This window comes from Streptomyces sp. NPDC096132 (assembly GCF_044763345.1).
In the GTDB taxonomy this organism is placed as follows: domain Bacteria; phylum Actinomycetota; class Actinomycetes; order Streptomycetales; family Streptomycetaceae; genus Streptomyces.
Genome location: NZ_JBIWGA010000021.1, coordinates 110638 through 165694 on the forward strand (window position 1 = coordinate 110638; position 55057 = coordinate 165694).

55 protein-coding genes and 1 riboswitch (1 of these 56 cut by a window edge) are annotated in these 55057 nt (G+C 71.7%); of the genes, 20 read left to right on the forward strand and 35 right to left on the reverse strand.

Going from position 1 to position 55057, the window contains the following annotated elements:
* Positions 1-1247, reverse strand: the 5' portion of a protein-coding gene (locus ACIRF9_RS37870) for a DUF4157 domain-containing protein (RefSeq protein ID WP_403831914.1). Its footprint begins 751 nt before the window's first position; 1247 of the gene's 1998 nt are visible here — the first part of the coding sequence; the start codon lies at positions 1245-1247; the stop codon falls past the left edge of the window.
* Between the two features lie 179 nt (positions 1248-1426).
* On the opposite strand from ACIRF9_RS37870, the gene ACIRF9_RS37875 reads away from it, so the two are divergent.
* Together ACIRF9_RS37875 and lnt are read left to right on the forward strand one after the other, a co-directional pair.
* Complete coding sequence (locus tag ACIRF9_RS37875; protein ID WP_403831916.1) at positions 1427-1888, forward strand: nuclear transport factor 2 family protein; 462 nt, start codon at positions 1427-1429, stop codon at positions 1886-1888.
* A gap of 139 nt (positions 1889-2027) precedes the next feature.
* Positions 2028-3617: an apolipoprotein N-acyltransferase gene (gene lnt, locus ACIRF9_RS37880; RefSeq protein WP_403831919.1), complete on the forward strand. Its 1590-nt coding sequence runs from the start codon at positions 2028-2030 to the stop codon at positions 3615-3617.
* Here the strand turns inward: lnt and ACIRF9_RS37885 are convergent.
* Entirely contained in the window at positions 3535-4446 is a 912-nt protein-coding gene (locus ACIRF9_RS37885) for a Gfo/Idh/MocA family protein (protein ID WP_403831922.1), read from the reverse strand. The genes lnt and ACIRF9_RS37885 overlap by 83 nt on opposite strands.
* Before the next feature lie 10 nt (positions 4447-4456).
* Positions 4457-5683 (reverse strand): FAD-dependent monooxygenase, encoded by a 1227-nt coding sequence (locus ACIRF9_RS37890; RefSeq protein ID WP_403831924.1) that lies wholly within the window; start codon positions 5681-5683, stop codon positions 4457-4459.
* 85 nt (positions 5684-5768) lie between these two features.
* Here ACIRF9_RS37890 and ACIRF9_RS37895 point away from each other — a divergent pair, with 85 nt between their 5' ends.
* From ACIRF9_RS37895 to ACIRF9_RS37905, 3 genes are all read left to right on the forward strand, one after another.
* Complete coding sequence (locus ACIRF9_RS37895) at positions 5769-6368, forward strand: TetR/AcrR family transcriptional regulator (protein ID WP_403831926.1); 600 nt, start codon at positions 5769-5771, stop codon at positions 6366-6368.
* Positions 6369-6431: 63 nt separating this feature from the next.
* Positions 6432-6944: a DinB family protein gene (locus ACIRF9_RS37900; RefSeq protein ID WP_403831929.1), complete on the forward strand. Its 513-nt coding sequence runs from the start codon at positions 6432-6434 to the stop codon at positions 6942-6944.
* Positions 6945-7095: 151 nt separating this feature from the next.
* Positions 7096-7551, forward strand: coding sequence for a hypothetical protein (locus ACIRF9_RS37905; RefSeq protein WP_403831931.1), 456 nt, complete (start codon positions 7096-7098; stop codon positions 7549-7551).
* Positions 7552-7558: 7 nt separating this feature from the next.
* On the opposite strand, the gene ACIRF9_RS37910 is transcribed toward ACIRF9_RS37905, so the two are convergent.
* The 7 genes from ACIRF9_RS37910 to ACIRF9_RS37940 all read right to left on the reverse strand — a co-directional run bounded on the left by ACIRF9_RS37910 (position 7559) and on the right by ACIRF9_RS37940 (position 13566).
* Positions 7559-8017 (reverse strand): hypothetical protein, encoded by a 459-nt coding sequence (locus ACIRF9_RS37910; RefSeq protein WP_403831933.1) that lies wholly within the window; start codon positions 8015-8017, stop codon positions 7559-7561.
* 108 nt (positions 8018-8125) lie between these two features.
* Positions 8126-8809 carry a uracil-DNA glycosylase gene (locus ACIRF9_RS37915; RefSeq protein ID WP_403831935.1) on the reverse strand — a complete coding sequence of 228 codons (684 nt, stop codon included), beginning with the start codon at positions 8807-8809 and terminating at the stop codon, positions 8126-8128.
* Positions 8810-8878: 69 nt separating this feature from the next.
* Entirely contained in the window at positions 8879-10459 is a 1581-nt protein-coding gene (locus ACIRF9_RS37920) for an ABC transporter substrate-binding protein (protein ID WP_403831937.1), read from the reverse strand.
* Between the two features lie 200 nt (positions 10460-10659).
* On the reverse strand, positions 10660-11415 hold the full coding sequence (locus tag ACIRF9_RS37925; protein ID WP_403831940.1) for an SDR family oxidoreductase: 756 nt from the start codon (positions 11413-11415) through the stop codon (positions 10660-10662).
* A gap of 10 nt (positions 11416-11425) precedes the next feature.
* Positions 11426-12187 carry a 3-oxoacyl-ACP reductase FabG gene (fabG, locus tag ACIRF9_RS37930; protein ID WP_403831942.1) on the reverse strand — a complete coding sequence of 254 codons (762 nt, stop codon included), beginning with the start codon at positions 12185-12187 and terminating at the stop codon, positions 11426-11428.
* Between the two features lie 168 nt (positions 12188-12355).
* On the reverse strand, positions 12356-12784 hold the full coding sequence (locus ACIRF9_RS37935) for a DUF3037 domain-containing protein (RefSeq protein WP_403832063.1): 429 nt from the start codon (positions 12782-12784) through the stop codon (positions 12356-12358).
* Between the two features lie 17 nt (positions 12785-12801).
* Entirely contained in the window at positions 12802-13566 is a 765-nt protein-coding gene (locus ACIRF9_RS37940; RefSeq protein ID WP_403831944.1) for a HipA family kinase, read from the reverse strand.
* Positions 13567-13755: 189 nt separating this feature from the next.
* On the opposite strand from ACIRF9_RS37940, the gene ACIRF9_RS37945 reads away from it, so the two are divergent.
* Positions 13756-14268 (forward strand): Rieske (2Fe-2S) protein, encoded by a 513-nt coding sequence (locus ACIRF9_RS37945; RefSeq protein WP_403831946.1) that lies wholly within the window; start codon positions 13756-13758, stop codon positions 14266-14268.
* Here ACIRF9_RS37945 and ACIRF9_RS37950 read toward each other — a convergent pair.
* Complete coding sequence (locus ACIRF9_RS37950; protein ID WP_403831948.1) at positions 14255-14902, reverse strand: cysteine hydrolase; 648 nt, start codon at positions 14900-14902, stop codon at positions 14255-14257. The two genes, ACIRF9_RS37945 and ACIRF9_RS37950, sit on opposite strands and share 14 nt — an antisense overlap.
* 107 nt (positions 14903-15009) lie before the next feature.
* Here ACIRF9_RS37950 and ACIRF9_RS37955 point away from each other — a divergent pair, with 107 nt between their 5' ends.
* Positions 15010-15477 carry a pyridoxamine 5'-phosphate oxidase family protein gene (locus tag ACIRF9_RS37955; RefSeq protein ID WP_403831949.1) on the forward strand — a complete coding sequence of 156 codons (468 nt, stop codon included), beginning with the start codon at positions 15010-15012 and terminating at the stop codon, positions 15475-15477.
* Between the two features lies 1 nt (position 15478).
* Here ACIRF9_RS37955 and ACIRF9_RS37960 read toward each other — a convergent pair whose 3' ends face one another.
* On the reverse strand, positions 15479-16381 hold the full coding sequence (locus tag ACIRF9_RS37960) for a LysR family transcriptional regulator (RefSeq protein WP_403831952.1): 903 nt from the start codon (positions 16379-16381) through the stop codon (positions 15479-15481).
* Positions 16382-16456: 75 nt separating this feature from the next.
* Between ACIRF9_RS37960 and ACIRF9_RS37965 the strand changes: the two genes are divergently transcribed.
* Positions 16457-17392 (forward strand): DMT family transporter, encoded by a 936-nt coding sequence (locus ACIRF9_RS37965; RefSeq protein ID WP_403831954.1) that lies wholly within the window; start codon positions 16457-16459, stop codon positions 17390-17392.
* Positions 17393-17487: 95 nt separating this feature from the next.
* Here ACIRF9_RS37965 and ACIRF9_RS37970 read toward each other — a convergent pair whose 3' ends face one another.
* On the reverse strand, positions 17488-18819 hold the full coding sequence (locus ACIRF9_RS37970) for an aminotransferase class I/II-fold pyridoxal phosphate-dependent enzyme (protein WP_403831957.1): 1332 nt from the start codon (positions 18817-18819) through the stop codon (positions 17488-17490).
* Positions 18820-18855: 36 nt separating this feature from the next.
* Here ACIRF9_RS37970 and ACIRF9_RS37975 point away from each other — a divergent pair, with 36 nt between their 5' ends.
* Positions 18856-19539 carry a pyridoxamine 5'-phosphate oxidase family protein gene (locus ACIRF9_RS37975; RefSeq protein ID WP_403831960.1) on the forward strand — a complete coding sequence of 228 codons (684 nt, stop codon included), beginning with the start codon at positions 18856-18858 and terminating at the stop codon, positions 19537-19539.
* Positions 19539-20171 (forward strand): FMN-binding negative transcriptional regulator, encoded by a 633-nt coding sequence (locus ACIRF9_RS37980; protein WP_403831962.1) that lies wholly within the window; start codon positions 19539-19541, stop codon positions 20169-20171. The genes ACIRF9_RS37975 and ACIRF9_RS37980 overlap by 1 nt, the downstream gene beginning before the upstream one ends.
* A gap of 206 nt (positions 20172-20377) precedes the next feature.
* Here the strand turns inward: ACIRF9_RS37980 and ACIRF9_RS37985 are convergent, their stop codons facing one another.
* Both ACIRF9_RS37985 and ACIRF9_RS37990 read right to left on the reverse strand, forming a co-directional pair.
* Positions 20378-21382, reverse strand: a complete 1005-nt coding sequence (locus ACIRF9_RS37985; protein WP_403831964.1) for an EamA family transporter — start codon at positions 21380-21382, stop codon at positions 20378-20380.
* Positions 21383-21492: 110 nt separating this feature from the next.
* The gene (locus tag ACIRF9_RS37990) at positions 21493-22110 is read right to left on the reverse strand and encodes a Clp protease N-terminal domain-containing protein (RefSeq protein ID WP_403831967.1); all 618 of its coding nucleotides are present in this window, start codon (positions 22108-22110) and stop codon (positions 21493-21495) included.
* 300 nt (positions 22111-22410) lie between these two features.
* Here ACIRF9_RS37990 and ACIRF9_RS37995 point away from each other — a divergent pair, with 300 nt between their 5' ends.
* Positions 22411-22839, forward strand: a complete 429-nt coding sequence (locus tag ACIRF9_RS37995; RefSeq protein WP_403831969.1) for an SRPBCC family protein — start codon at positions 22411-22413, stop codon at positions 22837-22839.
* Between the two features lie 71 nt (positions 22840-22910).
* On the opposite strand, the gene ACIRF9_RS38000 is transcribed toward ACIRF9_RS37995, so the two are convergent.
* A complete protein-coding gene (locus tag ACIRF9_RS38000; RefSeq protein ID WP_403831971.1) occupies positions 22911-23564 on the reverse strand; it encodes a PadR family transcriptional regulator in 654 nt (217 codons plus the stop codon).
* Positions 23565-23677: 113 nt separating this feature from the next.
* Here ACIRF9_RS38000 and ACIRF9_RS38005 point away from each other — a divergent pair, with 113 nt between their 5' ends.
* Entirely contained in the window at positions 23678-24469 is a 792-nt protein-coding gene (locus tag ACIRF9_RS38005) for an SDR family NAD(P)-dependent oxidoreductase (RefSeq protein ID WP_403831973.1), read from the forward strand.
* Between the two features lie 47 nt (positions 24470-24516).
* Here the strand turns inward: ACIRF9_RS38005 and ACIRF9_RS38010 are convergent, their stop codons facing one another.
* The 9 genes from ACIRF9_RS38010 to ACIRF9_RS38050 form a co-directional block, all read right to left on the reverse strand.
* Positions 24517-25356, reverse strand: coding sequence for a class II glutamine amidotransferase (locus tag ACIRF9_RS38010; RefSeq protein ID WP_403831975.1), 840 nt, complete (start codon positions 25354-25356; stop codon positions 24517-24519).
* A 150-nt stretch (positions 25357-25506) separates the two neighbouring features.
* Positions 25507-25920, reverse strand: a complete 414-nt coding sequence (locus ACIRF9_RS38015; RefSeq protein WP_403831977.1) for a hypothetical protein — start codon at positions 25918-25920, stop codon at positions 25507-25509.
* A 42-nt stretch (positions 25921-25962) separates the two neighbouring features.
* Positions 25963-26406 carry an SHOCT domain-containing protein gene (locus tag ACIRF9_RS38020; RefSeq protein ID WP_403831980.1) on the reverse strand — a complete coding sequence of 148 codons (444 nt, stop codon included), beginning with the start codon at positions 26404-26406 and terminating at the stop codon, positions 25963-25965.
* 111 nt (positions 26407-26517) lie between these two features.
* The gene (locus tag ACIRF9_RS38025) at positions 26518-27183 is read right to left on the reverse strand and encodes an HdeD family acid-resistance protein (protein ID WP_403831982.1); all 666 of its coding nucleotides are present in this window, start codon (positions 27181-27183) and stop codon (positions 26518-26520) included.
* Between the two features lie 18 nt (positions 27184-27201).
* The gene (locus ACIRF9_RS38030; protein ID WP_403831985.1) at positions 27202-27399 is read right to left on the reverse strand and encodes a hypothetical protein; all 198 of its coding nucleotides are present in this window, start codon (positions 27397-27399) and stop codon (positions 27202-27204) included.
* A gap of 114 nt (positions 27400-27513) precedes the next feature.
* Complete coding sequence (locus tag ACIRF9_RS38035; RefSeq protein ID WP_403831989.1) at positions 27514-28029, reverse strand: hypothetical protein; 516 nt, start codon at positions 28027-28029, stop codon at positions 27514-27516.
* 19 nt (positions 28030-28048) lie between these two features.
* A complete protein-coding gene (locus ACIRF9_RS38040; protein ID WP_403831991.1) occupies positions 28049-29653 on the reverse strand; it encodes an MFS transporter in 1605 nt (534 codons plus the stop codon).
* Between the two features lie 227 nt (positions 29654-29880).
* Positions 29881-32808, reverse strand: a complete 2928-nt coding sequence (locus ACIRF9_RS38045; protein ID WP_403831994.1) for a LuxR C-terminal-related transcriptional regulator — start codon at positions 32806-32808, stop codon at positions 29881-29883.
* 92 nt (positions 32809-32900) lie between these two features.
* The gene (locus ACIRF9_RS38050; RefSeq protein ID WP_403831997.1) at positions 32901-33893 is read right to left on the reverse strand and encodes an NAD-dependent epimerase/dehydratase family protein; all 993 of its coding nucleotides are present in this window, start codon (positions 33891-33893) and stop codon (positions 32901-32903) included.
* Between the two features lie 165 nt (positions 33894-34058).
* Between ACIRF9_RS38050 and ACIRF9_RS38055 the strand changes: the two genes are divergently transcribed.
* Positions 34059-34868, forward strand: coding sequence for a PhzF family phenazine biosynthesis protein (locus ACIRF9_RS38055; RefSeq protein ID WP_403831999.1), 810 nt, complete (start codon positions 34059-34061; stop codon positions 34866-34868).
* A 31-nt stretch (positions 34869-34899) separates the two neighbouring features.
* Here the strand turns inward: ACIRF9_RS38055 and ACIRF9_RS38060 are convergent, their stop codons facing one another.
* Together ACIRF9_RS38060 and ACIRF9_RS38065 are read right to left on the reverse strand one after the other, a co-directional pair.
* Complete coding sequence (locus ACIRF9_RS38060; RefSeq protein WP_403832001.1) at positions 34900-35703, reverse strand: CPBP family intramembrane glutamic endopeptidase; 804 nt, start codon at positions 35701-35703, stop codon at positions 34900-34902.
* A gap of 193 nt (positions 35704-35896) precedes the next feature.
* Positions 35897-37414, reverse strand: coding sequence for a glutamate--cysteine ligase (locus ACIRF9_RS38065; protein WP_403832003.1), 1518 nt, complete (start codon positions 37412-37414; stop codon positions 35897-35899).
* A gap of 581 nt (positions 37415-37995) precedes the next feature.
* On the opposite strand from ACIRF9_RS38065, the gene ACIRF9_RS38070 reads away from it, so the two are divergent.
* From ACIRF9_RS38070 to ACIRF9_RS38080, 3 genes are all read left to right on the forward strand, one after another.
* Positions 37996-38586: a hypothetical protein gene (locus ACIRF9_RS38070; protein WP_390848774.1), complete on the forward strand. Its 591-nt coding sequence runs from the start codon at positions 37996-37998 to the stop codon at positions 38584-38586.
* Between the two features lie 367 nt (positions 38587-38953).
* Positions 38954-39142 carry a DUF5999 family protein gene (locus ACIRF9_RS38075; protein ID WP_403832007.1) on the forward strand — a complete coding sequence of 63 codons (189 nt, stop codon included), beginning with the start codon at positions 38954-38956 and terminating at the stop codon, positions 39140-39142.
* A 199-nt stretch (positions 39143-39341) separates the two neighbouring features.
* Positions 39342-40385 (forward strand): LacI family DNA-binding transcriptional regulator, encoded by a 1044-nt coding sequence (locus tag ACIRF9_RS38080; protein WP_403832010.1) that lies wholly within the window; start codon positions 39342-39344, stop codon positions 40383-40385.
* 22 nt (positions 40386-40407) lie between these two features.
* Here the strand turns inward: ACIRF9_RS38080 and ACIRF9_RS38085 are convergent, their stop codons facing one another.
* The 5 genes from ACIRF9_RS38085 to ACIRF9_RS38105 all read right to left on the reverse strand — a co-directional run bounded on the left by ACIRF9_RS38085 (position 40408) and on the right by ACIRF9_RS38105 (position 45167).
* On the reverse strand, positions 40408-40923 hold the full coding sequence (locus ACIRF9_RS38085; RefSeq protein WP_403832012.1) for a GNAT family N-acetyltransferase: 516 nt from the start codon (positions 40921-40923) through the stop codon (positions 40408-40410).
* A gap of 17 nt (positions 40924-40940) precedes the next feature.
* Entirely contained in the window at positions 40941-42005 is a 1065-nt protein-coding gene (locus ACIRF9_RS38090; RefSeq protein ID WP_403832015.1) for an endo-1,4-beta-xylanase, read from the reverse strand.
* 42 nt (positions 42006-42047) lie between these two features.
* A complete protein-coding gene (locus tag ACIRF9_RS38095; RefSeq protein WP_403832066.1) occupies positions 42048-42812 on the reverse strand; it encodes a carbohydrate ABC transporter permease in 765 nt (254 codons plus the stop codon).
* Positions 42813-42874: 62 nt separating this feature from the next.
* On the reverse strand, positions 42875-43870 hold the full coding sequence (locus ACIRF9_RS38100; RefSeq protein WP_403832017.1) for a carbohydrate ABC transporter permease: 996 nt from the start codon (positions 43868-43870) through the stop codon (positions 42875-42877).
* 4 nt (positions 43871-43874) lie between these two features.
* Positions 43875-45167 (reverse strand): extracellular solute-binding protein, encoded by a 1293-nt coding sequence (locus ACIRF9_RS38105; protein ID WP_403832019.1) that lies wholly within the window; start codon positions 45165-45167, stop codon positions 43875-43877.
* A 443-nt stretch (positions 45168-45610) separates the two neighbouring features.
* Between ACIRF9_RS38105 and ACIRF9_RS38110 the strand changes: the two genes are divergently transcribed.
* From ACIRF9_RS38110 to ACIRF9_RS38120, 3 genes are all read left to right on the forward strand, one after another.
* Positions 45611-47569 carry an amino acid transporter gene (locus tag ACIRF9_RS38110; RefSeq protein WP_403832021.1) on the forward strand — a complete coding sequence of 653 codons (1959 nt, stop codon included), beginning with the start codon at positions 45611-45613 and terminating at the stop codon, positions 47567-47569.
* 110 nt (positions 47570-47679) lie between these two features.
* Positions 47680-48246 (forward strand): hypothetical protein, encoded by a 567-nt coding sequence (locus tag ACIRF9_RS38115; RefSeq protein WP_403832024.1) that lies wholly within the window; start codon positions 47680-47682, stop codon positions 48244-48246.
* 106 nt (positions 48247-48352) lie between these two features.
* Positions 48353-48772, forward strand: a complete 420-nt coding sequence (locus ACIRF9_RS38120) for a molybdopterin-binding protein (RefSeq protein ID WP_403832027.1) — start codon at positions 48353-48355, stop codon at positions 48770-48772.
* Positions 48773-48858: 86 nt separating this feature from the next.
* Here the strand turns inward: ACIRF9_RS38120 and gcvP are convergent, their stop codons facing one another.
* A complete protein-coding gene (gene gcvP / locus ACIRF9_RS38125; protein WP_403832029.1) occupies positions 48859-51744 on the reverse strand; it encodes an aminomethyl-transferring glycine dehydrogenase in 2886 nt (961 codons plus the stop codon).
* Between the two features lie 185 nt (positions 51745-51929).
* Positions 51930-52025, reverse strand: a riboswitch (glycine riboswitch).
* A gap of 112 nt (positions 52026-52137) precedes the next feature.
* On the opposite strand from gcvP, the gene ACIRF9_RS38130 reads away from it, so the two are divergent.
* Positions 52138-52509 carry a PRC-barrel domain-containing protein gene (locus tag ACIRF9_RS38130; protein ID WP_403832031.1) on the forward strand — a complete coding sequence of 124 codons (372 nt, stop codon included), beginning with the start codon at positions 52138-52140 and terminating at the stop codon, positions 52507-52509.
* A 164-nt stretch (positions 52510-52673) separates the two neighbouring features.
* Here the strand turns inward: ACIRF9_RS38130 and ACIRF9_RS38135 are convergent, their stop codons facing one another.
* Positions 52674-54080 (reverse strand): DNA polymerase IV, encoded by a 1407-nt coding sequence (locus ACIRF9_RS38135; protein ID WP_403832033.1) that lies wholly within the window; start codon positions 54078-54080, stop codon positions 52674-52676.
* A gap of 101 nt (positions 54081-54181) precedes the next feature.
* Positions 54182-54865 carry a MerR family transcriptional regulator gene (locus ACIRF9_RS38140; protein ID WP_403832034.1) on the reverse strand — a complete coding sequence of 228 codons (684 nt, stop codon included), beginning with the start codon at positions 54863-54865 and terminating at the stop codon, positions 54182-54184.
* Positions 54866-55057: the final 192 nt, after the last annotated feature.

The following is a 55057-nucleotide window of genomic DNA, read 5'->3' on the forward strand; positions in this document are numbered from 1 at the left end:
GGGTCGACGATGTTGCGCTTGTAGAAGACGAACGGCTGGCTCGGGTCGGTGGGCAGCTGCACGAGCCCGGCGGTGTCGTCGCCGACACGGTTCTCCTCGTCCAGATTCCGCAGCCCGGCCAGGGCATGGGGGTCCTGGTCGCCCGTGTACGCCGGGTTGATGCCCCAGTAGTCGCCGAACCGGTAGGTCCGTCCCATCGACCGGCCGCCCGACCCCTTGGGGGTCATCCTGACGATACGGAAGGACCGATCGGGATTGATCAGCGTGTGACTGTGCTGGAGATCGCTGTTGACCAGTTCCACGCGGTAGACGAAGAACGAGGTCTGGTACTCGACCTGCCAGGCGGTCTGCAGGGAGCCGCCCCGGCGGCTCGCCGAGGCCCTGGGCAGGGTGGCGGTGCGCTCTACGCGCAGCGCGTCCGTCCCGTAGCCCTGCCGCGCACCGGCGTAGGCGCGATCCGGTACCCGTACGAGGTTCCCGTCGGGGTCGAACTCCTCGTCCGGCACCCACATCGCGATGAGGTCGTCGATCTGGAGGCGCTGGTCCTCCTGAGCAGCCGCGGTGGCGGGCATCGGCATCCGCTGCACCGCCGCCCCCGGCCCGCCCGCGTGCCCGTGTCCCGCATGCCCGTCCGGTGCGTGGCCCGGGTGCGCCGGCGGGGCACCGCCCAGGACGCGCGAGGCCTGCTCCTCGGCCTCACGTTCGAAGCGGTCGCCCGGGTCGGAGACCCGCACCCCGTCACCCCGGTCGGAGCCGGCGACCGGGCCCGAGCGCTGCTGGATCACATGGGTCAGCTCGTGGGCGAGCGTGTGCCGGTCGGCACCGCTCTCGCCGATGACCACATGGCTGCCGGAGGTGTAGGCGCGGGCGCCGAGAGCGGCCGCGGACTCCTGTGCCGCGCGGTCCGTGTGCAGGCGTACGTCGGAGAAGTCCGCCGCGAAACGGGCCTCCATGTCGGTGCGGGTCGCGGGGTCGAGCGGCTTCCCAGGGCCGCGCAGCACGTCCTGCACCGACCGCTGGACGGACGTCCGCGCCGATCCTGCGTCCTGCGCGCGCTCGCGTTGGATGCTCTGTCCGAGGGCGGCGTTCCCGGCGAGACGCTGGAGGGCGAGCATGCCCGCGGGATCCGAGGAACACAGCCGCCCGGCGTCCGGCAACCGGCCGGCGGGGTTCGGGAGGGCGGGCCGGGCCGGGCGGACACTCTTGTGGCTCGGTTCCTCCTCACGAGGAGGGCGCTGCGCTGCCATCAACTCTCCCGACCTGCCCGGACATGACGTTCCGTCATCGTCGGCCCCGAACACGCCCCACGCGAAGAACCTTTCGGCCAGGAATTCGCGCAGACCAGGGCGGGTGGTACCCGGTATGAATATCGCCGGGTCGCCGCACGGGCCTTGGCTGGGCGGCCCCCATGCCCAACACTCGGCCCATGACGCAGCGTGTGGAGCTCGCCACGGTGATGGACCGGCTGGCTGTCGACGGCCTGGTCACCGACTACGCGGTGGCCGTGGACGACGGCGACTGGGCGGCGTACCGGGAACTGTTCACGCCGGACGGTCGCGCCGACTACCGCTCGGCCGGCGGGATCGAGGGGGACGTGGGGAACGTCGCCGAGTGGCTCGCGGAGAGCATGGGGGTGTTCTCGATGCGGCAGCATCTCATCGTCAACCGGCGGGTACGGTTCGGGATCCTGGACCAGGACACGGGAGACACCGCCCAGGTCCGGGCCGACTACGTCAATCCGATGCGGCTGGCCGGCGACGGGAACGGCGCCGGTGCGCCCGACTTCGTCTGCGGGGGCCGGTACTCCTTCGCGTTGCTGCGCACGTACGACGGATGGCGGCTGCGCGAGGTGGTCGTCGAGGAGAAGTGGCGGCGCCTGCCCGAATGAGACGCCGGCCCGAATGAGACGCCTGCGCGAATGAGGGGACCGTCGCCCCCCGGTAAAGCGCCAGACCGCCGAAAAGCGCCCTGTCGTAGATCGTCCATGGCGCGGCACACTGGAGGCACCACCGGGTAGGAGGCGCGGCATGAAATCGTCCGGCCACTGGCTCACCTCCCCCAAGCGGCGCTCGGCCGTCGCGGCCCTCGCGGGTGCGCTGCCCGTGCTCGCCTTCCCGGCGCCGGCCCTGTGGTGGTGGGCGTACGTCGCCCTCGTCCCCTGGATACTGCTGGCCCGCACCGCGCCGACCGGACGGCGCGCGGCGTACGACGGCTGGTGCGGCGGGTTCGGGTTCATGCTGGCGATGCACCACTGGCTGCTGCCGAACCTGCATGTGTTCACGCTCGTCATCGCCCTGCTGCTCGGTGTCCTGTGGGCTCCCTGGGGCTGGCTGGTCCGCCGTTTCCTGGCCCCGGGTGTCACCCCGGGCGAAGCGGGCGCCCTCACCCGGGGGCGGGTCCTCGGTGCGCTCCTCGTCCTCCCCTCCGCGTGGCTGGCCGTCGAACTCGTGCGTTCCTGGCAGGGGTTGGGCGGGCCGTGGGGCATGCTGGGCGCCAGTCAGTGGCAGGTGGAGCCCGCGCTGCGGCTCGCCTCGGTCGGCGGGGTGTGGCTGCTGAGCTTCCTGGTGGTGGCGGTGAACGTGGCCGCTGCCGTGCTCGTCTCGGTTCCGGCCTCCCGGGTGCCGGCCGTCGCCGGGCTCGTCGCCACCGCGGCCACCGCCTCGGCGGCCTGGGCGTGGGCACCGAAGCCCGATGTCGAGGGACGGGCGCGGATCGCCGTCGTACAGCCGGGTGTCGTGCAGGGTCCGGACCGCCGGTTCGACGTCGAGGAGCAGCTCACCCGGCGCCTGATCGGGCAGGACGTCGATCTGATCGTCTGGGGGGAGAGCAGTGTCGGGTACGACCTGGCCGACCGGCCCGATCTGGCGAAGCGGATCGCGGAGCTCTCCCGGGTCACCGGTGCCGACATCCTCGTCAACGTGGACGCCCGCCGCTCGGACCGGCCCGGCATCTACAAGAGCTCGATCCTCGTCGGCCCGGACGGCCCGACCGGTGTCCGGTACGACAAGATGCGGCTGGTGCCCTTCGGGGAGTACATACCGGCCCGTGCCCTGCTCGGCTGGGCGACCTCCGTCGGCGAGGCGGCCGGTGAGGACCGGCGGCGCGGCACCGAGCAGGTCGTGATGCACGCCGGGCCGGGGCTGCGGATCGGCCCGATGGTGTGCTTCGAGACGGCCTTCCCGGACATGAGCCGCCATCTCGCGGACGACGGCGCCGACGTCCTGGTCGCCCAGTCCTCGACCTCCACCTTCCAGCGGAGCTGGGCGCCCGAGCAGCACGCCTCCCTGGCCGCGCTGCGCGCCGCGGAGACCGGGCGGGCCTTCGTGCACTCCACCCTCACCGGGGTGTCCGCCGTCTACGACGCGAGCGGGCACCGTCTCGGCTCCTGGCTGGGCACGGACGCGAGCACCACCGCCGTCTACGACGTCCCGCTCGCCGACGGCGTCACCCCGTACGTCCGCTACGGCGACTGGCCGGTCCACGGGGCCCTGCTGGTGCTGGTGGCGCTGGGGCTGACGGAGGGGGCGCGGGCGATCAGGCTGCGCCGGAACGCTCCCGCACCGCTCGGACCACCCGCTCGCACAGTTCATGGGTCGCCAGCGCGTCACGGGCACTGAGCACCTTGCCGGCCCGTACGGCGTCGAGGAAGGCCAGCACGGCCTGCTCTATGCCGCGCTGCCGGGCGACCGGCACCCAGTCGCCGCGCCGCCGCACGGTCGGCTGGCCCTTGTGGTCGATCACCTCGGCGAGGTTGACGACCTGACGCTTGGTGTCCTGTCCGGAGACCTCCAGGATCTCCTCGTTGGAACCGCTGAGCCGGTTCATCACCCCGAGCGCGGTGAAGCCGTACCCCGACAGCTGCAGGACGACGTGGTGCAGCAGCCCGCCCTCGACGCGGGCGCGCACGGTCACGTCGTCGACCGGGGCGGGGGCCAGGAACCGCAGGGTGTCGACGACGTGGATGAAGTCGTCGAGGATCATCGTGCGCGGTTCCTCGGGCAGCCCGACCCGGTTCTTCTGCATGAGGATCAGCTCACGCGGATGGTCGGCGCACTGCGCGTAGCCGGGCGCGAAGCGCCGGTTGAAGCCGACGGCGAGAGACACCCCGCGGTCCTCGGCGAGCGTCACCAGCCGCTCGGAGTCGGCGAGCCGGTACGCCAGCGGCTTGTCGACGTACGTCGGCACGCCCGCCTCCAGCAGCCGGGCGACGATCTCGGGGTGGGCGCCGGTGGGCGCGTGCACGAAGGCCGCGTCGAGGCCGGCGGCAAGCAGGGCGTCGAGGTCGCGGTGGCGCTGCTCGGCGGGCAGACGGAGGGTGTCGGCGACCCGTTCGAGGGTGGCGGGCGTGCGGGTCTGCAGGTGGAGCTCGATCCCGGGCAGCGCGCCGAGCACCGGCAGATACGCCTTCTGCGCGATGTCACCGAGTCCGATGCAGCCGACCTTCACGGGCGCTCCCTCACCTCGTACCGCGTGCTTCCACGGCAGCATACGGCGGCTGTGGCGGCCGCCAGTCCGCGATGCCGTCGAAGCCGCGCAGGAACAGCGCCGGTCCCGCCGCCGACAGCGCGGCGATCGTGGTGTCGCGTACGGCGACGGCGACCGGGTGCGCGGCCATGGTGAGCCGCGCCGTGCGCACCGCCTTGCGGGCGATGGCCGTCGTACGGGGCAGGCGGGCCGCCGAGTACGCCGGGAGGTCGGCGCAGTGGTGCGCGAGGACGACGGCGTCCTCGATCGCCTGGTTGCCGCCCTGGCCGAGGCTCGGGGGCATGGCGTGGGCGGCGTCGCCGACGAGGGCGACCCGGCCGAGGTGGTGGGCGGGGAGGGGCTCGGCGAGGTGGTGGACGTCGTGGCGCAGGACGTCCTCGGGGCGGGCGGCGGCGAGGATCTCGGGGACGGGCCGGTGCCAGTCGCCGTACAGCCGCAGGAGTTCGGCGCGCTCGTCGGGGGCGCGTTCCCCGGCCGGGGCGGTGGCGGCGGCGTACGCGTACACGCGGCCGTCCTTGAGCGGGTGCGAGCCCCACAGCCGGCCGCGGCCCCAGGTCTCGTGCGAGGCGAACTCCACACCGGGCAGCGGGATCACGACCCGCCAGGTGGTGAAGCCGGAGTAGACCGGTCCGGGGTGGTCCGGGAAGAGGGCGCGGCGTACGGCGGAGTGGATGCCGTCGGCGGCGACCACCAGGTCGGCCTCCAGTTCGCCGCCGGGGACGCGCACCCTGGCCGGGCGGCCGGAGTCGCCGGGGTCGCCGGGGTCGGCGAGGGTGGCGGGCATGCCGGTGCGGACGGCGTCGGGCGGGAGCCGCGCGGTGAGGGTGGTGACGAGGGTGGCGCGGTGCAGCAGGACGAGGGGCCCGCCGAAGCGGGCCTCGGCCGCGGCCGCGCTGGAGCGGGAGAGCCAGCGGCCGGCCGGGGTGCGCAGCCCGCCGTCACCCTGCCAGGCGGCCAGGTCGCGGATCTCGTCGCCGACGCCGATGACGTCCAGGGCGCGCAGGGAGTTGGGGGCCAGGGAGATGGCCGCGCCGACGGGCGCGAGGGAGGCGGCCCGCTCCAGGACCGTGACCCGCCAGCCCCGCTGGTGCAGGGCCACGGCGGCGGTGAGGCCTCCGATCCCGCCGCCGACGACGACGGCGGCCCGTGACGGGCGTGCCTGGGACTGGGACTGGGGCTGTGCCGGTGTGCCTGACATGGCTCCTCCTCGGCTCCCACTACACCTGTAGTGCGACAACGCCTCGACCATACTACGGGTGTAGTTTCGGCGGTAGGTTGACCCCATGTCCGTACGCACCACCCCCGCCCCCGGCCCCTCCCGCGCCGACCTGGTCGCCGACACCGCCCTGGCCCTGCTCGCCGAGCGCGGGATGCGCGGGCTGACGCACCGGGCCGTCGACGAGGCCGCCGGGCTCCCCCAGGGCTCCACCTCCAACCTCGCCCGCACCCGTGAAGCCCTGTTGGGGCTCACCGTGCGTCGGCTCGCCGAGCGGGAGGCACGGGTGCTGGCCACGTCGGAGGCGCCGGACCCGAGCGGCGGCCCCGACGCGCTGGCGGGCGCCCTGGCCCTGGCGGTCCACCGCTCCCTGACCGGCCACCGCGACCTGCTCGTCGCCCGCTACGAACTCGCCCTGGAGGCGACCCGCCGCCCCCAACTGCGCGCCTTCTACGACACGGCGGGCGCCGTGTTCCGCGAACAGCTGACCGCGATGGTCACCGCGGCCGGCTCGACCGCCCCGGACCGGCACACGCTGTCCCTGGTGGCCTGGACGGACGGGCTGATGTTCTCCTGCGTGGCGGGGTCCTTCGGCAGCCGGACACCGAGCCTGGACGAGGTCCGCGAGGGGCTGCGCGAGCTGCTGGCCGGGATGCTCGGCGGCTGAACGCCCTCGTCGCCGCGCCGAAAACCCGTGGTCGTGGCAGGCGCGTTGAGAAATCATGCGGAGATGACGACTCAGCGCACCGAGCCCGCCCAGAACGCCGACGAACGCACCATGCTGGAAGGCTGGTTGGACTACCACCGGCAGACATTGGCCTGGAAGTGCGAGGGCCTCACCGACGCCCAGCTCCGCACGGCCTCGGTACCGCCGTCCGAACTGTCCCTGATCGGGCTGGTGCGGCACATGGCGGAGGTGGAACGCAGCTGGTTCCGCGCGGTGCTGAAGGGCGACGACCCCGGCCCGATCTACTACAGCGAGGCCGACCCCGACGGCGAGTTCCACCTCACCGAGGAGGACACCTGGGAGGAGGCGTACGCCACCTGGCAGGCCGAGATAGCGGCCGCCCGGCAGTGCGCGGCCGACTTCGCGCTGGACGACCTCTCGCGGGGCAAAGCCAGGTCCACCCAGGAGCAGTTCAGCCTGCGCTGGATCTACACGCACATGATCGAGGAGTACGCCCGTCACAACGGCCACGCCGATCTGCTCCGCGAGCGCATCGACGGCGCGACTGGCGAGTGACGTCAGCCCCGACGGGCCCGCGCCCTCCCTGAGGGGGACGAGATCACCCGTACGGGGCAACCTCCGCTCGTCCGCGGTGGCACGCGCGGCCGGAACCACCAGAGTTGCGCGGGTGCATCGAACGACGACGACAACCGCGACGCTCCTGGTCATGGCCCTCTCGGCCCTCTCCGGCTGCGTCACCGTCCAGCGCCCGCCCGTGCCGGGCCCGCCCGCCGCCGTGCCGTCCCCGCCGTCCGCGCCCCGGCCGGACGGCCTGGCCGGGACACAGGTCGTGCAGGCCCCTGCCCGCGAGGCACTGGAGATGGTCGGACCGTCCCGGAAACCGGCGGCCACGACGCTGAGGCAACGACAGCGGCAGCCGGCCACCGGAGCGGCTCCCGCCGAACGGCCACCGTCGTCCCACTCGCACCAGCAGCACCACCGTGCGCAGCCCCGGCCCGCTCACCCGGACCCCCGACGGCACGCGCGGCCGCACGTCGACATCCCGGACGTGGAGGCGGAGGTGCACCGGAACACCGATGTGTGCGCCCTGGGCAGGAAGTACGGCGGCTGGCGGGGCGACAGCCCGGAGGCGGTGATCTGCGAGCAGGCGTACGGCCGCTAGGGCGGGCTCACTCCCGCTCGTCCCCCAGTTGCAGTTCCATCCGTCTGATCACCGCCCGCAGGTCGTTCCCGTAGCGGTCGTCCGCCAGTACGGCGACCGCTCCGCGGGCCCGGCGCAGATGGGTGCGGGCGGCTTCCGGGCGACCGAGCTTGGCGTAGTCCGCCGCGAGGTTGAGGTGCAGCGAGGGGTACAGGGCCCGGACCTCCCGGGAGCCCTTCTGCTCCTCCGCCGCGGTCAGCGCCCGCAGGTCCCAGGCCAGCTCGTCGAAGGGATCGTCCTGGGTGTCGGCCAGGTAGTGCGCCAGGGTGCAGCGGTGCAACGGGTCGCCGTCCTCGGCGACCTCGGCCCACAGATCGAGGAACCGTCTGCGGGCCTCCTCCCGGTCGCCGCCGTGATGCAGCATCACCGTCTGCCCGATCCGCGTCAGCAGAGCGTCCTGTGCCGTCTGCCCCTGCCGCTCCGCCACCGCGACCTCCTAGCGTCCCTGGGACGACGCTAGCCGCACCGGCGGCCGATCCCGCTCAGGCAGCACCGGACCGGCCCATGACGGAACCGGCCCGGCGTGGCCACACACCTACGGAAGGTTCGGGATCGTCCAGTCGATCGGGGCGTGGCCCTGCTGGGCGACGGCCTCGTTGATCTGCGTGAACGGGCGGGAGCCGAAGAACTTCTTCGCCGACAGCGGGGAGGGGTGCGCGCCCTTGACCACGATGTGCCGGGACTCGTCGATCAGCGGGAGCTTCTTCTGGGCGTAGTTGCCCCACAGGACGAAGACGGCCGGGTCGGGCCGGTCGGCGACGGCGCGGATCACCGCGTCCGTGAACTTCTCCCAGCCCTTGCCCTTGTGCGAGTTCGCCTCCCCGGAGCGGACCGTGAGGACCGCGTTGAGCAGCAGGACGCCCTGCTGGGCCCACGGCATCAGATAGCCGTTGTCCGGGATGGGCGTGCCCAGCTCCGCGTGCATCTCCTTGTAGATGTTGCGCAGGGACGGCGGGATCTTCACACCCGGCCGCACCGAGAAGCACAGGCCGTGGCCCTGGCCCTCGCCGTGGTACGGGTCCTGGCCGAGGACCAGGACCTTCACCTGCTCGTACGGCGTCGCGTCGAGCGCGGCGAACACCTCCTCGCGCGGAGGGTAGACGGGACCCTTCCCTCGCTCCTCCTCGACGAACTCGGTCAGCTCCTTGAAGTAGGGCTGCTGCAGCTCGTCGCCCAGGACCCCGCGCCAGGACTCGGGCAGCATGGCGGTGTCGGTCACGTCAACGTCCTTATGTCGTGCGGTCACTTCAGGTACCAGAACCTACAGGCGACCACTGACAGTCCGCCGCTACCAGCTGGTCTTCCGGTACAGCTCCCACATCGTCATCATGGTCGCCGGGTCGATGACCTTCTCGAGACCGGAGATCTCCTCGTCGCCGGCCACGTACTGCTTGCCCTGCCACAGCGGCAGCAGCCGTGCGTCGTCCACGAAGATCTGCTGAGCCTCCTCGATCTGCTGCTTCACCGCCGCGCGGTCACTCTCCGCGCGCGACTCCGGCAGCAGCTTGCCGGTGATCGTGGGGGACTTGTACGGGGTCCCGAGCGCGTTCTGCTCGCCCACGAAGGGCGCGATGAAGTTGTCGGCGTCGTTGAAGTCGGGGAACCAACCGCGTCCGAACACCGGGTACTCGCCGTCCTGGTAGCCCTTGACGTAGGTCTTCCACGGGCGGCTCTTGAGGGTGATCGTGAAGAGGCCGGAGTCCTCCAGCTGGCGCTTCAGCTCCTCGAAGGCGGGCTTGGTCGTCGAGCCGTAGCGGTCGGTGGTGTACCAGAGGGTCAGCGGGACGCGCTCGGTGATCCCCGCTTCGGTGAGGAGCTTCTTGGCCTTGGCCACGCTGGGGTTTCCGAAGTCGTCGAAGAAGCCCGTGGTGTGGCCGATGAGTCCGGCCGGGACCATCGAGTACAGCGGCTCGACGGTGTCCTTGTAGACGTTGTGCACGAGCGCCGAGCGGTCGACGAGCTGGGCGATGGCCTTGCGGACCGCGGGCTTCGCGGCCCACGGGTCGCTGGGGTTGAACACCAGGTAACTGATCTCGGTGGTGGGGTTCTCCACCAGCTGGAGCCCCTCGTCCTTCTGGTTGGTGTCGATGTCCACGATGTCGGAGGCACCGAGACCGCGGTAGACGACCGCGATCTCCTTGTTCTTGAGAGCCTTGACCATGTCGTCCGACTGCTGGAAGTAGCGGATGGTGACGGCGTCGTTCTTGCGGTCCGCTATGCCCTTGTAGTTGTCGTTGCGGACGAGTTCGGCCTTCTCGCCCTCGTCGTAGGAGTTGAGGCGGTAGGGCCCCGAACCGGTGATCTTCCCGTCCTCGCGGAGCGCTGTCGCGGGGTACTCCTCGGGGTCCACGATCGACATGGCGGGCGTGGTGAGCACCAGGGGGAAGGTGGCGTCGGGCTGGCTGAGACGGAAGATGACCTCGCGGTCGCCCTTCGTCTGCACCTGGGAGAGAGTGCCCAGCAGGCCCGCGGGGCCGCCGTTGACGTTGATCTTCTTGATCCGGTCGATCGAGTACTTGACGGCCTCGGCGTCCAGCGTGTGCCCGTTGGAGAACTTCAGTCCCTCGCGCAGCGTGCAGCTGTACACGGTGCTCGTCGTGTCCGTGAACTCACAGCTCTCGGCGGCGTCGGGTTCGGGGGTGGTTCCACCGGGCTTGTAGTTCAGGAGCGTCTGGTAGACGTTGCGGAACAGCTCCCAGGAGCTGTCCCAGGAGGCCGCGGGGTCCAGCGTGGACGGGGCACTGGTGGTGCCCACGACGATCGGTCCGGCGTCCTCGGAGCTCTCGTCTCCCAGAAGACCGCATCCGCTCACCAGGGATATGGACGCGATCACCGCCACATGCTGCAACGATCGGTTCCGGTTGAACACGCACACGCTCCTCGATAAAGCCATGCCAAGAGTGGCCAGACCATACCGCAGGCCCACGCAGGCTCAACCTGCGAGAGGAAAGCGTTATTGATCAGCGAGAAAACGTGACGACGTTGTCATGTGCCTGGATGCCCCCTGGAGTCGACACGGGCGCCGGTTCCGTCCAGGAACCGGCGCCCGTGCGGGGTCACAGGTGAGACTCAGCCCACACCGGCGTTGAGGAAGATGCCGCCGTCGACGACAAGCGTCTGGCCGGTGATCCAGTCCGACTGCTCCGAGGTGAGGAACGCGGCGGTGCCGCCGATGTCGGAGGGCACGCCGAGCCGGCCCAGCGGGTAGGCGGCGGCCGCCTCCGCCTCCCGGCCCTCGTACAGGGCCTGGGCGAACTTGGTCTTCACGACGGCCGGGGCGATCGCGTTGACCCGCACGCGAGGGGCGAACTCGTGCGCCAGCTGCTGGGTCAGGTTGATCATCGCGGCCTTGCTGATGCCGTACGCGCCGATGAAGGGCGAGGCCGACAGGCCCGCGACGGAGGCGATGTTGACGATCGCGCCGCCGTTGTCCTTCTGCCAGGCGTGCCAGGTCCTCTGGGCGAAGCCGAGGGCGGAGACCACGTTGGTCTCGAAGACCTTGCGCGCCACGTCGAGGTCGAGGTCGGCGATCGGCCCGAACACCGGGTTGGTGCCCGCGTTGTTGACCAGGTAGTCGACGCGGCCGAAGGCCTCCATCGTGGCGTCGACGGCGGCCGCCTGGTGCCCGAGGTCGTGCGCCTTGCCGGCCACGCCGATGACCCGGTCGGCGCCGAGCTGCTCGACGGCCTCCTTCAGCGCGTCCTCGTTGCGGCCGGTGATGCACACCCGGTCGCCGCGGGCGACGAGGGCCTCGGCGACGCCGTAGCCGATGCCTCGGCTGGCGCCCGTGACGAGCGCGACCTTGCCGGAGAGTTCCACTGTCATGTCCTGGCCCCTAGTCGAGCGGTCCGCCGGCCACGTACAGCACCTGGCCGGAGACGAAGCCGGCGGCCTCGTTGGTGAAGAAGGCGATCGCGTTGGCGATGTCGTCGGGCTCGCCGACGCGCGCCACGGGGATCTGGGTGGCGGCCGCGGCCTTGAACTCCTCGAAGCCCATGCCGACCCGGGCGGCGGTCGCGGCGGTCATGTCGGTGGCGATGAAGCCGGGGGCGACGGCGTTGGCGGTGATGCCGAACTTGCCGAGCTCGATGGCGAGGGTCTTGGTGAAGCCCTGCAGACCGGCCTTGGCGGCGGAGTAGTTGGCCTGGCCGCGGTTGCCAAGTGCCGAGGAGGAGGACAGGTTGACGACACGGCCGAAGCCGGCGTCGACCATGTGCTTCTGGACGGCCTTGGTCATCAGGAACGAGCCGCGCAGGTGCACGTTGAGGACCGTGTCCCAGTCGGACGCGCTCATCTTGAACAGCAGGTTGTCGCGGAGCACGCCCGCGTTGTTGACGAGGATCGTCGGGGCGCCGAGCTCCGCGACGACCCGGGCGATCGCGGCCTCGACCTGGGCCTCGTCGGAGACGTCGGCGCCGACCGCGATGGCCTTGCCGCCGGCCGCGGTGATCTTCTCCACGGTGTCCTTGCAGGCGGCCTCGTCGAGGTCGATCACGGCGACCGCGCGGCCCTCGGCGGCCAGCCGTACGGCGGTGGCGGCTCCGATGCCGCGCGCCGCGCCCGTGACTACGGCGACCCGCTGCTCAGTGGTGGACATTGCTGTTTCTCCTCGCCCTTGAGAAAGCCCGAGTGATGAGGCCTGGACTGCGCCCCGGTGAGCACCGGCCGTTCACGAGTGGTGAGCGACCGCTTAGTACCTTCGGCAGACGTGACGCTAGAAGCCCTGGCACCGGGTGTCAACGCCACACGGCGCCGGTGTGATCCATTACCTCACCAGGAGCTCCAGCAACCGTCCGGTCTCGGCCGCCGGATCGGTGGTGAGCCCGGTGTGCACCGGCCCCGGCTGCACCACCGTGGAGCGCGGCGCGACCAGCCAGCGGAACCGGCGTCCGGCGTCGTCGCCCGCGGCCTGACCGGCCCCGGCACCGCCGCCGCACACCCCTTCGACGGCCGACAGCGCCGCCCTGATCCCGGTCACGTCCGCACCGGGGTCCAGGGCGAGCAGTCGCGCCTCGTCGAGATGGGTGCGGGCGCCGACGTAGGCCTGGGCGCGGCAGTAGACCAGCACCCCGGCGTTGATGCACTCGCCGCGCTCGACACGGGGGACGACCCGCAGCAGGGCGTACTCGAACACGTCCCGGCCGCCGCCCTGGCCCGTCCGGGTGATGTGGCGCTCGGTCACATGCCCGGCCATGTGGATGTGGTGCTCGCTCACTTGCCCTCCTCGATGCCGGTGATGCGCTCGGCGATGACGGCCGCCCGGGCCAGCAGGGGCCGCGCATAGGCCCGCCTGAGGTCGTCCGGGGTCTCGAAACCCGGCTCGTCCGCGAGCCAGACGTCGGGGATCTCCGCGGTGACCTCGTCGAGCAGGTCGGCGGTGACCAGCGGGGCGAGCCGCTCCGCCGCGCCGGCGACGTCCGGGGCGAAGGTCGCGAGGGCGTGGTCGGAGGCGTCGTAGGGGCGGGCCGCGGAGGTCTCGGCGGTGGGCCAGTTGTGCTGCCAGATCATGGTGGCGCCGTGGTCGATGAGCCACAGGTCGCCCTGGTGGCGCAGCAGGTTGGGATTGCGCCAGGACCGGTCGACGTTGTTCACGAGCGCGTCGAACCAGACGATCCGGCCCGCCTCCTCGGGGCTCACCGGGAAGGCGAGCGGGTCGAAGCCGAGGGCTCCGGAGAGGAAGTCCATGCCGAGGTTGGTGCCGCCGCTGGACCGGAGCAACTCCTGCACCTGCGGGTCGGGTTCGCCGAGCCCCAGCACCGGGTCGAGGTCCACGGTCACCAGCCGGGGCATCCGGAAGCCGAGCCGGCGGGCGAGTTCGCCGCAGACGACCTCCGCGACGAGCGTCTTGCGGCCCTGTCCGGCGCCGGTGAACTTGATGACGTAGATCCCGAAGTCGTCGGCCTCGACGAGCCCCGGCAGCGAGCCGCCCTCACGCAAGGGTGTGAGGTAGCGGGTGGCGGTGACTTCCTTGAGCATCGCCCCAGGTTACTGGGGGCTCGGGGGCCGCGGCCGACAGCTTCGCGACAGCTCTGGCTTACGCGGGTCTGATCTCGAACCGGTCAATATCTCGACACTGTCCGGACTTGGCGCGGGCGCTGAACAAGGCGCCCGCGCCGACCGTACCTCTCGACAGATCCATGCACCCCCTCGAAGGGAAACCCCAGCATGACCAGCGCATCGTTCCAGTCCTCGTCGGGACCCGCCCGCCGTACCGTCATGGCGGCCGCCGGAGCTGCGGGGCTTTCCGTCGCGCTGACCGCGTGCGGAGGGTCCGACGACGACTCCTCGAGCTCGTCGGCGTCGTCCGGCGGGACGACCGGGTCCACCGGTTCGACGGGCGCCAGCGAGTCGGCGAGCACCGGCGGCACGGGCGGCGGGGACAGCGCGGCCGGGTCGGCGCTGACCACGACCGCCGACATCCCCGAGGGCGGCGGAAAGATCTTCGACTCCGAGAAGGTGGTCGTCGTCCAGCCGACGGCGGGCACGTACAAGGCCTTCTCGGCCGTGTGCACCCACCAGGGCTGCGCGGTGAAGAGCATCGCCGAGGGGGTCATCAACTGCCCCTGTCACAACAGCAACTTCTCGATCGAGGACGGCAGTGTGAAGAGCGGTCCGGCGACGCAGGCGCTGCCCGAGGTGAAGATCACCGTCAGCGGCGACTCGATCACCCTGGCCTGACGTCCGGCTGCCGGAAGCAGGCCAGCACCTCGTCCGTGGTCGCGACCGTGGCGACCAATGCGAGGGTGTGGCGGATCATCGCGGGGGTGTAGTCGGCAGGCACCCCCGCGATGGCGTCCGACGGCACGACGGCCGTGTAGCCCCGGTTGACGGCGTCGAAGACGGTGTTCGGGATCGCGACGTTGGCCGAGACGCCGGTGATCACCAGGGTGCGGCAGCCCAGGTTGCGCAGCAGGGCGTCGACGTCGGTGCCCTGGATCGGCGACAGCCCGTGCAGCCGTCGTACGACGAGGTCCTGCTCGGCGGCCTCGACCGGGGGCGCGAGGCGGGTGGCGTCGGTGCCGGTGAGCTGCTGGACTGGCAGGCGCTCGGCGGCGCGGAAGAGGCGTGCGTTGCGGTTGGCGCCCCGGCCGTCGGGGCGGCGCTCGGCGACGGCGTGGAGGACCTGGACGCCGGCCGCGTGGGCGGCGGCGACCAGTCGGGCGACATTGCCGAGAGCTCCCGACTCCCGTGCCTCCGCGGCCAGTCGGGGCAGCGCGGCACCGGGTCCGACGACGCCCCGCTGGCACTCCACCGTGATCAGGACGGTGGACGCGGGGTCGAGGAGTTCGCTGAGCTCTTCGGGCGACGGCACGGCTCCCCCTGGTGTCGGCAACCTTGCTTTTCTGACGAAGCGTCAGAAAAGTGGTACGGGACAAGCAGTACACGCGAAACAGCGACAAGAGAAGAAGAGGGGGCCGGATGACCGTCACTCAGCGCCGGGGCCGGAAGATCATGATGACGTCGGGTGAGCTGGACGCGTTCCTCACCACCCAGCGCACCTGCCGGGTGGCCACCGTGTCCGCCGACGGCGCCCCGCATGTGAGCGCCCTGTGGTTCCTGTGGGACGGCAGCGCGCTGTGGCTGTACTCGGTCGTGCGCAGCAAGCGCTGGACACAGCTGTGCCGCGATCCGCGGGTGGCGATCGTGGTCGACACGGGCGAGGAGTACGAGTCGCTGCGGGGTGTCGAGCTGTCCGGCACCGTGGAGTTCGTGGGCGAGGCCCCGCGCACCGGGGAGCTGTGCGCCGAACTCGACGCCGTGGAGACGCTGTTCGCGCGCAAGAACTTCGGCTTGGACGCGATGCCGCACGACGGGCGGCACGCGTGGGTGCGGCTGAAGCCGGAGAAGGTCGTGACCTGGGACTTCCGCAAGCTGGGAGACCAGTAGGTCAACCGACAGCGGCCCCGGCCGACTTGAGCGCCTCGACCGCCGCCCGGATCGACGGACGGCGGTCCGCGTCCGCCCGCCAGACCACGTAGACATGCCGGCGCACCCGCTGCTTGAGCGGAACCATGACGACCCCCTCGGGCACCGGGTGGCGGCCCAGCAGCGGTGCGATGCAGACTCCCAACCCGGCGGCGACCAGGCCCAGTTGGGTGTGGGTCTCGGCCGCCCGGTGTCCGACGATCGGTTCGACGCCCCGCGAACGCAGCGTGAACATCAGCCACTCGTGGCAGAACTCGCCCTCGCCCCAGGTGATCCACTCATCCTCGGCGAACTCCCCGAGATCCACCTCGTCCCGGCCCGCGAGCGGATGCCCGGCCGGCATGGCGACATCGGCGGGATCGTCCAGGATAGGCGCCTTGACCAGCCCGTCCGGCACCGGCATCGGCTTGTTGTACCAGTCCAGGACGACCGCGAGATCCAGATCGCCGCGGACGACCCCCGCCACGCCGTTCTCCGGCTCCAGCTCGCAGGAGCGCAGCCGCAGCCCGGGGTGCGCCTTGCGCAGTTCGGCGAGCGCGACGGGGAACAGCCCGCGCGCGGCGGTCGGGAACGCGGAGAGCCGCAACTCCCCCGCCACCTGCCCGCGTTGGGCCTCCAGGTCGGACTGCGCCAGCTCGACCTGGGACAGGATCCGGGACGCGTGGTCGGCGAGCAGCCGCCCGGCGTCCGTCAGCCGCACCCCTCGCCCGTGCTTGGCGAGGAGCCGCTGCCCGACCTCCCGCTCCAGCTTGGCCAACTGCTGCGAGACGGCCGAGGTCGTGATGTGCAGCCCCGTCGCGGCGGCGCTGACCGAGCCGTGCCGGGCGAGGGCGTCGAGGGTGCGCAGGCGCTCCAGGTTCAACATGTAAGCAATTCTACGAGATACCGGGTGCGAATTCTCGATTGTGCTACGTGGTCAGGATCCAGCATCGTTACGGTCATGACCACCGTCACCGACACCGCCATGCCCACCTCCGCGTCCACCACCACCCGCCCCCGCCGCACCCTCGACTGGCGCCTGCGCTTCGGCGCGCTCTCGCTGATCTGGGGCTTCAGCTTCCTGCTCATCAAGGTGGGGACCCACGGCTACGCCCCCTTCCAGGTCACCCTGGGCCGGCTGGTGTTCGGTACGGCGGTGCTGGCGGCCGCGATGGTGGTGAAGCGGGAGCGACTGCCGCGCGGGGCGCGCACCTGGGCGCATCTGACGGTCGCCGCGTTCCTGCTCAACGCCCTGCCGTTCTCCCTCTTCGCCTACGCCGAGCTGACGATCCCGTCCACGCTGGCCGGCATCTGCAACGCGACCTCGCCCCTGTGGGGCATGGCCCTCTCCCTGATCGCCCTGTCCGAGGACCGGCCGACCCGGGTCCGGGTCGCGGGCCTGGGCCTGGGCTTCCTCGGCGTCCTGACGGTCCTGGGCGCCTGGCAGGGCTTCCACGGCCTGGACGCCCGGGGCACCGCCATGGCGCTGCTGGCCTCGCTGAGCTACCCGATCGGCTGGATCTACGTCCGCCGCACGCTGGCGGGAACGGGAGGATCGGCGCTGTCGATGACGGGCGCCCAGCTGTTCGTCGCCAGCCTCCAGCTGGCCGTGGTCACCCCGCTGTTCACTAGCGTGCCGACCCACTTCCCGCTGCTGCCGCTGCTGGCCATCGCCGCGCTGGGCGCCCTCGGCACCGGTCTGGCCCTGCTGATCCAGTACGGCCTGGTCAGCGAGGTCGGCCCGACGACCGCGCAGATGGTCACGTACTTCATCCCGGTGATCGCCACGGGGGCGGGGGTCGCGCTGCTGGGCGAGTCGCTGACCTGGTCGACACCGGTGGGGGCGGTGATCGTGCTGGCGGGGGCGGCGCTGACTCAAGCGAGGGGCAGGTCGTAGACCGTAGGGGGTGCGGTGCACTCACGGGTGCGGGTCCGTCGTGGCCGGTCGCGCGGTTCCCCGCGCCCCTTGAGGTGGGACCACTCACCCTGCGTCTATACGTAACTCCGCGCCGGTGACGGCCCCACTGCCGAGGCCACCGCATCCGCCAGCGGGCCGATCTCCTCCTTCGTCAGCGTCGACACCGTGATGCGGATCGCCGGCGCGGAACCGAGACGGAACCGCGCCCCCGGCGCCACCGCCCACCCGGCGTGCAGCAACCGCGCCACCACCCCCGTCTCGTCCGGCACGGGAACCCACACGTTCATCCCGCTCCGGCCATGAGAGGCAACCCCCCGCTCGGCCAGCGCGGCCATCAACGCGTCGCGCCGCCGCCGGTAGGAAGTGGCCACCCCGTGGCCGTCCACCGCGCCGTCCGCCCACAACCGCGCCACGGCCCGCTGCACCAGCAGACTCACCCACCCGGGCCCCAGCCGCTGCCGCCCCCGCACCCGGTCGACCGTCACCTCGTCGCCCGTCAGGACGGCGAGCCGCAGATCGGGCCCGTACGCCTTGGCCACCGAGCGGACGAAGGCCCAGTGGCGGGTGACGCCCGCGAGGGGGTGCAGGGGCAGGTCGACGATGCCGTGGCCGTGGTCGTCCTCGATCAGCAGGGTGCCGGGGTGGTCGGCGAGGACGGCCCGCAGTTCCTCCGCCCGGGAGGCGCTCATGGACGCGCCCGTGGGGTTCTGTGCCCGGTCGGTGACGAGCACGGCGCGGGCCCCCGCCTCCAGCGCGGCGCGCAGATCACCGGGGAGCGGCCCCTCGTCGCCCATGCCCACCGGGACCGTGCGCAGCCCGAGCGCGGGGACGAGGTCGAGGGTCCGCCCCCAGCCGGGGTCCTCGACGGCCACCCCGTCACCGGGTTTGAGGTGCGCCACCAGCACCCGCTCGACGGCGTCCAGGGAGCCGGACGCCACGGTGAGGGGTCCGGCGGGTACGCCGTCGGCGTCGAGCGCGGCGCGGGCGAGCCGGGCCAGCTCGGGGTCGACCGGGTCGGCGCCGTACAGGACCGGTTCCCGGTCGGCCCGCTCGGCGGCCGCCGCGAAGGCGCCCGCGAGCGGGGGCAGCAGGGCCGGGTCGGGGTTGCCGTCCGCCAGGTCGCGGACCCCGGCCGGGACGTCGACGCGCACCTTCTCGCGGCCGGTGGTGGCCGGCTTGGGCCGCACCCGGCTGCCCCGGCGCCCGTGCGTCTCGATCACCCCGCGCTCGCGCAGGGTGCGGTACGCGGCCGCGACGGTGTTCGGGTTCACACCGAGCGCGACCGCCAACTCCCGCATCGGTGGCAGTAGTTGGCCCGGTTCCAGCGCACCCTCGCCCACCGCGCGCTCGATGCTCGCGGAAATGTCTGCTGCGCGCCGACCTTTGATCGGATACTCTCCTAGCACAAAGCAGATTATGCACTAGTGCAATGGAGAACACCAATGCAGGGGACCCACCAGCCGACACCGCAGCCCGCCGCGTACCCCGCGACCGACCGCACGGTCCCCACGCGTGCCGCGCACAAGGCCTCCTACGACAAGGAACTGGTGCACGCGATACTCGACGAGGGATACGTCTGCCACCTCGGCTTCGTCCGCGACGGCGCGCCGGTCGTGCTGCCGACGCTGTACGGCCGGGTCGGCGAGACCCTCTATGTGCACGGCTCCACGGGCTCGCGCCCGCTGCGGATGGCGGGCCAGACCGACCCGGGACTGCCGGTGTGCCTGACGGTGACGCACGTGGACGGTCTGGTCCTGGCCCGCTCGGCCTTCCACCACTCGATCAACTACCGCTCGGTCGTGGTGCACGGCCTCGCGTACGACGTCACCGACCCGGAGGAGAAGCGCGCCGCCCTCGACGCCCTGGTCGACCATGTCGTCCCCGGCCGCGCCGCCGACTCCCGCCCGGCCAACAAGAAGGAACTGGCGGCGACCGCGGTGATCCGTCTCGACCTGAACGAGGTCTCCGCCAAGACCCGCACCGGCGGTGTGAACGAGGAGCCCGAGGACCTGGCCCTCCCCCACTGGGCCGGCGTGGTCCCCCTGCGCAAGGGCTACGGCACCCCGCTCCCCGAGGCCGACCTCGTCCCCGGCACCGAACTGCCGGACTACCTGGCGGTGCTGTGATGCTCGTCCACCCCTGGGACGCGCCCCGCGACGACACCGAGTGGCAGAGCTGGCTGGCCGCGCACGACTTCGGCCAGCTGGCCGTCAACGGCCTCGCGGGCGAGCCGCCGTTCGTCCAGCCCCTGCACTTCGCCTACGACGCCGCCCGCGGCGAGGCGCTCACCCATCTGGCCCGCGCCAATCCGCTCTGGCCCGCTCTGGAGGCGAACCCGGAGGTCGTGCTGAGCGTGGTCGACGACTACGTGTTCGTCCCCGGCCCCTGGCAGGCGCCCCCGGACGGCCCGGCCGAGCACGGCACGCCGACCAGCTTCTACGCGGCGGTCCAGCTCCGCTGCACGGCCCGTGTCGTGGACGACCCGGCCGCCAAGGCCGACCTCCTCAACCGCCAGCTGAACCACTTCCAGCCGGAGGGCGGCTCGGCCCGGGCAACGGTGGGCCAGGCACCGTACGGCCGCCTGCTCTCCGGCATCCGGGGCATCCACCTCGAAGTGAAGGACGTACGGGCGAAGTTCAAGTACGCAGGCCATCGCGCACCCGAAATCCAGGACCGCATCGGGGCCGCCCTGGCGACCCGTGGCGGCCCGGGCGACACGGCGGCCCGAGAGCACCTCCTACGACGCCGCACCGTCTGACCTCCGAGGGCGCCACGCCGTCTGCCCCGGAGCCGTCAGGCCGACCGGCCGACCGGCTGCGACAGCCACGGCGAGCAGTGGTGACGACGGACCACTCTGCATCGGTGATCCCGGTCGCGCCCGCCGGACTGAGCCGTAGCCCGGAGGTTCGTCGAACTGGCCGACACTCCGGCGGACCGGCCGGTCGCGCACCGGAGATCGTCGCGCTAGGCGACGGTCGAGGGCGTCGGCAGCTCCCTTTCCGGGGTGCCGCCGGCCACCGGCTCCGGGGAGCCCTTGGCAGGGGTGGACGACTGTGCGATGAAGGCGCCGAGGAGCACCACGGCACCGCCCGCGATCTGCGGCGGCGACAGGTGCTCGCCGAGCAGGATCCACGCGAGGACGGTCGCGATGACCGCCTCCAGACAGGCCACCACCCCCGCGACCTGCGGGGACAGTCGGCGCACCGAGACCACGCCGGTGACGTAGGCGACGACCGTGGCGATCAGCACGATCCACGTGAGCAGCAGCCAGGCCGGCACGTCGGTGCCGTTCATGTCGGCGGTGTGCCCGAGCACGGACCAGTCCAGGCCCCAGGGACGGGCGACGACGGTCAGCACCAGGGCGCCGACGAGCAGGCCGTAGGCGATCACGCCGAGCGGGTCGGGGACGTCGTCGCCGGAGTCGCTGCCCTGGTCGGACAGGACGAAGTAGCCGACCTGGCAGCAGGCGGCGGCCAGCGCGAGCAGCAGACCGAGGGCGTCGAAGCGGAGCCCCGACCACACCTCGACGACACAGGCGAGGCCTCCCACCGCGAGGACCACACCGAGCGCGGCGCCGCGGGTCACCGGCCGCCCCTGCACGAACCGCACCCAGCCGAGCACCAGGGCGGGCGCGAGGTACTCCAGGAGCAGCGCGACGGCGACGGGCATGCGGGAGATCGAGGCGAAGTAGAAGGCCTGCACCCCGGCCACGCCGAGCAGACCGAACCCGGCGAGCAGCGCGGGACGGCTGCGCAGCAGCGCGCGATGGCGGACGGCGAGCGGCAGCATCACCAGGGCGGCGCCGGTCACCCTCAGCCACACCACGTGCAGCGGGTCGAGCCCCGCCTCGATCAGCGGCTTGGCCGCGACTCCCGATCCGCCGAAGGCGATCGCCGACCCGACCGCCAGACCGAGCCCGATGCCCTTTCCGCGGTTGCCCTGACTGCTCACAGACGTACGCACCGGCACATGATGACAGGCGACGACATGACCGTCACCCCCGTTGACACCTGTCTCGGAGGGCGGACGGGAAGGCCTGTTCCGGAAGGCGGTCGGAGGGAGCAGGGAAGCGGGCCGGTTCAGTAGGCGGCCTCGCCGCCCCCGGCGTACTCCTCCAGGCCGTCCTCGATCCGCGCGCGCAGCTCGTACACGTCGACGCCGGCGTGCGTGAGGACCTCGACGGCCCGGGCCTCCGGGTCCGCGACGATCGCCGCCAGCAGGTCCACTCCCCGGGCCGGGGTGCCCTCGCGCCGGGCGGCACTCGCGCAGGCCTGCTCCAGCGCGGCGGCGGCCACGGGCGAGAAGCCCACCACGGCTGTCGCGACAGGAAGGGCACGGGTGTCCTCCGCGGCCGCGGCGGCGGGCAGGGCTCCGGGCACGTCCGTCACCACGGGCAGCGCGCCGGAGTCCTCGACGCCGCTCTGCCAGCGCAGGCCGTAGCCGATGCTGCGCTGCACGAGGTAACCGAGCAGCCGGGCGAGCTGGGGTCCGCCGTCGAAGGCGGCGCGGACCCGGGGGTCGTGTTCCAGCAGCGAGTGCAGGAGGTGGGCGGTGTCGATCTGCCGGTCCCCGTCACGCACCGCCCGTCGGCGGGCAGCGGCGAGCGCCGCCGCGGACTCGGCGTCGAGCCTGGGGTCGTCGTCCGTCCCGTGCGTCGCCTGGTCACGCGTCGACTGCCGGGGAATACGGGGTTGCACATCCCCACCCCATCAGCCCCGGCCCACCGGGTCATCGCCGGAGGGAAGCATTTTCGCGTCCCACGCAGAGCGGACACCGGCAGACGAAATCTCCTCCTTACGGAGGAGATCAGGCCGCCCCGACCCGCAGGGGGCGCGCCGCCTTGCCACGTACCCGTCGACCGGCGCACGGGCCGACCCGGTGCCGTGAGGGAATTCCTCCACACTCCCTGACGGTTCATCAGTATTGAATGTTCGAGGCCCTGGGGTTACGTTCCGCGACACCGCAGCCCGAGTTGCCCGACACGAAGAGGTGGTCGCATGGCCGAAGTCAGCGCGGAGGCACGCATCCAGGCACCGGCCGAGAAGGTGTGGGCCCAGCTCACCGACTGGCCGGCGTACGGGGAGTGGAACGCGACCCACACCAACTTCCCCCAGGGCGGGCCCGAGAACCTCGAAGTGGGCGCGACCTTCCAGGAGAACATGAAGCTGATGGGCTTCCCGGCCGAGGTCGAGTGGACGGTCGCGGAGCTGGAACCGGCACGGGTGCTGGTCATCCGCGGCAAGGGCCCGATGGCGGTGTCGGTCGCCACCCGCTACACCCTCACCCCCGACGGCGACGCCACCACGGTCCGCATCGACGGCGAGTTCACCGGCGCCGCCGTGTCGCTGATGGCGGGCAAGCTGAAGGACTCGGGAACGGCCGCGCTGAACGAGTCGCTGCGCAAGCTGGGCGGCCTGGTGGCCTGACCCCGGGACGGCCCCGACACACGAGGGCGCCCCGCGGATGTCTCCGCGGGGCGCCCTGACCGTCGTAGGACTCAGTCCTCGTCGGCGAGGATCAGGTACAGCTTCTTGCGGGCCTCGTTGATGACCGCGAGCGCCTTCTCGCGCTGCTCCTTGCTGCCGGTCTTCCAGACCTGCCCGAAGGCCTCCATCAGACCGAAGCCGGCCTGACGGATCTCGCTGAGCGCCTCCCAGTCGACCCCGCGCGAGGCCTCCTCCCAGGGGGCGTCCGGCCCTTCCTCGGCCGCCGTGCGGCCCTCGTCGGTGAGCGAGAACAGCTTCTTGCCGCCTTCGCTCTCACTGCTGATCAGGCCCTCGTCCTCCAGGAGCTGGAGGGTCGGGTACACCGAACCCGGGCTGGGCTTCCACGCCCCGCCGCTGCGCTCGGCGATCTCCTGGATCATCTCGTAGCCGTGCATCGGACGGTCCTTGAGCAGGGCCAGGATCGAGGCCCGTACGTCACCGCGCCGCGCCCTCCCCCTGGGGCCGCCGCGCCCTCGTCCGCCCCAGGGGCCGGGACCGAAGCCCGGGCCGCCCGGTCCGAAGCCGGGACCGCCGGGGCCGAACCCCGGACCACCCGGGCCGAAGGGCCCGAAGGCCGCACGCCGTCCGTCCGGACCGCCGAAACCGCCGCGGCCGCGCCGGGGGCCGCCCTGTCCATGTCCACGCTCGAATCCGTGGGTACGCATCGCAAACCACTCCTTCATTCCATCGTTGATCTGTCGCGATGCGTCAACGATATATCGGAACAGTTCGCTTGGCAAGACCCCGCCCCAAAGGCCCTGCCGCATAGGGTGCGGACATGACATCGCAGCGCGGCTCCGACTCGTACCTCTCCGAACTGTTCTCGCTGGACGGCCTGGTCGCCCTGGTGACGGGCGGCAGTTCCGGCATCGGCCGGGCCATCGCCGGGTCGCTCGCGCGGGCCGGGGCGAGCGTGGTGATCGTGGCCCGCCGTGAGTCGGAACTGGTCGCAACCGTCGACGAGTTGATCAAGGAGGGCTGCCGGGCGGCCTGGGTGAGCGCCGATCTGAGCACCCGCGACGGGGTGCGTACGGCGGCGGAGGGGGCGGCCGGCGTGTTCGGCGAGCCCGACATCCTCGTCAACTGCGCCGGCATCAACGTGCGGCCGCCGATGAGCGAGCTGGGCGAGGACGTCTGGGACGCCACGATGGCCGTGAACCTGGAGGCGCCCTACCTGCTGGGCCTGCGCTTCGGCCCCCGCATGGCCGAGCGGGGCTACGGGCGGATCATCCACATCACGTCCCAGCAGGCGCACCGGGCCTTCGTCCAGAGCGGCGCCTACGGTGTCTCCAAGGGGGCGCTGGAGTCACTGGCCCGGTCCCAGGCCGAGGCGTGGTCGCCGCACGGCGTCACCTGCAACACGCTCGTGCCCGGCTTCGTGATGACGCCGCTCAACGCGCGCCTGTCGTCCGATCCCGAGAGGGTGGCGGCCCTCGCCGCCCGCACGATGGTCGGCCGCAACGGCCTGGCCGAGGACTTCGCCGGAGCGGCGGTGTTCCTGGCCTCCCGCGCCTCCGGCTATGTCACCGGGCAGGCGCTCTTCGTCGACGGCGGGTTCTCCGTCCACTGAACCGCCTGCCCGGCGACACCGAACGCGTGCCCCGGCGAACGGGACGGCTACGCCGCCTGCGGGGTGAAGCGCCGCAGCGAGTCGCCGCCCGGCTCGACGATGCCGTAGCTGCTCTCGGGCACCTCGTTCCAGGCGCCCGGGAGATCGCCCAGCGGTTCGGAGACCACGAGCCGTGTCTCGTCGCCGACACCGCGCAGAAAGGCGATGTCGGGGTGGAGCTGACGCAGGGTCTCCACCGCGGTGGAGTAGAAGAGCGAGCGGGACTGTGCCTGGCTGGAGTAGCGGAAGCCCCACAGGCGCTCCCCGTCGGCGACCGCGACCGTCATCTGCAGCGGGAACTCCACGCCGTGCTCGTGACCGGTCCGCTCCACGAAGCCCGCCATCCGTTCGACGGCGGCCGGCGGATCCTGCTCCAGGCCGAAGGTGAGCGCCAGGTAGAACATCATCTCGGAGTCCGTCGAGCCCTCCATCTCGAGGAAGAGCTCCGGGTCGACGGCCAGGGCGAGGTCGCGCCGCAGGCGGTGGAAGTCGGCGATCGCCCCGTTGTGCATCCACATCCAGCGGCCGCGCCGGAAGGGGTGGCAGTTGGTCTGCTGCACCGCCGTGCCGGTCGTGGCCCGGATGTGGGCGAAGAACAGCGGGGAGCTGACATGGCGGGCGATCTCCCGCAGATTGCGGTTGCTCCACGCCGGGCCGATGTCCCGGAAGACGGCCGGGGTGTCGCCGTCCATGTCGGGCGCGTACCAGCCGATGCCGAAGCCGTCGCCGTTGGTGGTCTCCACGCCCATCCGGGAGTGCAGACTCTGGTCGATCAGTGAGTGCTCCGGTCTGTAGAGGATCGTGTCAAGGAGTACGGGCGTTCCCGAGTAGGCCAGCCATCGGCACATGGTCCTCAGCCTTCCTGATCACACGGACTGTCTTCCGGTACGGCCGTCCCGCCCGGTCCTCGCCTGCGTTCCCGGCCCGCGCGCCCGGCCGGCCACCGCTCCCCCGACACTCGGGTCGGGCGAGCGGCGCCGGTCGGGCGGCACGACGGATCACGTGTACTTGTCCGGCCGTACGACGCACAGGGCCCAGATGACGAACGCGGAGAAGGCGATCATCACGACCGACCAGACCGGGTAGTACGGCAGGGAGAGGAAGTTGGCGATGATGATGAGCCCGGCGATGGCCACGCCGCCGACTCGCGCCCAGGTCGCCGTCTGGAACAGCCCCAGGCTGACGATCACCGCGACCGCGCCGAGGATGAGATGGACCCAGCCCCAGCCGGTGAGGTCGAACTCGAAGACGTAGTTGCGCGTGGCGACGAAGATGTCGTCCTCGGCAATCCCCATGATCCCGCGGAAGATGTCCAGCACCCCGGCGATCATGAGGATGACCGCGGCGAACGCCGTCAGTCCCTCGGCCCATTGCCGCCTGGTCTCGTGCGCGCGAGTCGGGTTGGTCGTCATGCCCCTGCCTCGATTCGGTGTCATCGGTGTGGTGCGGCGGGCTCAGCGGTGCTGCGCGGAACCGTGCCCGCTCAGCACCAGCTCCTTGGCCCGGTTGAACTCCTCGTCCGTGATGTCCCCGCGGGCCTTGATCTCGGACAGCCTGGCGAGTTCGTCCACGCTGCTGGTCGTGCCACCCGAGCCCTTGGCGGTCTCGCGGATGTAGTCGTCGAACTGCTTCTGCTGGGCCTGCGCCTGCGCGATCTCCCGGCGGCCCATGTTCTTGCCCCGCGCCACGACGTAGACGAACACGCCCAGGAAGGGCAGACAGATGCAGAACACCAGCCAGCCGGCCTTGGCCCAGCCGCTGAGGTCGTCGTCGCGGAAGATGTCCACGATGACCCGGAACAGCAGCACGAACCACATGATCCACAGGAAGAAGATCAGCATGGTCCAGAAGGCGCTGAGCAGCGGATAGTCGTACGCGAGGTAGGTGTCCCCGGTCATGTCGGTCCTCCGTTCCGGGCCTGGGCCCGTCGGCCGTTCCCTGCCGTTTTCAGCGTGCGCACGGCAAGCGGCGGGCGCCTCACCCCGGGCGGGTGAGCCCGCGCGGCCCGCTCAGCCGGTCCCCTCGGGTCCGTGCCCACGCGTGATGCCGGCCCGGCGCAGTGCCGCCCGCCAGGCGAGGGCGAGCGCCACCTCGACCAGGCCGAGCAGGACCAGCCACAGACCGAGCAGCCGGGTCAGGGCCCGGGCCGACTCGGTGGGCAGGGCCAGCACCACGACGCCCGCGACGATGCCGAGCAGGGCGGCGCCCAGGACGAAGCCGCGGTGGGGCAGGTCCCGGGCGGCGAGGGCCGTGTAGAGGGTGAGGATGCCGGAGACCAGCCACACGACCCCGACGATCAGCGAGAGCGCGGCGATGGTCTGCAGCGGGTTCCGCAGACAGAGCACGCCGGCCAGGACGTACAGCACGGACAGCAGGAGCCCGGGCAGCCGTTCGCCGTGGTCCTCCCGGGCGAAGGCGGCGACGAACCGGAACATCCCGGTCACCAGCAGGTACAGGCCGATGAGGACCGCCAAGACGTGCAGGGTCTCGTCCGGCCAGACCAGGATCAGGATGCCCGGGACGAGCGTGGCGACGGCCGACCCCAGGAGCCAGGTCCAGGAGCGCCCGAGGGCGGACAGTACGTCGGCGGGGTCCGTGGCCGCCGACCCGAAGGGATCGGCGGCGGGCATCCGCTCGGGTCCGGCCTGCGGCTCCGGTCCACGCGACTCGGTCATGGCTCCTCCCAGCGGGGGTCAGTCCGGCATCTGCCGCATCTCCAGGACCCGCAGCCCCAGCGACTGGCAGCGCGCCAGCAGGCCGTACAGATGCGCCTCGTCGACGACGTGCCCGAACAGGACGGTCTGGCCGGACATCACCACGTGGTCCAGCTCGGGAAAGACCTTGACCAACGTCTCCGACAGCTGTCCGTCGACACGGATCTCGTAGCGCATGGGCCTTCCTTGTGGTCTCCCTGCGATGGTCCGTCGCGACCCGCCGCGGAGCCTCACCCGGTACAGGTGATACGCCGCCCGGCCGCACGGCTGAGCTGCGGCGATACCTCCGGGTCAATGGGTGACGACCAGTTTGAACGCGATGATCAGCAGGCCGAGCAGCAGGTTCACCGAGGCGGTGAGGGCCACCAGATGCCAGGCGGCCCCGGCACGCCGGGCCGCGGCCGCCGACCAGCCCACCTGGCCCGCGACGGCGACCGCGAGCGCGAACCACAGCGTGCCCTGCAGATCGAGGCCGAACAGAGGGCTGACGGCCACCGCGAGGGCGGGCGGGACGGCCGCGCTGACGATCGGCCACTCCTCACGGCACACCTCCAGCACGACCGCGGGGCCCCACCGCCGCTGGGCCAGCCGTTCCCCGAACAGCTGCGCGTGCACATGCGCGATCCAGAACACCACACCCGTGAGCAACAGCAGCAGAATCAGTTCCGCGCGGGGGTACGAGCCGAGCGAGCCGGCGCCGACGACCACCGAGACGGCGAGCATGGAGCCGTAGACGCCACCGGTGTAGTCGGCATGGGACCGCTCGGCGGTGCTCTCCCGGTCCGTGAGGTGCGTGGTGTCGGGCATGGCCGGGCTCCTTCACGGGTCAGGCGGCGCGGGCGCGCGAGGGCTCCGGACGCGCGGTCGGCCGGGTCGGCAGATGCGACGTGACCAGGAGACTGGCCAGGGTGATCCCTCCGGCGGCGAGGATCGCCGCCTTCAGACCGTCGAGCTGCGCGGACGCGTAGGAGTCCGTGAGCGAGTCGACCTCCGCCGGCGGCAGCCCGGCGCGCTCGGCCGCCGCCCGCACCTCATCGGTGGGGACGAAGCTGATCCCCGCTTCGAGGGCGACACTCGTCTCCTGCTTGGTCTCCTCCGACAGCGTCGGATTGTCCTCGACCTGGGTCGTGAAGGCCTGGGCGAGGGCGCCGACGAGCAGCGAACCGATGAGCGCGGTGCCCAGCGCGGACCCCAGGTTCTGGGCGGTGAACTGCAGTCCGCCGACCTCGCTGCGCTCCTCCTCGCCCACGCTGGACTGGACGACATTGCCGAGCTGCGAGGCGAGCAGGCCCATCCCGATGCCGAGCAGGGCCATGGCGCAGGCGAACTGCGCGTCGTCGATCTCCGGGTCGATGGTGGCCAGCAGCCACACGATGGCGGCGATCAGGGTCAGCAGGGCCAGCCGTACCACCCGGCGCGCTCCCATGACCCGCCCCAGCCGTGCCGCGAGCATGGACGTCACGAGCATGGTGACGGACACGGGCAGCAGGCGCAGGCCCGTCTCGAAGGCGTCGAAGCCCTGGACGACCTGCAAGTAGAGCGGGATGGCGAAGAACAGCCCCAGCAGGATGAGGTTCTGGCTCAGCAGGCACATCAGGCCGGAGCGCAGGGCGAGGTTGCGGAGCAGCGCCAGGTGCACCAGGGGATCGGTGTGCCGTTCCTCCCGGTGCCGCTCCCAGCGCACGAAGAGCGCCAGCACGGCGGCTCCGAGGCCGATCACGAACAGCGTCGGCGCGAAGCCCAGGATGGTGAAGGGCGGGTTGCGCGGCTCCACCCAGCCCCAGGTGCCGCTCTGCAGCACGCCGAGCACGCCCAGCCCCAGACCGGCCGCCGACAGCGCGGCGCCGACCCCGTCCAGGTGGGGCCGCGGCCCGGTGTGCGGGGCCTCCGTGATCACCCGGCGGAAGGCGAGGATCGCGAGGACGACCACGACCTCACCCGCGAAGACCAGCCGCCAGGTGAGGTACGTCGTCACCCAGCCGCCCAGCAGCGGTCCGACCGCGATGCCCGCACCGGCGAGGCCGCCGATGACGCCGTAGGCGACGGCCCGGTCCCGTCCCCGGTAGGTCTCGGCGACGAGGGCGGCCATGGCCGGCAGGACCATCGCGGCACCGAGGCCCTCGATCACCGACCAGCCCACGGCGAGCACCCACACCGTGGGCGCGACGGCGGTGATGGCCGAGCCGGTGCCGTAGACGACGAGCCCGAGGAGGAACAGCCGGCGCCGTCCGAAGATGTCGCCGAGCCGGCCTCCCAGGATCATGAAGGCGGCCATGACCAGCGCGTACAGCGTGATGACGGCCTGGATGGTGGTCACCTCGGTGTCGAAGTCCTCGACCAGTTGGCTGATGGACACGTTCATGACGGACGTGTCGAGAACCATCAGGAACTGGGCGGTACCCAGCACGATCAGAGCCCGCCAGCGTGCCACGTCATCCACCTCGCCGTGTCGGGACGGCCCGGGACCCCGGCGGAGTCGGCCGGGCGGGTGCCACGAGCACCGGCGGAACCGGTCGGGCGGCTGCCGGGCCACCGGCGGAGTCGGCGGGCAGCGGCCGGGGGACCGGCCGCCACCCCGATCCCATCCGAGGAGCCGGTCCCGCGCCTCACCCGTCAGGGGCGAACCCGGCGCTGTCCCGTCCCGGGCGGTCCGCGCCGTCAGAGGAGCCCGAGCTCCCGGGCGCGGCGCACCGCGTCGTGGCGTCGGTTGACCCCGAGCTTCCGATAGGCGCTCTTGAGGTGGGTCTTGACCGTGTTCACCGACACGTACAGATCGGCGGCGATCTCCTCGGTGGACATCATCAGCGCCAGCCGTTGCAGCACGTCGCGTTCGCGTCCGCTGAGCTCCTCCACGACCACCGGAGGCGGCTCGGGTGTCCGGGGCGCGGTTGGACCGGGGGTGAGATCGCGGGTGAGCCAGCCGGCGGCCAGTTCCTGGAGGGGGCCCGTGCTCAGGAGGGGCCGGAGCCATGGTCCGGCTTCCAGGAAGGGCCGGCGCAGCCGCTCGCGCCGCGCCTCGCGCAGGGCCCGGGCGACCAGTCGGCGCGCGGCGGCGGGGTCACCGGTCTCCTCGGCGGCCCGGGCCCGCACGAGTGCGGCCCGGACGGTCACCGCGGGGCCGCCGCGGTCCTCGGGACGCGCCCGGTCGAGCAGCTCGACCGCCGCACCGGGCGCCCCCGCCGCCAGCCGGGCCCGCGCCGCCTCCACGACGCAGGCCACCTGGTCGTCGGGCACGTCCCGCAGCAGCCGGACCGCGACCTCGGGCCGCCCTTCGGCAAGGTGCGCGGCGGACGCGACGAGCGCCCGCTGCCCCGCCGCCCAGGGCGAGACCACGTCGGCGGCGACGGCCGGCTCGATCGCCTCGAGCGCGGCACGGGTGTCACCGCGGGCCAGGTGCAGCCGTGCGGTGGCGAGGGAACGGCCGGTCTCCCTCACCGGGTCCCGCAACGCGGGGTGCGACTCGGCCGCCGCGTGGAGGAGGGCCTGTGCCTCGGCGGACTCGTCGCGGTCGACGGCCACGGCGGCCAGGACGAGCAGCCCGATGCCGGAGCCGGCCGACCGGGGCAGCCCGAACCTCTCGGTCTCGGCCATCGCCGCCCGGGCCTTGCGCTCCGCACGGCCGGGCCGGCCGTTCAGCCAGTCGATCAGGGCCAGCCGGCCGAGGGCGTCCTCGCGCAGCAGCGCCGTCGCGGCTCCGCCGGGGCACTCGGCGGCCAGTCCGAGGGCGTCCCGCGCCTCCTCGAACCGCCCGGCCCACAGCCGGGTCGAGCCCACGTGGGTCAGCAGCAGGGCGGTGAGTTCGGGGTGCTTGTCCAGCAGCTGGGCGGGCACCTGCCCCCGCACCTCCTCGGCCTCCACGACGGCCGCCTCCGCCCGCGCGGGCGAACCGGTCAGCCGTGCCGCCGAGGCCTCCAGCAGGGCACAACTGAGCCGGGCGGCCGCCAGGTCCGGGACAGGCGGGCCGGCGGCCGCCTTTGTCCTGGCAGCCGCCCCTGTCCCGGCAGCCGCCCCTGTCCCGGCAGCCGCTCCTGTCCCGGCAGCCGCTCCTGTCCCGGCTGCCGCCCCTGTCCCGGCAGCCGCCCCTGTCCCGGCAGCCGCCCCTGTCCCGGCAGCCGCCCCTGTCCCGGCAGCCGCCTCTGTCCCGGCAGCCGCTCCTGTCCCGGCTGCCGCCTCCGGCTGATCAGGGGCAGGTGCCCCGGCTGTGGCTTCCGCCTCCGCCTCCGCCAGCCCCCGCTCCGCGCGCCGCAGATGGGCCAGGCCGTGTTCGAGGTCGCAGCGGGACAGCTCGCGGGCCGCCCGGACGAGGTCCGTCGCGGGGCTTCTGGGCTCGGGGCCCATCCGGGAGAACAGTTCGGTGAGGTCGTCGGAGTGCAGGCCGGTGAAGAGCTGGCCGATGGCGAGGTCGTCGACCAGGGCACTCGCGGTGAACTCCCAGTCGTCGGCGGCGGCACCGTGCCCGAGCGTCTCCGGGAGGAATCCGGACCGCCCGAACCAGCGGGCGGCCCGCCGGTGGAGCTCGGGCTCCAGACCGGGCGCCCGCACCCGCAGATGCGCCCGCAGGATCTCGCCGAACAGCGGGTGCAGGCGGTACCAGGCGTGTCCGAGGTCCTCGACGAACGCGTTCTCCCGGTGCAGCCCCGCCAGGATGGGCTCGGAGTCGGCACGCTCCGTCAGCGCGTTGGCCAGCTCGGGACAGAGCCGTTCGAGGACGCTGACCCGCAGCAGGAGATCCTGGACCTCCGGGCTCTGCTGCTTGAGCACCTCCGCCAGCAGGAAGTCGGCGACGGTACTGCGGTCGGCCTCGAACTCCTTCAGATACGTCTCCGGATCCGGGCTCTCCTGCGCGGCCAGGGCGCACAGCCGCAGGCCGGCGGCCCAGCCCCGGGTACGTTCCACGAGCGCGCCCGCCGCGGGCAGGGGAAGGCGCAGCCCGTGCAGCGCGAGCAGCTCGGCCGTCTCCTCCGGGGTGAAGGCCAGCTCCGCGCCCCGGATCTCCGTCAGCTCGCCCGCGGCCCGGTAGCGGTGCAACGGCAGCAGCGGTTCCGTGCGGGTGACGAGGATCAGGCGAAGGCCGCCTCCGGCGTGGTGGAGCACGAACTCCAGCTGCTGCGCGATGTCCGGGTCGTGGACCTGGTCGTACTCGTCGAGGACCACGGTGACGGGCCGCTCCCGCACGCTGAGATCGGCGGCGAGCCGTGCCAGCAGGGTGCGGGTGACCCGGCTCGCGTCCGCCGGGCTGCCGACCCCGGCGGGCGGCGGCACCCCGGAGTCCCGCAGCGCCTGGAGCAGATAGGCCCAGAACATGCCGGGGCCCTGGTCGGCGGCCTCGGTGGTGAACCAGGCGACGGACGGCACCCGCTCGGCCGCCCAGTCGGCGACCAGCAGGGTCTTCCCCGCGCCGGCGGAGCCGTTCACCATGGTCAGCGGTGTGCGCAGGGCCTGGTCGAGATGCCTGACCAGCCGCTCCCGGCGCAGGAACGTCACCGGACGCACCGGTATCGCGAACCGCGTGCGCAGATACGGGTCTCCCTGGGGGTCGGCGTCCGGAGCCGTCGGCTCCGCACCGTCTTCCTCGAGCCCAGCCATGCGCTCACCGCCCGGCAGTCGATCGTGGGTAGCGCTCGCCTCCTTCAGCATCCCAGGATCGGCGCACCCGCGCAGCGGGAGGAAGTACCAGGTCAGGTGCTCCCCGACGGCCGCAGCAGCGCCCGGTACCAAGCGGCCGAGTCCGCGAGGCGGCTCAGCGGGCCGGGGCCCGGGGGCCGGCCGGTCAGCTTCCAGAGCTCGTCGGCGAGATACCAGTGGTCCTCGGCCGCCAGGGTGAACTGGCGTTCCGAGGCCCGCCCCGGTGTCTCCCGCAGCCGCTCCAGACAGACCGGCAGCGGCCAGTCGGCGTCCGGCCGGGGCGGCAGCACACCGTGCGTGGCCAGTTCGGCCAGCAGATCACCGATGCGCACGGGCTCCGGGTGCCCCGCGTGGTAAACGCCGGGCGGCACCGCTCGCGCCCCCACCGCGACGGCGGCGATCAGCCGGCCGAGGTCACCCACGTCCACCACGGTCAGCAGCGCGCGCCCGCCGTCCCATGCGGCCGGCACCCGTTCCACCAGCTCGCGCAGTGCGGGTACGACCCACCGGTCACCGGCGCCGAGCACGATCCCGGGCCGCAGGACGACGGCCCCCGCCCGGCGCGCGTGGGCCTCCCCCGCCAGCCGGGTCCTGCTGACGGCGGAGCCGGGCTCGGCGGGGATCCCGTCGACCGCGATCCCCCGGTGCGGTCGGCTGCCGTAAACGGCGGCGGTCGACAGGTGCACCACCCGGCCGGCCCCGGCCCGCGCGGCCTCCTCCATCAGCAGACGGGTGCCCTCGACGTTGACCGCCTCGCACAGCCGCTCGTCCCCGCCGATGTACGAGGCCAGATGGACGACGGCACGCGCGCCCTCGCACAGTCCGCGCACCGCGTCCGGGTCGGTGAGGTCACCACGCACCCACTCGACGGAACCGGCACCCTCGACGGAGCTGTGGCCCTCGGGAAGGCTCCGCACCAGCGCCCGCACCGCGACAGCCGGACGGCCGTCGCTCCGCTCCCCCGGGTCCAGCAGCGCCCGGAGCGTGTGCGACCCGATGAACCCGGTCGCCCCCGTCAGCACCACAGCACCGTCGCCTCGCGGCACCTTTCCCTCCCTCACCTTCGGGCGGCGCTTCCTCCCCGCCCCGTGAACGACCGGCAACCCTACGGCACTTGACGCGAGCCTCTCCCGGGTGGCCCGGAGAAACAGGGCCAGAACTCATGGATTGGCCTTGGCCGACGGCCTTGCCGAGCCCCTACCGTCACCGTCATGCGGATTCGAATCGTCGATGCCTTCACCGACCGCCCCTTCGCCGGAAACCCGGCCGGGGTCCTCCTCCTCGACGCCTTCCCGGACGACGACCGGCTCCAGAACATCGCCATGGAGGTCAACCACGCCGAGACGGCCTTCGCGCACCCGCTCCCGGCGGGCGGCGAGGCGGACTGGGCGCTGCGCTGGTTCACGCCCGTCGCCGAGGTCGACCTGTGCGGCCACGCCACTCTCGCGACCGCCCACGTCCTGCACAGCACGGGCGCCCACCGCGGCCCGGTGCGGTTCGCCACCCGCAGTGGCGTCCTCGTCGCGACACCGGCCGAGGACGGCTCGATCACCCTGGACTTCCCGACCGCTCCGCTCACCGCGGTCGGGCTGCCGGACGGCGTCGCCGACGCCCTCGGCGCCGAGCCGGTGGCCGCCTTCGACACCGGCCCGCACGTGGGCGACCTGCTGGTCGAGCTCCGCGACGAGAAGAGCGTCCACGCCCTGCGCCCGGACCACAAGGCCCTCGGCACCTACTCCCGGCGCGGCATCATCGCCACGGCCCGCGCCGAGAACCCCGCCCTGGGATACGACTTCGTCTCGCGCTGCTTCTTCCCGAACGTCGGCATCGACGAGGACCCGGTCACCGGCAGCGCCCACACCGCGCTGGCCCCGTACTGGTCCGAGCACCTCGGCCGTACGGCCCTCACCGGGCTCCAGGCCTCGCCCCGCTCCGGCCGCGTCCGGGCCGAACTGCGCGGCGAGCGCACCCTGCTGACCGGCCGCGCGGTGACGGTCATCGACGGCGAACTGCTCGCGTAGCGAGAGGAGCGAGAGGGGGGACCCGGGTGGCTCAGGCCGTGGGCAGCCACCCCACCTTGCCCGCCAGGAGCGCGTATCCCACGAACGCCCCGATGTCGAGCAGGGAGTGCGCCGCCACCAGCGGACCCACCCGCCCCCAGCGCCGGTACAGGTAGACGAACACGACGCCCATCACCATGTTGCCGATGAACCCACCGACGCCCTGGTAGAGGTGGTACGAGCCGCGCAGTACGGCACTGGCCACGAGCGCGGTGCCCGGGGTCCAGCCCAGCTGACCGAGGCGGCGCAGCAGATAGCCGACCACGATGACCTCTTCGAGGATCGCGTTCTGCAGCGCGGACATGATCAGCACGGGGTACTTCCACCACACGTCCGGCAGCGCCTCGGGGACGACGGTGAGGTTGAAGCCGAGCCCACGGGCCAGCAGGTAGAAGGCGATGCCGGTGCTGCCGATGACGGCCGCGATCCCGGCGCCGCGGCCGAGGTCCCACCAGGGCCGGGTGCGGTCGAACCCCAGCGTCCGCAGCCCGCTCTGCCCCTCGCGCACCAGGAGGTGCGCGACGAGCGCGACCGGGACGAGCGCGGAGGCGATCCCGAACAGCTGCCAGGCGAGATCCAGCCAGGGGCGGCCCGGAGCCGCCGAGGCGTTGAGTGTCGCCGCCTGGTCCTTCAGCCCTCCCGGCTTGGTGACCGATCCAACGAAACTGATCAGAGCGGACACACCGCTCGCACCGAGCGAAAGCCCCAGTACGAGCAGCGTCTCGTCCCGAAGGATCCGCCGCGAGGGCCGCTCGTCAACAAGAGAACCGGCCACCGACCCCGCCTCCACCCGCACACCCGCTTCCGTTCATGGGACGACACAGCTTGCCCCATAAACCCAGCGCGAGCGGCAGCGCCCCCTCGGCCGGCAGCCGACGGGACGATGTCCTACCTAGGGGCGCGGGGCTGTATCACTATGCGGCTCCGCCGCGTGGGCGCGACCAGCCCCGACGGAGCCGCACCCGGCAAACGACCGAAAACCCCAGACCTCACCCGACAGACACAACCTCCGGCAACCCCACAGGCCACGCATGCACCGGCTCCCCCGCATGCGACAGCTCCGCATACCGCCGCGTCGTCGCGGCCAGCGCCGCGTCCCGCGACATCCCCGCCTCCACGGCCTTCCGGAACGTCGCCACCTGCCACGTCGCCCCATTGGCCCGCCGCCGGCACCGCTCCTCGATGACACCGAGGTAGTAGTCCCGGTCGGCCGGTTCCACCCCCCACGCGTCCAGCCCGGCCTCCGCCAAGGGCAACAGCTCGTCCCGTACGAGACTCACCGCGTCGACCTCGCCCACTCCCCCGAGCCGCCCGCGCCGCGGCCACTGCAGCCGCGCGTCGATGCCGTACCGGCACGCCGCGTCGAAGTTCGCCTCTGCCGCCTCGAAGGGCAGCCGGGTCCACACCGGCCGCGTGTCCTCGGCCAGGGCGCGGACGACGCCGTAGTAGAAGGCCGCGTTGGCGATCACATCGGTCACGGTGGGCCCGGCGGGCAGGACGCGGTTCTCCACGCGCAGGTGCGGGACGCCCTCGGCGATGCCGTAGACGGGACGGTTCCAGCGGTAGACGGTCCCGTTGTGCAGGACCAGCTCGGCCAGCGAGGGGATCCCGCCCGCCTCCAGCACCTCCAGCGGGTCCTCCTGGTCGCAGATGGGCAGCAACGCGGGAAAGTAGCGCAGGTTCTCCTCGAACAGCTCGTACGCCGAGCTGATCCACCGCTCGCCGAACCAGGTCCGCGGCCTGACGCCCTGCGCCTGGAGCTCCGGCGGGCGGGTGTCGGTGGCCTGCTGGAACAGCGGGGGCCGGGACTCGCGCCACAGCTCGCGGCCGAACAGGAAGGGCGAGTTGGCTCCCACGGCGATCTGCGCGGCGGTGACGGCCTGTGCCGCGTTCCAGACGTCGGCGAAGCGGGCCGGGGTGACCTGCAGATGCAGTTGCACGGAGGTGCAGGCGGCCTCGGGGACGATCGACTTCGAGGTGCAGGAGAGCCGTTCGACGCCGTCGATGTCGAGGGCGAAGTCCTCCCCCCGGGCGGCCACGATCTGGTCGTTGAGAAGGGTGTAGCGGTCGACCTCGGAAAGGTTGGACGAGACCAGATCGTCGCGGTCGAGGGTCGGCAGAATACCGATCATCACGATTCCCGCGTCGACCTCACCGGCCTTTCGATGGGCATATGCCAGTGACGTACGAAGTTCCTCGGCAAGCCGGTCGAATACCCGCCCGCCCAATCGGTGTGGGGCTATGTTGACTTCCAGGTTGAACATGGCGAGTTCTGTTTGGAAGTCTCGGCTGGCGATCCTCTCCAGCACTTCACCATTCAGCATTTTCGGCAGGCCGTCGGCACCCGCGAGATTCAGCTCGATCTCGAGCCCCATGAGGTTCTTGGGCCGGTCGAAGCGCTTCTGGGCCAGAAGCCGCTCCAGCCCCGTCAGACACCGCCGGAGCTTGTCGCGGTACTGCTGCCGATCGGACAGGTCGAACGCGCCTGCCACGACCTTCTCCCCCATCGAAGCGTCCCTCCTCGCATGGGCGGACCGAGGTTCCGGCCGCCGGTCTCCCGGGTCAGGTGGGATGATGCCCACCCGGACCGATCGATAACGTCCCCGTCGGGCCACGCCACCCGCTACTCTGACCGGAAGTCCCCGAGCTGACCGGAGGCACATTCACGGGGCAAGCGGCAGAGTGCCCTTTCACGAACTCGGGAACTCATGCCCGGGAACTCGTGAAAAACTCCGACGAGAATGGGCCGACCGTTGCGCGCACATATCCCGAGGTCATCGCGGCGCCGACCGCTCTGAATCGGGATGTTTCACACGTATCGCCGACCGAATGGACCCTTGCCGAGTGTCCCGGTATCGGCTAGACGAAACACAGTCTGAACACGTGTCGTATAAACTCCTCGGACAAGGCGGAGAAGGTGGGCCCCGCGGTCGAAGGAGCCTGTCGTCCAGGTGACGGCAGGCCGCTCGCGTACCCCAGTTTTCCCTGAGATCCCGGCCCCCGCCTCTCCGACCCTGACGAGAGCTAGCTGACAGCGCCGTCCGCCCCCGCCCTCGCGCCACCGCCTGTGAATGAGAGGCGACCCACCATGCCGCTGCACGTCCCTCCGGCTCCCGCGCCCGCCCTTCGCTCCGTCCTCACGGCCCTCGGTTCCCCCACCGCGGTCCGCGAGGCGCGAACTCCGTCCCTCCGCACCGCCCAGGGCGAGGCCACGCCCGAACTCCCGCTGCCGCTGCACGTCCTGGACCGGATCACCCCCGAAGGCGTCACCGCGACCCGGCTGGCCGGCTGGCGCTTTCTGATCCGCTGCGGCGACCGGGCCGTGGCGGCGGCGGAGACCCGGCTGACACCGGACGGCTGGGCGTTCTCCCACTTCTTCGAGGGCCCCTACATCGCCTCCACCGAACGCGCCCTGCGCCAGGCCGAGTCGGCGACCCAGCCGTACCAGGCACGGCTGCTGTCCGTCCCCGGGCTCTACATGCTCACGCTCTGGCTGCACGGCGACACCGACACCGACGGCACCACCGGTCACCCCGCCGCGACGGATCTGCTGGTGCCGCTGGCCCCGGCGCCGCCCGGGATCGCCGCCCACCGCGCCCACCGCGTCGCCGAGTTGCTCCCGGTCCTCACCCTCCGGGTGACCCCGTCGGCACCGCCCCTGCTCGGCTCGCCCGCCTGACGCCGTCCCCGCACGCACGCCCGTACCCCGTCACCGCGGCCCCGGTGGCGGGGTACGGTGCCGTCCGTCCATGTTCGCCGGTGTTCGCCCCCGTGCCCCCGTCCGGACTAGCCCCATCCGGCCACTGGAAACCACCCGAAGTGACAGTGCAGTTGAGATGAACCGCCCGCGCGGGTGAGGCGTCATGAACCTGTGAGGGGCGGTGCCGCGAAATCCCTGCGGAACGACGTCCGTAGGGCAACACTGGGTTCCGACCGACTTATCACAACGGGGGGCGGCCATGAAGGACGTACACGACGCTTCACGCCGCGAGACAGACACGACAACATCCATCTCCACCATCACGCCAGAGCGGAAGAACCCATCCATGTGCCAGCACCAGCCACCGTGCCCGACAGCAAACTCCGCCGACCGGGAGTCCGCCCGGCTCGTGGCGCACCACCCGGAGCAGGGCTGGAGCCTGCTGTGCAACGGCGTCCTCCTCTTCGAGGACACCGGTGAGCTCCTGCCGGACGGCCGGATCATCGCCCCGCACCGGGTCGTGACCGCAGCCTGAGCACCACCCGGGCGGCGCGGGACCGCCGTCCGGGGACTTGAGGGGCCGGACCGCAGACACACTGCGAACCGGCCCCGACGCGTATCCGGGACCGCTCACTCCTCGTAGCCTCCGCCTTCCCTTCCGTACGCACGTCTTTTCCGGAAGACTCCTGGAAGTTTCGGCACGGCGCCCGGAACGAGGCGACGGAGGTGGGGGAATGGCAGTGGACGACACGGCACCCGTGACGCACGGCAAGGTCACCATCACGGAGATCGCCCGACAGGCGGGCGTCTCGGTGCCGACCGTCTCCCGGGTGGTCAACGGCCGCTCCGACGTCTCGCCCCGGACCCGCGCCCGTGTCGAGGAGTTACTGCGCGAACACGGCTACCGCAAGCGCCCCGCAGCCCCCTCCCCCACCCGTGCCGCCCTGCTCGATCTTGTCTTCAACGACCTCGACAGCCCCTGGGCGGTGGAGATCATCCGGGGTGTCGAGGAGGTCGCCCACGCGGCGGGCGTCGGGACCGTGGTCTCGGCGATCCACGGCCGTTCCGGCGACGCCCGTGAGTGGATGCGCAATCTGCGCGCCCGTGCCTCCGACGGCGTCATCCTGGTCACCTCGGCCCTGGAACCCACCCTGCACGAGCAGTTGCGCATCCTCGGCGTCCCGCTCGTGGTCGTCGACCCGATGGGCTCCCCGGCCGTCGACACCCCGACGATCGGCGCCGCCAACTGGTCCGGCGGCCTCGCCGCCACCGAACACCTGCTGGCCCTGGGCCACCGCCGCATCGGCCTGATCGCGGGCCCGCCCCGGCTGCTGTGCTCCCGCGCCCGGTACGACGGCTACCGCGCGGCCCTGGAGGCGGCCGGCCTCGCCCTCGACGAAGCCCTGGTCGTCCCCGGCGACTTCCACCCCGAGTCGGGCTTCACCGGCTGCACCGCCCTGCTCGACCTGCCCGATCCGCCCACCGCGTTGTTCGCGGCCAGCGACCAGATGGCGCTCGGCGCGATCGAGGCGCTGCGCCGGCGCGGTCTGCGCGTCCCGGAGGACATGAGCGTCGTCGGTTTCGACGACCTACCGGAAGTCCGCTGGTCGGCCCCACCCCTGACCACCGTCCGCCAGCCCCTCGCCGACATGGGCAAACTGGCCGCCCGCACGGCCCTGGCTCTCGCCCGCGGCGCCCACCCCGACACCCCCCGGGTCGAACTGGGCACCGAGTTGGTGATCCGCTCGAGCACGGCACCACCGCCGGTACGCGCCTAGGGGGTGTCCGGCGGACAGGCCCCTAAGGGGCCGCGTAGCAACGCAGGGCGACGATCTGCCCCGGGAGCCATTCCCGTTCGACCGTGTCCAGCAGCTCCCAGCCCAGCCGTTCGTACAGCGTCGCGGCGGTCGTGGCCGAGGCCAGGACGTCGAGCACCGGGTGCAGACCGCGCTCGTGCGCCTCCTTCACAGCCCGTTCCAGCAACAGGGCTCCGACCCCCTGCCCCCGCGCGCCCGGAGCCACGAACAGCCGGCTGACCACGGCCGTCCGCTCCACCCCGACGTCCGCCCGGCCGCTCCACAGCCCCGGCGCGGCATCGTCCACCCCGCTCCGCGCCAGACCGACGTGGCCGACGATCCGGCCGTCCAGCTCCGCGACCCATGCCGTGAGCAGCGCGGACGACTGTGCCAGCCACGCGCCGGGATTCTCCGGCCAGTTCACCGGATAGCCGTCCCGCTCATGGACTTGGGCGAGCGCCCGGGCACAGTCGGTGAGATCTCGGGCCACACGCTGCCGGACGATGATCGCTTTCCTCATCCCGGTATCGCATCACATCATCCGCGCAGCGCCTCCCTGATGGCCTGGTACGCCGGCTTCGGCGCGAGTTGCTCGTCCCACGGCAGAGCGGCCCCCTGGCCGGGGAAGAAGGCCGGAATCCACGAGTACTTGTCCGTGTAGTCCCACACCGTGATGCCGACGCACCGCCTCACCGCCAGGCACGCCTGCGTCAGGTCCGCGTACCACTCGGCCTGCTGGGCCAGCTTCTCCTCGGTCGCGGGCAGCAGCATCCGTACGTCGACCTCGGTGAGCGCGGTGTCCAGGCCGAGGCGGGCGAAGCGGCGGAGGTTGTCCTCCAGGGTCGTCGGATAGCCGTACTGCAGGGCGAGATGGGCCTGCAGTCCGATGCCGTCGAGCGGGACGCCCCGCGCCTTCAGCTCCTTGGCCAGGTCGTAGTAGGCATCGCTCTTCGGGCCGACCGCCTCGATGTTGTAGTCGTTGAGGTAGAGCTTCGCCTTCGGGTCGGCCTGGTGGGCCCAGCGCAGGGCGTCGGCGATGTAGCCGGGGCCGAGGGTCTTGTAGAAGACCGTCTCCCGGTAGGTGCCGTCCTCGTTGAACGCCTCATTGACGACGTCCCAGGCGTAGACCTTGCCCCGGTAGTGGCGCACCTCGGTCTGGATGTGGTTCTTCAGGACCGCGCGCAGTTCGTCGGCCGTCCACTGTCCGCTCGTCAGCCAGCCGGGCAACTGGCTGTGCCAGACGAGGGTGTGGGCGCGCACCTTCTGGTGGTGGTCGCGCGCCAGATCGACGATCTCGTCACCGGCCGTCCAGTCGAAGACGCCCTGCTGCGGCTCGGTGGCGTACCACTTCATGCCGTTGCCCGGGGTGATCATGTCGAACTCGCTGCCCAGGATGCTCGTGTAGGCGGTGTCGGTGAGTTCGGGATTGTCGGTGGCGCTGCCGAAGTAGCGGCCGTGGCGCTGGGCGAGGTCGGCGAGGGTGGTCCGGTGGGGTTTCTCGTGCGCCTGTGCGGCGGGTCCACCGGCGATACCGGCGGCGACCAGGACGGCGGCGAGTGCTCCGGCGAGTCTGAGCCGGGTGCGGGCGGCGGTGCTGGACATGGTGCGGCTCCTCACGGTCGGTAGGGCGTGGGCAGGCGCGCGTCATCCCTTCGTGGCGCCGGCGGCGAGACCGCCGACGAGCTGGCGCTCGGCGACGGAGTAGAAGGCCAGGGCGGGAACCATGGCGAGGACGAGATACGCGAAGATCCGCGCGTACTCGGAGGAGTACTGGCCCTGGAACTGCTGCACCCCGATCGGCAGGGTCCACCAGGTGGGCTCGTTGAAGACCAGCAGCGGCAGGAAGAAGTTGTTCCAGCTGCCGACGACGGCGAGCACGGAGACCGTGCCGAGCGCGGGCCGGGCCATCGGCACCAGGATCCGCCAGAAGAAACCGAGCGGCCCGCAGCCGTCGAGGGTGGCCGCCTCCTCCAGCTCGGCCGGGATCTCCCGGAAGAAGCCGCGCAGGATGACGATGGTCATCGGCAGCCCGAAGGCCGCCTGCGGCAGGATCACCCCGAACGGGTTGTCCAGCAGGTCCATCGACCGCAGCAGCAGGAACAGCGGCAGGGCCGCCACCGCGAACGGGAACATCAGCCCCATCGTGAACAGCGTGAACAGCACTTCCCGGCCCCGGAAGGCGAACCGGGCGAAGGAGAACGCGGCGAGGGCGGACACCGCGACGACCACCACCGTCGTACCGGCCGCGATCAGGGTGCTGCTGCCGAGCAGCTGCCAGAAGGAGCCGGAACCGAGGATGTCGGTGTAGTTGGAGGTGACCCACGGGTCGGGCAGCCCGATGGGATTGCGGGAGAGCTGGTCGGTCGACTTGAACCCGGACAGCACGGCGTACAGCAGCGGTACGACCATCACCACGCCGACGACCACCAGCACGGCGTGCACGGGAAGGGTCCGGCCGGTCCTGCGGGCGCTCACGAGCCGCCTCCTCGCATGGTCGTGGTGGCGCCCTCCAGGTCACGGCGGAGCACGAACCGCTGGTAGGCGAGGGCGAAGACGAGACTGATGCCGAACATGACCACGCTGATCGCGCTGGCGTAGCCGACCTGGTAGCGCTTGAAGCCGTACTGGAACATGGTCACGGCCATCGTCTCGGAGTGGTGGTCGGGACCGCCCGCGGTGACGATCCACACCAGGTCGAAGAGCTGGATGGAACCGATCACCGACAGGAACACGCTGATCCGCAGGGTCGGTGCGAGCAGCGGCAGCGTGACGTTGCGGAACCGCTGCCAGGGCCCGGCCCCGTCGATGAGCGCGGCCTCGGTCAGCTCGGCGGGGATGGACTGCAGTCCGGCCAGGTAGAGCATCATGTGGAAGCCGAAGTACTTCCAGGTCATGACCAGGAAGAGGGTGGCCATGACGGTGGACGGGTCGGCGAACCACTGACCGCCGAGGCCGTCGAGGCCCACGGCGCCCAGCAGCTGGTCGGCGAGCCCGTCGTCGGGGGCGAAGATCATGCTGAAGAGCACGCCGGTGATCGCCTCGGACAGGATGTACGGCGCGAAGAACAGCATCCGGTAGACGGCCCGGCCGCGGATCCTCTGGTTGAGCGCGACGGCGAGGGCGAGCGCGAACGGCAGCTGGAGCAGCAGGGAGAGCCCGACCAGGACCAGGCAGCGCCACAGGTCGCCCAGGAACACCGGGTCCTGGAAGAGCCGGGTGAAGTTGTCGCCGCCGATGAAGTCCTCGGGCATCCCGAAGCCGCCCCAGCGGAAGAACGCGGCGTACAGAGCGAACAGCATCGGCAGCAGCACGAGCGTGCCGAACAGCACCAGGGCGGGCACCTGGAAGCCGACGGCCGTGAGCCAGTGCAGCACACGGCGTCCGGTCCGGCCGACGGCCGCGGGGGCGGGTGCCGGCCGGTCCGTGTCCGGGGCGCTGCGCTTGTCCGGAAGGTAGGTCGAGGCCATCCGCCTACTGCTCTTCCTTCGCGACCTTGGTGATCGACTCGGTGACCTGTTGAGGGGACTTGGACCCTGCTATGAGCCCGGCGACGCTGTCGTTGACCTCCTGGCCGACGGCGGGCGCGTACGCCTGGTCGAGATAGAGCTGGAATCCGGTGGCGGCCTTCAACTGGGCCTGTACGGCGGACAGGTTGGGGTCCTTGAGCGCGCTCTCGGCGGCCGGTACGACGGGCAGCACGCCGGTCTTCTCTACCAGGGTGGTGTCGGTGGTGGCCGAGGCGAAGAACTTCAGGAAGTCGACGGCCGCCTGCGGGGCGCCCTTGCGCAGCGCGTGCCCGCCGCCTCCGCCGAACACCTCGGTGATCGCGCCCTGCCCGCCCTCCACCGCCGGGAACGGGAAGAACCCGAGGTCGGCCCCGAGCCCCTTGCCGGCGTCGGCCTCGACCACCGGCGCCCACTGGCCCATCAGCTCCATGGCCGCCTTGCCGTTGCCCATGGCGGCGGCCTGGCCGGTGGGGGTGCTGTAGGCGGCGCCGAGGAAGCCCTTCTGGAACGGCTGGAGATCGACCAGCTCCTGGAGGTGCTGACCGGCCTGCACGAATCCGTCCCCGGTGAAGTCCTTGTCGTCGTTCGCCTTCCGCAGCGCGTCGATCCCCGCGGTGCGCATGGCGAGGTAGGCCCAGTAGTACATGCCCGGCCACTTCTCCTTGCCGGCCAGGGCGAGCGGGGTGATCCCGGCGGACTTCAGCTTGCGTACGGCGTCCAGGAAGCCGCTCCAGGTGGTGGGGGGCGCGCTGATGCCGGCCTTCTTGAAGAGCGCCTTGTTGTACCAGAAGCCGATCATGCCGATGTCGAACGGGATGCCGTAGACCTTGTCGTCGAAGAGATACGGCTCCCGGGCGACCGACAGCAGCCCGTCGCCCCAGCCCTTGCTCCCGTCGGTCAGGTCCTCGACGAGCCCGGCGTCGATCTGCTGCTTCAGGACACCGCCGCCCCAGGTGTGGAAGATGTCGGGGAGCTTCCCGGAGGCGGTCAGCGCGGTCATCTTCGACTTGTAGGGGTCGTTCTCCAGTTGGACGATCTTGATCTTCACGTTCGGGTTCTGGGCCTCGAACCGCTTGGCGAGAGAGGCCCAGACGTCCTTGGTGGGCTGGGTGGTGGAGATGTTCCACCACTCGATCGTGGTCGTCCCCGACGACCCTCCGTCCGAGTCGCCGCCGCAGCCGCTCAGTGCCGTCATGCTCACACCGGCCGCGGCGGAGGCCGCCAGGAAGCCGCGGCGGGACAGTGCCGGGTCGCCCATCATGCGCTCCTTGGGTGATCGAAAGTTTCGAACCATATCCAGAAAGCTTCGCTGCTGCCGCACCCTAGAGACACCCTCCGACAGGTGGCAACCCCTTGAACACAGGCAATCCAAGGGTCAGTTCAGAAGCAGGACACCGCCGAGGTCCCCGACGCCGTCGAAACATTCGAACCGGGCGACGAACATTACGGAGAATCCCGTCGGCGTGTATGCAGTGGCCGGAAACCGCCCCTCGGCGCAGGGCTTCCGGGCCCGGCGCGTCCCACGTGCAGCCTTGACGGAATCCCGCCCGCAGTCTTAACGGAAGCTTGACGCCGTCCGGCCCAAGATCCGTGGGCCCACGCGTGACGCTCCGCTTACGCTGATTCCGCCGTCCGCATGATGGCCGAAACCGCACGCTGAGCCGCACCTCTCACGCTGAGCCGCACCTCAGGAGCACCCCGATGGCCACGACCGAGCACCCTCCCCCCAGTCGCCTGCGCGCCTGGATGCTGGAGGGCCTGTCCGACATGGGCAAGGGTCATGGCCGGCCGACCCCGTCCGCCGAGACCAAGCCCGAACCCGAGCACAAGGGCCAGCGCTGGTACCGGGTGATGTGCCTGACCGGCGTCGACTACTTCTCGACCCTCGGCTACCAGCCGGGCATCGCCGCGCTCGCGGCCGGCCTGCTGTCACCGATCGCGACCATCGTCCTGGTGATCGTCACCCTGGCCGGCGCCCTGCCGGTCTACCGGCGGGTGGCCGAGGAGAGCCCGCACGGCGAGGGTTCGATCGCGATGCTGGAGCGGCTGCTGTCCTTCTGGCAGGGCAAGCTGTTCGTCCTGACCCTGCTGGGCTTCGCCGCCACCGACTTCCTGATCACCATCACCCTGTCCGCGGCGGACGCCTCCACCCACCTGGTCGAGAACCCGCATCTGACGAGCGCCCTGCACGGCCGGCAGATGATCATCACCCTCGCGCTCGTCGCCCTCCTCGGCGCGGTGTTCCTCAAGGGCTTCCTGGAGGCCATCGGCGTCGCGGTCGCGCTGGTGGTCGCCTACCTCGCCCTGAACGCGGTCGTGGTCTCCGTCGGCCTGTGGCACGTGCTCACCGAGGGTCATGTGGTCACCGACTGGACGAGCGCCCTGACCGCCGAGCACGGCAGCGTCTTCGCGATGATCGGGGTGTCTCTGCTGGTCTTCCCCAAGCTGGCGCTGGGCCTGTCCGGCTTCGAGACCGGCGTCGCGGTCATGCCCCACGTCCAGGGCGACTCGCAGGACACCGAGGAGAGCCCCAAGGGCCGCATCCGGGACACCAAGAAGCTGCTCACGACCGCCGCGCTGATCATGAGCGTCTTCCTGATCGCCACCAGCTTCATCACCACCGTCCTGATCCCGGAGAAGGAGTTCGAGGACGGCGGCCAGGCCAACGGCCGGGCCCTCGCCTACCTGGCCCACGAGTACCTGGGCAACGGCTTCGGCACCGTCTACGACGTCTCGACCATCGCCATCCTGTGGTTCGCCGGCGCCTCCGCCATGGCCGGGCTGCTCAACCTGATGCCCCGCTACCTCCCCCGCTACGGCATGGCCCCGCACTGGGCCCGTGCGGTGCGCCCCATGGTCATCGTCTTCACCCTGGTCGCCTTCCTGGTCACCTGGATCTTCGACGCCGACGTCGACGCCCAGGGCGGCGCCTACGCGACCGGCGTGCTGGTGCTGATGTCCTCGGCCGCGATCGCGGTGACCATCGCCGCCCGCCGCGCCCGGCAGCGCGGCTGGACGATCACCTTCGCCGTGGTCTCGGCGGTCCTGCTCTACGTCACCGGCGCGAACGTCGTCGAGCGGCCCGACGGCGTGAAGATCGGCGCCTGCTTCATCGCCGGCATCATCCTCGTCTCGCTGCTCTCCCGGCTGGCCCGCGCCTTCGAGCTGCGCGTGACCAGTGTGACGCTCGACCCGATGGCGGAACGATTCATCAGAGACATGGCCAGCCGCAAGATACGGTTCATCGCCAACGAGCCCGACCAGCGCGACAAGGCCGAGTACCGGGACAAGATCGAGCAGATCCGCGAGGACAACGACATCCCCGGCGAGGACTTCGTCTTCGTCGAGGTCACGGTCCTCGACCCCTCCGAGTTCGAGGCGGGCCTGACCGTGCGCGGCGAGGTCCTGCACAACCGCTACCGGGTCCTCACCCTGGAGTCCTCCTCCATCCCGAACGCCCTGGCCGCCCTGCTGCTGCACACCCGCGACGCCACCGGCTGCACCCCGCACATCTACTTCGAGTGGACCGAGGGCAACCCCTTCGCCAACTTCCTGCGCTTCTTCCTCTTCGGCCAGGGCGAGGTCGCCCCCGTCACCCGCGAGGTCCTGCGCGAGGCCGAACCGGACCGGGCCCGCCGCCCCCGCGTCCACACCGGCTGAGGCTTCGACACGGGCCGGGCGTCAGGATCCCGCAAGGATCCGCCCGTACCCCGTCAGAAGCGCGTCAGCACCCCTCCCCGCACGCTTACGGGGCGCCTAGCGTCGGCCTCATGCAAGGGCAGCAACCAGGACCCGGGCGAGGGCCGGAGCGACCGGGGTGGCCCGGCGGCTCGCCGCCTCGGCCGACCGGCGACCGCCATCGGCAGGCCGGCGTCCGGCTGGCTGTCGGCTGCGCGCTGAGCTTCTGCGCGCTGACCCTCCTGGTCGACTGGGACGCGGGCACCCTCACCGTCCCCCGCGCCCTGCTGTGGCTGACCCTCTCCGCCGGCGTCCTCGCCGTGCTCCTCCCCGAGCGGGTCACCGCGGGCCCCGGCTGGCTGGCGGTCGCCGGCCCGTTCCGTCGGCGCCAGGTGCGCACCGACGCGCTGGTCGCCGTACGCCAGTACGCCGGGGCCTCCGCCCACCTCGTCCTGCGCGACGACCGGGGGAACCGGCTGGAGCTCGACCCCCGCGTCCTCACCGGCAATCCGCTGCTGTGGCACGAACTCGACACGGGCGTACGCCGCTCCCTGGAGCACGGCACCCTGCGCGAGGGCGCCGACGTACTGGAGCGGCTGGGCCACGAGATCGACGACACGATCGCCAGGGCGGTCCTCGAGGCGTCGGGCCTGCCCTGACGGCGGACGCCGGACGGGTGGCGCCCCATCGCGACGAGTCCGGACGGCGGCGGCACAGACGCGCACATACCCGACACGCGGGGCTCGGAGCCCTACCTTGATGCCCATGACCCTCAGCATCCGCAACCAGCTCCCCGGCACCATCACCGGCGTCCAGCCCGGCGAGGTCATGGCCACCGTCAAGATCCATCTGGACGGCGGCCAGGACCTCACGGCCGCCATCACCCTGGAGGCCGTGAACGACCTGACCCTCACCGCCGGCACCGCCGTTCGCGCCCTGGTGAAGTCCACCGAGGTCTCCCTCGCCACCCAGCGGGTCGACGGCCTCTCGATCCGCAACCAGCTCCACGGCACGGTCACCGGACTCACCCTCGGCGAGGCCATGGCGACCGTGAGGGTCACCGTGGACGGCGGCGAACTCACCGCCGCGATCACCAAGGACGCGGCCACCGACCTCGGCCTCTTCGTGGGCTCCGACGTCATCGCCCTGATCAAGGCGACCGAGGTGGCCCTCGCTGTGGCCTGACGCGACGAAGGCCGAGCACTCCCGCCCCAACCGGACGGCAGCACTCGGCCTTCGCGGCCTTACGCCGCTTGCCTCACCTGCGTGACTCAGTCCTCGTACGCGTCCAGCGGCGGGCACGAGCAGACCAGATTCCGGTCACCGAAGGCCTGGTCGATCCGGCGCACCGGCGGCCAGTACTTGTCGGCGGCGGACACCCCGGCGGGGAAGACGGCCTCCTGCCGCGTGTACGCGTGCTCCCACTCGCCCCCGAGCGCGGCGGCGGTGTGCGGGGCGTGGTGGAGCGGGTTGTCGTCGGCCGGCCACTCGCCCGACCCGACCTTCTCGATCTCCGCGCGGATCGCGATCATCGCCTCGCAGAACCGGTCCAGCTCGACGAGGTCCTCGGACTCCGTCGGCTCGATCATCAGCGTCCCGGCCACCGGGAACGACATCGTCGGCGCGTGGAAGCCGTAGTCGATGAGCCGCTTCGCGACGTCGTCGACGCTCACCCCCGTCGCCTTGGTCAGCGGCCGCAGATCGATGATGCACTCGTGCGCGACCAGCCCGCCCGGGCCGGTGTAGAGCACCGGGTAGTGCGGCTCGAGCCGCTTGGCGATGTAGTTGGCGCTCAGCACCGCCACCTGGGTGGCCCGCTTGAGCCCCGCGCCGCCCATGAGCCGCACGTACGCCCACGAGATGGGCAGGATGCCGGCGGAACCCCAGGGCGCGGCCGAGATCGGCCCCACACCCGTCTCGGGCCCGGCGGCGGGCTGCATCGGGTGGTTCGGCAGGTACGGCGCGAGGTGCGAGCGCACCCCGACCGGTCCGACGCCCGGCCCTCCACCGCCGTGCGGGATGCAGAACGTCTTGTGCAGGTTCAGGTGCGAGACGTCACCGCCGAAGTGCCCCGGCTTGGCGAGTCCGACGAGCGCGTTGAGGTTGGCGCCGTCGACGTACACCTGCCCGCCCGCCTCGTGCACCTGCGCACAGATGTCGGCGACATGCTCCTCGAACACACCGTGCGTCGACGGGTACGTGATCATCAGCACCGCCAGCTCGTCCCGGTGCTGCTCGATCTTCACCCGCAGGTCCTCGACGTCGACCTCGCCGTCCTCTGCGGTCTTGACGACGACGACCTTCATCCCGGCCATCACGGCGCTCGCCGCGTTCGTGCCGTGCGCGGAGGACGGGATCAGACACACGGTCCGCTGCTCGTCCCCGTTGGCCCGGTGGTATCCGCGTACGGCCAGCAGCCCGGCCAGCTCGCCCTGCGACCCCGCGTTGGGCTGCAGCGACACCTTGTCGTACCCGGTGACCTCGGCGAGCCGCTCCTCCAGCTCACGGATGAGCGTGAGGTAGCCCTCCGCCTGCTCGGCGGGCGCGAAGGGGTGCAGCTGCCCGAACTCGGGCCAGGTGACCGGCTCCATCTCGGTGGTCGCGTTGAGCTTCATGGTGCAGGAGCCCAGCGGGATCATGCCCCGGTCGAGCGCGTAGTCCCGGTCGGCGAGCCGGCGCAGATAGCGCAGCATCGCGGTCTCGGAACGGTGCTGGTGGAACACGGGGTGCGTCAGGATCGCGTCGGACCGCAGCACCCCGGCCGGCAGGGCGTCCCCGGTGACCGCGTCGAGCGCCTCGACGTCCCCGTCCACCCCGAAGGCGGCCCATACGGCGGCCACCTGGGCCCGCGCCGTGGTCTCGTCGCACGCGATCGACACCCGGTCGGCGTCGACGAGGTGCAGGTTGACCCCGTGCTCCCGCCCGGCGGCGACGACCTCCCCGGCCTTCCCGGGCACCCGCACGGTCAGGGTGTCGAAGTAGGAGCCGTGCACGACCTCGACCCCGCCGGCCGCCAGCCCCGCCGCCAGGATCGTGGCGTACCGGTGCGTCCGCCGCGCGATCGCCCGCAGTCCGTCGGGCCCGTGGTAGACGGCGTACATCCCGGCCATCACCGCGAGCAGCACCTGCGCCGTGCAGATGTTGCTGGTGGCCTTCTCCCGCCGGATGTGCTGCTCACGCGTCTGCAGCGCTAGCCGGTAGGCCTTGTGCCCGTCCGCGTCCAGGGACACACCCACGAGTCGCCCGGGCAGGCTGCGCGCGAACTTCTCGTGCACCGCCATGTAGCCCGCGTGCGGACCACCGAAGCCCATCGGCACACCGAACCGCTGCGTCGTCCCCACCGCGATGTCGGCCCCCAGCTCACCGGGTGACTTCAGCAGCGTCAGCGCGAGCAGATCGGCGGCGACGGTGACGAGCGCCCCGAGCCCGTGCGCCTGGTCGATGACGGCCTTGATGTCGCGTACGGCCCCGGAGGCGCCCGGGTACTGCAGCAGCACGCCATTGATCTCCCGCGCGGCGATGTCGGCCGGGATGCCCTCGCCGAGGTCGGCGACGACGACCTCCACGCCCGTCGGCTCGGCGCGCGTCTCGATCACGGCGATGGTCTGCGGCAGCACGTCCGCGTCGATCAGGAAGAGGCCCTTCTTGTTCTTCCCCATCCGCCGGGACAGCGCCATCGCCTCGGCCGCGGCCGTGCCCTCGTCGAGCAGCGAGGCACCCGAGGTCGGCAGCCCGGTCAGGTCGGCGACCATGGTCTGGAAGTTCAGCAGCGCCTCCAGGCGCCCCTGCGAGATCTCCGGCTGGTAGGGGGTGTAGGCCGTGTACCAAGCCGGGTTCTCCATGACGTTGCGCAGGATGACCGGCGGCGTGAAGGTGCCGTAGTAGCCGAGTCCGATCATGGAATCGAGGACCTGGTTGCGGTCGGCCAGCGACCGCAGCTCCGCCAGGACCTCGGCCTCGGTGCGCGCGTCGGGCAGGTCCAGCGCGTCGGCGTTCTTGATCACGTCCGGGACCGCGGCGGCGGTGAGCTCGTCGAGTGAGCCGTAGCCGACGTGCGCGAGCATCTTGGCCCGCGCCTCCTGGTCGGGCCCGATGTGGCGCTGCTCGAAGGGGATTCCCTGTTCGAGCTCGGAGAGCGGAATGCGATCGGCGGTCATTTCTGAGGCCTCCTGGTCTGACACGACCTTCGGGGGGCACCACGGCGCGGGTACCCGGACGGCCTCCCCCTCTGTCATCTCAACCTGAGAGCTTCACCGGCCGCCACTTGGGCAGCCGGTTTTCACCGTCGGTGAGGACGGAGGCCGTCGACGCCGTCGACATCCGCCCTGCTTTCCAGAGTGACCTCGTCCGCGCGGTACGTGGGCCTGAGAGATTCCGGGGAGGATTTGCTCCTTCGGCGCCTCCGACGATCTTCGGAGGACTCTCCCGCACGGGGTCAGCAGCCGTTGCCAGACTACCAGCGAGGTCAACGGGACCTCCTCGAGTGGCCGCTCGTCCCAATGTGTTCTTTTGTAGTGCTTACGGATGAGTTGCGACCAAGTGGAGGGCACGTGCAGACCGACATCGATCCGCGCAACCTGATCGGCCGCAAGGCGTTCGACCGCAACGGCACCAAGATCGGCACCGTCGACGAGGTCTACCTCGACGACGCCTCCGGAGTGCCGGAGTGGGCGGCCATACGCACCGGACTGTTCTCCCGGGACGCCTTCGTCCCCCTGGAGCCCAGCGAACTGGTGGAGGGCACCCTGCGCGTCCCCTTCGACCGGGCTCTGATCAAGGACGCCCCGGACTTCGGCGTGGGCCGGCACCTCTCCCCGGAACAGGAACTCCAGCTCTACCACCACTACGGCCTCGACGTGGCAGCCCCTCCCCCCTTCCCGGACCACGACTTCGGCCGACTGGCGGGCACCGACGAGGGCTGAGCCCGTCGGCCCACCCCGCATCCCGACTCCCCGCCCCACGGACACCTCGCCGGCCTTCGCAAACGCCCCGCCCCGCAGTCCCACGCGCATGCCACTCCCCCGTCTTCACCCTCTCCACCGGACGCGAAGCCCCCGGCGCCTTCACTCTCTGTAACGAACCACTGTCACCCTGTGTTCCCGGATCCCACAGCCGGATCCGGGAAAGTCGAGTCCGGATCCCCGTCGTCCTCCGGTCTTCGCCGGACCAGCGGCAACGGCTCCGCAGGCGCCAGCGCCGGGTCGTCCACCCGGAACGTCCGCACGCGCCCCGGCTCCGACTCCGGTGTCTCGAACCGCACCGTGACCCGGCCCAGCCCGCTCCCCTGCACCCACCCGTGCCCCAGCTCGGCATGCGCCACGTCAAGCCCGGGACGCCACTGGCGCTCGACCGGCGTCGGCTCCTCCCTGGCGGGCTCCTCGGGGGCCTCCTCCTCGGCGGCCCCCTCGCTCCGCTCCCCCTCCGCCGCCTGCGCGAACAGATCCTCCTGCGTGAAGTCCGCCAGACCGCTGACGCCGACCCCGAGCAGCCGCACCCCGCCCGTGGTGTCGACGGAGTCCAGCAGCCGCGCGGCGGCCTCCCGCACCACCGCCGGATCGTCCGTGGGCCCGCGCAGGGTCTCGGACCGGGTGAGCGTGGAGAAGTCGTACCGCCGCACCTTCAGCACGATCGTCCGCCCCGACAGACCGGAGCCCCGCAGCCTGCGCACACAGCGCTCCGCCAGGCGCTGCACCTCCAGCTCCACCCGCAGCCGGTCGTGGATGTCCACGTCGTAGGTGTCCTCGACCGACACCGACTTGGTCTCCCGCTCCGCCACCACGGGCCGGTCGTCCCGCGCCAGCGCCATCGCGTACAACCCGTGTCCGTGCGCCTTGCCCACCAGGCGCACGAGCTCGTCCTCGCCGGCCTCGGCGAGCTCGTCGACCGTGGTGATCCCGGCCCGCCGCAGGTGGTCACCGGTGGCCGGGCCGACGCCGGGCAGTGTCCGCACCGACATGGGTCCGAGCAGCGCCCGCTCGGTCCCCGGTTCGATGAGCACCAGGCCGTCGGGTTTGGCCTCCTCGGAGGCGATCTTCGCGAGCATCTTCGAGGCGGCCAGCCCCACCGACCCGGTGAGGCCCGTGACGGCCCGGATGTCCGCCCGCAGCCGGACCCCGGTCAGCCGCGCCGACTCGCTGTCCCAGGCCGCGCCCCCGGCCTCCAGATCCACGAACGCCTCGTCGAGGCTCAGTGGCTCCACCAGCGGCGACAGCGCCCGCAGCAGCCGCATCACCTGATCGCTGATCGACCGGTAGAAGGGGAAGCGCGGCACGAGGTAGGCGGCGTTCGGGGCCAGCCGACGCGCCTGGGCCATGGGCATCGCCGAGTGCACCCCGAAGGCCCGCGCCTCGTAGGAGGCGGTCGCCACCACCCCGCGCGGCCCCAGACCGCCCACGATCACGGCCTTCCCACGCAGGCTCGGCTTGGATGCCTGCTCCGCCTGGGCGTAGAAGGCATCCATGTCGAGATGCAGGATCGTGGGCGCGTTTCTCACATCTCCGATGCTGCACCACGCCACTGACAATGAGGCCGCACCGACCTCTGACACCGCCACCGCCACGGCGGCCCAGCCGCCCGCCCGCCAGGGCGGGGCCCTCAGACCGCCCGGTTGCGCCTGCGCGCCAGCTCGTCCGCCGGGTTGTGCCCGACGAGCGTCTCACCGGTGTCGACACGCTCGCCGTGCAGCTGCGACAGCGCGCTCTCCACGTCCCGCCAGACCACGCCGACGGCGATCCCGAAGATGCCCTGGCCCCCCTGGAGCAGCGCGTGGACCTCGTCCGGCGAGCTGCACTCGTAGACCGTCGCGCCATCGCTCATCAGCGTCATGCGCTCGAGATCACGGAACCCGCGCTCCCGCAGGTGCTGGACGGCGGTACGGATGTTCTGAAGCGACACACCCGTGTCGAGGAACCGCTTGACGATCTTCAGGACGACGACGTCCCGGAAGCTGTACAGCCGCTGCGTACCCGACCCGTACGCGGGCCGCACGCTCGGCTCGACGAGACCGGTGCGGGCCCAGTAGTCGAGTTGCCGGTAGGTGATGCCGGCGGCCGCACAGGCCGTCGGTCCGCGGTAGCCGATCTGCTCGGACGCCATGGACGTCGTCCCTCCGCTGCTCGGCACGGCCGCGGGTCGCTGCGGAGCATGATCGACCGCGTTGCCCTGCTGGGGATATCCCCTGCTCGAGCGCAGCCGAGAGCTTGGGGGAGGGTACGGACCGCTCCCCCCGACACCGAGTCCGGGGGCACCCCCAGCCGTACCGTCGCCGCTGCTTCTCACGCCGACCTCCGTCCTTGACCTGCCTTCTCGACGGTAGGCAGTCACCAGGGGTGCGTCAACGATCGCCACACTCGCCACGCCGAGTGATAATCACCCTAGGAGTGGTTTCCCGTACCCCGTCGCGGGGAAAGGCTAGCCGAATGCGCTGAGAAGTAGCCGTAGGACGCTCTCACACGCCGCTGGCAATTGCCG

Excerpts from the sequence above, each read along its gene's own strand:
- ACIRF9_RS37875 (WP_403831916.1), top strand. The coding sequence starts at position 1,427 with ATGACGCAGCGTGTGGAGCTCGCCACGGTGATGGACCGGCTGGCTGTC.
- lnt (WP_403831919.1), top strand. The coding sequence starts at position 2,028 with ATGAAATCGTCCGGCCACTGGCTCACCTCCCCCAAGCGGCGCTCGGCC.
- ACIRF9_RS37890 (WP_403831924.1), bottom strand. The coding sequence starts at position 5,683 with ATGTCAGGCACACCGGCACAGCCCCAGTCCCAGTCCCAGGCACGCCCG.
- ACIRF9_RS37895 (WP_403831926.1), top strand. The coding sequence starts at position 5,769 with ATGTCCGTACGCACCACCCCCGCCCCCGGCCCCTCCCGCGCCGACCTG.
- ACIRF9_RS37900 (WP_403831929.1), top strand. The coding sequence starts at position 6,432 with ATGACGACTCAGCGCACCGAGCCCGCCCAGAACGCCGACGAACGCACC.
- ACIRF9_RS37905 (WP_403831931.1), top strand. The coding sequence starts at position 7,096 with ATGGCCCTCTCGGCCCTCTCCGGCTGCGTCACCGTCCAGCGCCCGCCC.
- ACIRF9_RS37925 (WP_403831940.1), bottom strand. The coding sequence starts at position 11,415 with ATGACAGTGGAACTCTCCGGCAAGGTCGCGCTCGTCACGGGCGCCAGC.
- fabG (WP_403831942.1), bottom strand. The coding sequence starts at position 12,187 with ATGTCCACCACTGAGCAGCGGGTCGCCGTAGTCACGGGCGCGGCGCGC.
- ACIRF9_RS37935 (WP_403832063.1), bottom strand. The coding sequence starts at position 12,784 with ATGGCCGGGCATGTGACCGAGCGCCACATCACCCGGACGGGCCAGGGC.
- ACIRF9_RS37940 (WP_403831944.1), bottom strand. The coding sequence starts at position 13,566 with ATGCTCAAGGAAGTCACCGCCACCCGCTACCTCACACCCTTGCGTGAG.
- ACIRF9_RS37945 (WP_403831946.1), top strand. The coding sequence starts at position 13,756 with ATGACCAGCGCATCGTTCCAGTCCTCGTCGGGACCCGCCCGCCGTACC.
- ACIRF9_RS37955 (WP_403831949.1), top strand. The coding sequence starts at position 15,010 with ATGACCGTCACTCAGCGCCGGGGCCGGAAGATCATGATGACGTCGGGT.
- ACIRF9_RS37960 (WP_403831952.1), bottom strand. The coding sequence starts at position 16,381 with ATGTTGAACCTGGAGCGCCTGCGCACCCTCGACGCCCTCGCCCGGCAC.
- ACIRF9_RS37965 (WP_403831954.1), top strand. The coding sequence starts at position 16,457 with ATGACCACCGTCACCGACACCGCCATGCCCACCTCCGCGTCCACCACC.
- ACIRF9_RS37975 (WP_403831960.1), top strand. The coding sequence starts at position 18,856 with ATGCAGGGGACCCACCAGCCGACACCGCAGCCCGCCGCGTACCCCGCG.
- ACIRF9_RS37980 (WP_403831962.1), top strand. The coding sequence starts at position 19,539 with ATGCTCGTCCACCCCTGGGACGCGCCCCGCGACGACACCGAGTGGCAG.
- ACIRF9_RS37995 (WP_403831969.1), top strand. The coding sequence starts at position 22,411 with ATGGCCGAAGTCAGCGCGGAGGCACGCATCCAGGCACCGGCCGAGAAG.
- ACIRF9_RS38000 (WP_403831971.1), bottom strand. The coding sequence starts at position 23,564 with ATGCGTACCCACGGATTCGAGCGTGGACATGGACAGGGCGGCCCCCGG.
- ACIRF9_RS38005 (WP_403831973.1), top strand. The coding sequence starts at position 23,678 with ATGACATCGCAGCGCGGCTCCGACTCGTACCTCTCCGAACTGTTCTCG.
- ACIRF9_RS38010 (WP_403831975.1), bottom strand. The coding sequence starts at position 25,356 with ATGTGCCGATGGCTGGCCTACTCGGGAACGCCCGTACTCCTTGACACG.
- ACIRF9_RS38015 (WP_403831977.1), bottom strand. The coding sequence starts at position 25,920 with ATGACGACCAACCCGACTCGCGCGCACGAGACCAGGCGGCAATGGGCC.
- ACIRF9_RS38020 (WP_403831980.1), bottom strand. The coding sequence starts at position 26,406 with ATGACCGGGGACACCTACCTCGCGTACGACTATCCGCTGCTCAGCGCC.
- ACIRF9_RS38025 (WP_403831982.1), bottom strand. The coding sequence starts at position 27,183 with ATGACCGAGTCGCGTGGACCGGAGCCGCAGGCCGGACCCGAGCGGATG.
- ACIRF9_RS38030 (WP_403831985.1), bottom strand. The coding sequence starts at position 27,399 with ATGCGCTACGAGATCCGTGTCGACGGACAGCTGTCGGAGACGTTGGTC.
- ACIRF9_RS38035 (WP_403831989.1), bottom strand. The coding sequence starts at position 28,029 with ATGCCCGACACCACGCACCTCACGGACCGGGAGAGCACCGCCGAGCGG.
- ACIRF9_RS38045 (WP_403831994.1), bottom strand. The coding sequence starts at position 32,808 with ATGGCTGGGCTCGAGGAAGACGGTGCGGAGCCGACGGCTCCGGACGCC.
- ACIRF9_RS38055 (WP_403831999.1), top strand. The coding sequence starts at position 34,059 with ATGCGGATTCGAATCGTCGATGCCTTCACCGACCGCCCCTTCGCCGGA.
- ACIRF9_RS38065 (WP_403832003.1), bottom strand. The coding sequence starts at position 37,414 with ATGGGGGAGAAGGTCGTGGCAGGCGCGTTCGACCTGTCCGATCGGCAG.
- ACIRF9_RS38070 (WP_390848774.1), top strand. The coding sequence starts at position 37,996 with ATGCCGCTGCACGTCCCTCCGGCTCCCGCGCCCGCCCTTCGCTCCGTC.
- ACIRF9_RS38075 (WP_403832007.1), top strand. The coding sequence starts at position 38,954 with ATGTGCCAGCACCAGCCACCGTGCCCGACAGCAAACTCCGCCGACCGG.
- ACIRF9_RS38080 (WP_403832010.1), top strand. The coding sequence starts at position 39,342 with ATGGCAGTGGACGACACGGCACCCGTGACGCACGGCAAGGTCACCATC.
- ACIRF9_RS38085 (WP_403832012.1), bottom strand. The coding sequence starts at position 40,923 with ATGAGGAAAGCGATCATCGTCCGGCAGCGTGTGGCCCGAGATCTCACC.
- ACIRF9_RS38090 (WP_403832015.1), bottom strand. The coding sequence starts at position 42,005 with ATGTCCAGCACCGCCGCCCGCACCCGGCTCAGACTCGCCGGAGCACTC.
- ACIRF9_RS38095 (WP_403832066.1), bottom strand. The coding sequence starts at position 42,812 with ATGGTCGTACCGCTGCTGTACGCCGTGCTGTCCGGGTTCAAGTCGACC.
- ACIRF9_RS38100 (WP_403832017.1), bottom strand. The coding sequence starts at position 43,870 with ATGGCCTCGACCTACCTTCCGGACAAGCGCAGCGCCCCGGACACGGAC.
- ACIRF9_RS38105 (WP_403832019.1), bottom strand. The coding sequence starts at position 45,167 with ATGGGCGACCCGGCACTGTCCCGCCGCGGCTTCCTGGCGGCCTCCGCC.
- ACIRF9_RS38110 (WP_403832021.1), top strand. The coding sequence starts at position 45,611 with ATGGCCACGACCGAGCACCCTCCCCCCAGTCGCCTGCGCGCCTGGATG.
- ACIRF9_RS38115 (WP_403832024.1), top strand. The coding sequence starts at position 47,680 with ATGCAAGGGCAGCAACCAGGACCCGGGCGAGGGCCGGAGCGACCGGGG.
- ACIRF9_RS38120 (WP_403832027.1), top strand. The coding sequence starts at position 48,353 with ATGACCCTCAGCATCCGCAACCAGCTCCCCGGCACCATCACCGGCGTC.
- gcvP (WP_403832029.1), bottom strand. The coding sequence starts at position 51,744 with ATGACCGCCGATCGCATTCCGCTCTCCGAGCTCGAACAGGGAATCCCC.